Origin of the sequence: Lentihominibacter faecis (assembly GCF_014306095.1) — a bacterium.
GTDB classification, from domain to species: domain Bacteria; phylum Bacillota; class Clostridia; order Peptostreptococcales; family Anaerovoracaceae; genus Lentihominibacter; species Lentihominibacter faecis.
This window is the reverse complement of sequence record NZ_JACRWC010000039.1, coordinates 1-57,671: the sequence shown is the minus strand read 5'-3', so window position 1 is coordinate 57,671 and position 57,671 is coordinate 1. Positions and strand designations below refer to the sequence as shown.

At 49.5% G+C, this 57,671-nt stretch carries 51 protein-coding genes, 1 pseudogene and 1 riboswitch (1 of these 53 running past the window's edge); of the genes and pseudogenes, 37 read left to right on the top strand and 15 right to left on the bottom strand.

What is annotated here, in order from left to right:
- Positions 1–2,500, bottom strand: the 5' portion of a protein-coding gene (locus H8876_RS02740; RefSeq protein ID WP_118688271.1) for an SrtB-anchored collagen-binding adhesin. Its footprint begins 551 nt before the window's first position; 2,500 of the gene's 3,051 nt are visible here — the first part of the coding sequence; its start codon is at positions 2,498–2,500; its stop codon lies beyond the left edge, outside the window.
- Between the two features lie 426 nt (positions 2,501–2,926).
- Between H8876_RS02740 and rpsF the strand changes: the two genes are divergently transcribed.
- From rpsF to H8876_RS02710, 6 genes are all read left to right on the top strand, one after another.
- On the top strand, positions 2,927–3,214 hold the full coding sequence (gene rpsF, locus H8876_RS02735) for a 30S ribosomal protein S6 (protein WP_177264427.1): 288 nt from the start codon (positions 2,927–2,929) through the stop codon (positions 3,212–3,214).
- Positions 3,215–3,228: 14 nt separating this feature from the next.
- Positions 3,229–3,690: a single-stranded DNA-binding protein gene (locus tag H8876_RS02730; RefSeq protein WP_177264426.1), complete on the top strand. Its 462-nt coding sequence runs from the start codon at positions 3,229–3,231 to the stop codon at positions 3,688–3,690.
- A gap of 15 nt (positions 3,691–3,705) precedes the next feature.
- Positions 3,706–3,942 carry a 30S ribosomal protein S18 gene (gene rpsR, locus H8876_RS02725; protein WP_177264425.1) on the top strand — a complete coding sequence of 79 codons (237 nt, stop codon included), beginning with the start codon at positions 3,706–3,708 and terminating at the stop codon, positions 3,940–3,942.
- A 172-nt stretch (positions 3,943–4,114) separates the two neighbouring features.
- Positions 4,115–4,828 (top strand): response regulator transcription factor, encoded by a 714-nt coding sequence (locus H8876_RS02720; protein WP_177265639.1) that lies wholly within the window; start codon positions 4,115–4,117, stop codon positions 4,826–4,828.
- Between the two features lie 145 nt (positions 4,829–4,973).
- Positions 4,974–5,255: a DUF3311 domain-containing protein gene (locus H8876_RS02715; protein WP_177265638.1), complete on the top strand. Its 282-nt coding sequence runs from the start codon at positions 4,974–4,976 to the stop codon at positions 5,253–5,255.
- Positions 5,255–6,742, top strand: a complete 1,488-nt coding sequence (locus H8876_RS02710; protein ID WP_249286421.1) for a sodium:solute symporter family protein — start codon at positions 5,255–5,257, stop codon at positions 6,740–6,742. Before H8876_RS02715 ends, H8876_RS02710 begins: the two co-directional genes overlap by 1 nt.
- A 150-nt stretch (positions 6,743–6,892) precedes the next feature.
- Here H8876_RS02710 and H8876_RS02705 read toward each other — a convergent pair whose 3' ends face one another.
- Positions 6,893–8,617 carry a sodium:solute symporter family protein gene (locus tag H8876_RS02705; protein WP_249286420.1) on the bottom strand — a complete coding sequence of 575 codons (1,725 nt, stop codon included), beginning with the start codon at positions 8,615–8,617 and terminating at the stop codon, positions 6,893–6,895.
- Positions 8,618–8,676: 59 nt separating this feature from the next.
- Here H8876_RS02705 and H8876_RS02700 point away from each other — a divergent pair, with 59 nt between their 5' ends.
- Genes H8876_RS02700 through H8876_RS02665 form a run of 8 tightly spaced genes read left to right on the top strand, consistent with a single transcriptional unit; the run spans position 8,677 to position 20,856 of the window.
- Complete coding sequence (locus H8876_RS02700) at positions 8,677–10,332, top strand: MFS domain-containing histidine kinase (RefSeq protein ID WP_249286419.1); 1,656 nt, start codon at positions 8,677–8,679, stop codon at positions 10,330–10,332.
- 46 nt (positions 10,333–10,378) lie between these two features.
- On the top strand, positions 10,379–12,229 hold the full coding sequence (gene ftsH / locus H8876_RS02695) for an ATP-dependent zinc metalloprotease FtsH (protein ID WP_249286418.1): 1,851 nt from the start codon (positions 10,379–10,381) through the stop codon (positions 12,227–12,229).
- Between the two features lies 1 nt (position 12,230).
- The gene (locus tag H8876_RS02690; protein ID WP_249286417.1) at positions 12,231–12,992 is read left to right on the top strand and encodes a DUF2232 domain-containing protein; all 762 of its coding nucleotides are present in this window, start codon (positions 12,231–12,233) and stop codon (positions 12,990–12,992) included.
- Positions 12,993–13,006: 14 nt separating this feature from the next.
- Complete coding sequence (locus H8876_RS02685; RefSeq protein ID WP_249286416.1) at positions 13,007–14,767, top strand: DHH family phosphoesterase; 1,761 nt, start codon at positions 13,007–13,009, stop codon at positions 14,765–14,767.
- 26 nt (positions 14,768–14,793) lie between these two features.
- A complete protein-coding gene (rplI, locus tag H8876_RS02680) occupies positions 14,794–15,240 on the top strand; it encodes a 50S ribosomal protein L9 (RefSeq protein ID WP_177265520.1) in 447 nt (148 codons plus the stop codon).
- A gap of 44 nt (positions 15,241–15,284) precedes the next feature.
- Positions 15,285–16,634 (top strand): replicative DNA helicase, encoded by a 1,350-nt coding sequence (dnaB, locus tag H8876_RS02675; protein WP_249286415.1) that lies wholly within the window; start codon positions 15,285–15,287, stop codon positions 16,632–16,634.
- Positions 16,634–17,899: a DnaD domain protein gene (locus tag H8876_RS02670; RefSeq protein ID WP_249286414.1), complete on the top strand. Its 1,266-nt coding sequence runs from the start codon at positions 16,634–16,636 to the stop codon at positions 17,897–17,899. The genes dnaB and H8876_RS02670 overlap by 1 nt, the downstream gene beginning before the upstream one ends.
- A complete protein-coding gene (locus H8876_RS02665) occupies positions 17,848–20,856 on the top strand; it encodes a M23 family metallopeptidase (protein ID WP_249286413.1) in 3,009 nt (1,002 codons plus the stop codon). The genes H8876_RS02670 and H8876_RS02665 overlap by 52 nt, the downstream gene beginning before the upstream one ends.
- Positions 20,857–21,430: 574 nt before the next feature.
- Here H8876_RS02665 and H8876_RS02660 read toward each other — a convergent pair.
- From H8876_RS02660 to H8876_RS02650, 3 genes are all read right to left on the bottom strand, one after another.
- Entirely contained in the window at positions 21,431–21,844 is a 414-nt protein-coding gene (locus H8876_RS02660; RefSeq protein WP_249286412.1) for a hypothetical protein, read from the bottom strand.
- 75 nt (positions 21,845–21,919) lie between these two features.
- A complete protein-coding gene (locus tag H8876_RS02655) occupies positions 21,920–22,357 on the bottom strand; it encodes a hypothetical protein (RefSeq protein WP_249286411.1) in 438 nt (145 codons plus the stop codon).
- Positions 22,350–22,835 carry a DUF4860 domain-containing protein gene (locus H8876_RS02650; protein WP_249286410.1) on the bottom strand — a complete coding sequence of 162 codons (486 nt, stop codon included), beginning with the start codon at positions 22,833–22,835 and terminating at the stop codon, positions 22,350–22,352. Before H8876_RS02650 ends, H8876_RS02655 begins: the two co-directional genes overlap by 8 nt.
- A 491-nt stretch (positions 22,836–23,326) precedes the next feature.
- On the opposite strand from H8876_RS02650, the gene yabP reads away from it, so the two are divergent.
- The 6 genes and pseudogenes from yabP to H8876_RS02625 all read left to right on the top strand — a co-directional run bounded on the left by yabP (position 23,327) and on the right by H8876_RS02625 (position 28,069).
- Positions 23,327–23,587 carry a sporulation protein YabP gene (gene yabP / locus H8876_RS02645; RefSeq protein WP_177265369.1) on the top strand — a complete coding sequence of 87 codons (261 nt, stop codon included), beginning with the start codon at positions 23,327–23,329 and terminating at the stop codon, positions 23,585–23,587.
- Positions 23,588–24,068: 481 nt separating this feature from the next.
- Complete coding sequence (locus H8876_RS02640) at positions 24,069–24,590, top strand: FtsB family cell division protein (protein ID WP_249286409.1); 522 nt, start codon at positions 24,069–24,071, stop codon at positions 24,588–24,590.
- Positions 24,587–24,805, top strand: a pseudogene (locus H8876_RS10275) (toprim domain-containing protein); the annotation flags it as partial. The gene H8876_RS02640 and the pseudogene H8876_RS10275, both read left to right, overlap by 4 nt.
- A gap of 110 nt (positions 24,806–24,915) precedes the next feature.
- The gene (locus tag H8876_RS10270) at positions 24,916–25,179 is read left to right on the top strand and encodes a DUF4093 domain-containing protein (protein ID WP_417493136.1); all 264 of its coding nucleotides are present in this window, start codon (positions 24,916–24,918) and stop codon (positions 25,177–25,179) included.
- Positions 25,180–26,058: a 16S rRNA (adenine(1518)-N(6)/adenine(1519)-N(6))-dimethyltransferase RsmA gene (gene rsmA / locus H8876_RS02630; protein ID WP_249286407.1), complete on the top strand. Its 879-nt coding sequence runs from the start codon at positions 25,180–25,182 to the stop codon at positions 26,056–26,058. It abuts the gene before it with no gap.
- Positions 26,059–26,080: 22 nt separating this feature from the next.
- Complete coding sequence (locus H8876_RS02625; protein WP_249286406.1) at positions 26,081–28,069, top strand: LTA synthase family protein; 1,989 nt, start codon at positions 26,081–26,083, stop codon at positions 28,067–28,069.
- A 22-nt stretch (positions 28,070–28,091) separates the two neighbouring features.
- Here the strand turns inward: H8876_RS02625 and H8876_RS02620 are convergent, their stop codons facing one another.
- Positions 28,092–30,710: an ATP-binding protein gene (locus tag H8876_RS02620; RefSeq protein WP_249286405.1), complete on the bottom strand. Its 2,619-nt coding sequence runs from the start codon at positions 30,708–30,710 to the stop codon at positions 28,092–28,094.
- Between the two features lie 170 nt (positions 30,711–30,880).
- Between H8876_RS02620 and H8876_RS02615 the strand changes: the two genes are divergently transcribed.
- From H8876_RS02615 to H8876_RS02585, 7 genes are all read left to right on the top strand, one after another.
- Positions 30,881–31,450 carry a GNAT family N-acetyltransferase gene (locus H8876_RS02615; protein ID WP_249286404.1) on the top strand — a complete coding sequence of 190 codons (570 nt, stop codon included), beginning with the start codon at positions 30,881–30,883 and terminating at the stop codon, positions 31,448–31,450.
- A gap of 26 nt (positions 31,451–31,476) precedes the next feature.
- Positions 31,477–31,977 (top strand): Cys-tRNA(Pro) deacylase, encoded by a 501-nt coding sequence (ybaK, locus tag H8876_RS02610; protein ID WP_249286403.1) that lies wholly within the window; start codon positions 31,477–31,479, stop codon positions 31,975–31,977.
- A 224-nt stretch (positions 31,978–32,201) separates the two neighbouring features.
- Entirely contained in the window at positions 32,202–32,792 is a 591-nt protein-coding gene (locus H8876_RS02605; RefSeq protein ID WP_249286402.1) for a 2-oxoacid:acceptor oxidoreductase family protein, read from the top strand.
- A 2-nt stretch (positions 32,793–32,794) separates the two neighbouring features.
- Positions 32,795–33,100 carry a 4Fe-4S binding protein gene (locus H8876_RS02600; protein WP_249286401.1) on the top strand — a complete coding sequence of 102 codons (306 nt, stop codon included), beginning with the start codon at positions 32,795–32,797 and terminating at the stop codon, positions 33,098–33,100.
- Positions 33,101–34,321, top strand: a complete 1,221-nt coding sequence (locus H8876_RS02595) for a pyruvate ferredoxin oxidoreductase (RefSeq protein WP_249286400.1) — start codon at positions 33,101–33,103, stop codon at positions 34,319–34,321.
- Between the two features lie 21 nt (positions 34,322–34,342).
- Positions 34,343–35,272: a thiamine pyrophosphate-dependent enzyme gene (locus tag H8876_RS02590; RefSeq protein WP_249286399.1), complete on the top strand. Its 930-nt coding sequence runs from the start codon at positions 34,343–34,345 to the stop codon at positions 35,270–35,272.
- A gap of 451 nt (positions 35,273–35,723) precedes the next feature.
- Positions 35,724–36,485, top strand: coding sequence for a hypothetical protein (locus H8876_RS02585; protein ID WP_249286398.1), 762 nt, complete (start codon positions 35,724–35,726; stop codon positions 36,483–36,485).
- A gap of 92 nt (positions 36,486–36,577) precedes the next feature.
- On the opposite strand, the gene H8876_RS02580 is transcribed toward H8876_RS02585, so the two are convergent.
- Positions 36,578–37,456: a DMT family transporter gene (locus H8876_RS02580; RefSeq protein ID WP_249286397.1), complete on the bottom strand. Its 879-nt coding sequence runs from the start codon at positions 37,454–37,456 to the stop codon at positions 36,578–36,580.
- A 114-nt stretch (positions 37,457–37,570) separates the two neighbouring features.
- On the opposite strand from H8876_RS02580, the gene H8876_RS02575 reads away from it, so the two are divergent.
- Entirely contained in the window at positions 37,571–38,482 is a 912-nt protein-coding gene (locus tag H8876_RS02575; RefSeq protein WP_249286396.1) for an AraC family transcriptional regulator, read from the top strand.
- A 25-nt stretch (positions 38,483–38,507) separates the two neighbouring features.
- On the opposite strand, the gene spoIIR is transcribed toward H8876_RS02575, so the two are convergent.
- From spoIIR to H8876_RS02535, 8 genes are all read right to left on the bottom strand, one after another.
- Entirely contained in the window at positions 38,508–39,248 is a 741-nt protein-coding gene (gene spoIIR / locus H8876_RS02570) for a stage II sporulation protein R (protein ID WP_249286395.1), read from the bottom strand.
- 210 nt (positions 39,249–39,458) lie between these two features.
- Positions 39,459–41,495, bottom strand: coding sequence for a DUF3794 and LysM peptidoglycan-binding domain-containing protein (locus H8876_RS02565; protein ID WP_249286394.1), 2,037 nt, complete (start codon positions 41,493–41,495; stop codon positions 39,459–39,461).
- A gap of 652 nt (positions 41,496–42,147) precedes the next feature.
- Positions 42,148–42,804 (bottom strand): GntR family transcriptional regulator, encoded by a 657-nt coding sequence (locus H8876_RS02560; protein WP_177264803.1) that lies wholly within the window; start codon positions 42,802–42,804, stop codon positions 42,148–42,150.
- Positions 42,791–43,900 (bottom strand): 4-(cytidine 5'-diphospho)-2-C-methyl-D-erythritol kinase, encoded by a 1,110-nt coding sequence (locus H8876_RS02555; protein ID WP_249286393.1) that lies wholly within the window; start codon positions 43,898–43,900, stop codon positions 42,791–42,793. The genes H8876_RS02560 and H8876_RS02555 overlap by 14 nt, the downstream gene beginning before the upstream one ends.
- 137 nt (positions 43,901–44,037) lie before the next feature.
- A complete protein-coding gene (locus H8876_RS02550; protein ID WP_177265017.1) occupies positions 44,038–44,952 on the bottom strand; it encodes an Ig-like domain-containing domain in 915 nt (304 codons plus the stop codon).
- Positions 44,949–45,416, bottom strand: coding sequence for a tRNA adenosine(34) deaminase TadA (tadA, locus tag H8876_RS02545; protein WP_249286392.1), 468 nt, complete (start codon positions 45,414–45,416; stop codon positions 44,949–44,951). The genes H8876_RS02550 and tadA overlap by 4 nt, the downstream gene beginning before the upstream one ends.
- A gap of 78 nt (positions 45,417–45,494) precedes the next feature.
- A complete protein-coding gene (locus tag H8876_RS02540; RefSeq protein ID WP_249286391.1) occupies positions 45,495–46,754 on the bottom strand; it encodes an oxidoreductase in 1,260 nt (419 codons plus the stop codon).
- A gap of 291 nt (positions 46,755–47,045) precedes the next feature.
- Entirely contained in the window at positions 47,046–47,957 is a 912-nt protein-coding gene (locus H8876_RS02535; protein ID WP_249286390.1) for a hypothetical protein, read from the bottom strand.
- Between the two features lie 139 nt (positions 47,958–48,096).
- On the opposite strand from H8876_RS02535, the gene H8876_RS02530 reads away from it, so the two are divergent.
- The 9 genes from H8876_RS02530 to H8876_RS02490 form a co-directional block, all read left to right on the top strand.
- The gene (locus H8876_RS02530) at positions 48,097–48,735 is read left to right on the top strand and encodes a CvpA family protein (protein WP_249286389.1); all 639 of its coding nucleotides are present in this window, start codon (positions 48,097–48,099) and stop codon (positions 48,733–48,735) included.
- 35 nt (positions 48,736–48,770) lie between these two features.
- Positions 48,771–49,637 carry an MBL fold metallo-hydrolase gene (locus tag H8876_RS02525; protein WP_249286388.1) on the top strand — a complete coding sequence of 289 codons (867 nt, stop codon included), beginning with the start codon at positions 48,771–48,773 and terminating at the stop codon, positions 49,635–49,637.
- 77 nt (positions 49,638–49,714) lie between these two features.
- A riboswitch (Lysine riboswitch) is annotated at positions 49,715–49,886 on the top strand.
- Positions 49,887–50,043: 157 nt separating this feature from the next.
- Positions 50,044–51,309, top strand: a complete 1,266-nt coding sequence (gene lysA, locus H8876_RS02520; RefSeq protein ID WP_249286387.1) for a diaminopimelate decarboxylase — start codon at positions 50,044–50,046, stop codon at positions 51,307–51,309.
- 6 nt (positions 51,310–51,315) lie between these two features.
- Positions 51,316–52,551 carry an aspartate kinase gene (locus H8876_RS02515; protein ID WP_249286386.1) on the top strand — a complete coding sequence of 412 codons (1,236 nt, stop codon included), beginning with the start codon at positions 51,316–51,318 and terminating at the stop codon, positions 52,549–52,551.
- A 41-nt stretch (positions 52,552–52,592) separates the two neighbouring features.
- Positions 52,593–53,447 (top strand): diaminopimelate epimerase, encoded by an 855-nt coding sequence (gene dapF / locus H8876_RS02510; protein ID WP_249286385.1) that lies wholly within the window; start codon positions 52,593–52,595, stop codon positions 53,445–53,447.
- Between the two features lie 24 nt (positions 53,448–53,471).
- A complete protein-coding gene (dapA, locus tag H8876_RS02505) occupies positions 53,472–54,347 on the top strand; it encodes a 4-hydroxy-tetrahydrodipicolinate synthase (protein WP_249286384.1) in 876 nt (291 codons plus the stop codon).
- Positions 54,348–54,364: 17 nt separating this feature from the next.
- The gene (gene dapB, locus H8876_RS02500) at positions 54,365–55,075 is read left to right on the top strand and encodes a 4-hydroxy-tetrahydrodipicolinate reductase (protein WP_249286383.1); all 711 of its coding nucleotides are present in this window, start codon (positions 54,365–54,367) and stop codon (positions 55,073–55,075) included.
- Positions 55,076–55,175: 100 nt separating this feature from the next.
- Positions 55,176–55,877 (top strand): 2,3,4,5-tetrahydropyridine-2,6-dicarboxylate N-acetyltransferase, encoded by a 702-nt coding sequence (dapD, locus tag H8876_RS02495; RefSeq protein ID WP_346727825.1) that lies wholly within the window; start codon positions 55,176–55,178, stop codon positions 55,875–55,877.
- A gap of 1,066 nt (positions 55,878–56,943) precedes the next feature.
- On the top strand, positions 56,944–57,671 hold a 728-nt coding region (locus H8876_RS02490), incomplete at its 3' end, for a hypothetical protein (RefSeq protein WP_465250726.1).

Below are 57,671 nucleotides of genomic sequence, written 5' to 3'. Positions count from 1 at the left end.
CAGTCGTATGAATTTTGACGATACGCTCTGTGATAAGTACCGTCTGTCCGTCGTCCTCAATGTCTTTATGTTCCGCAACTTTTACGGGTTCGTCTGGATTGCTTAAATCATACAATTCTTCAAAGGTAACAAGGTTTTTGCCACCTAAAGCAGACGCATTAAATGTATAGGAAATTTCCACTTTCATTTCTTCATCATCAGCGACAAAGGTATAATCATTTTCCACACGTTTTCCATTGATAAGAAGTTCTACATTTTCTTCTTTTAACATCTGCCAGCCTTTTAACTGATACTTTGTGCCTTTTGTAAGTCCGTCTAATTTGACAGTATCAACAATCGTAATCTCTTTTCCTGCAAGGATAGTCTTTTCGCCGTCTTTGCTGGTCGCTGTGGTATGGATAGAGATTTCTTTTTCGTATTCATCAGTCAGCGTTCCTAAATCAATCACAAGGTTATTTCTTGATACCACGATTTCAAAAGGTGGGATAAGTTCAAAACCTTTGTTACTATCAGAGCGTAATTCTTCAATGATATAGGTATCATAAGGTAACGCACCTTTGCTGTCATCTGGTTCAGAAGTTCCAAACCACACACCGTCCTCGCTGGTCTTTCCTGCGTTTGTATTGTGCTTATGAGAAGCCCATTCAGCAGAAGTGGAGAATTGCCCGTTATCATCAGTTACCACGACATGATTTTCGCCCGTCATCTTGCTTGTGATCCTAAAGGGAACATTAGCAAGACGCTTGTGTGTACCTGCACCGATTTTTACACCCTCAATATCTCCACGCTTAATCTGATTATAGATAGAATGAGCTTCGTCGGTTAAGTCCACGATTTTTCCATTTTCTGTGATTGTAAAATCAATCGGCTTTGCACCGTCAGTTAAGTAACCGTCGGGAGCTTCACTTTCAACGATACGGAATTTTCCATAAGGTAAAAGGTCAGAAGAAGTAGAAGCGACACCCTCAATATCGGTATGGATTGTTTTTACCACTTCATTTTTCTTGTATAATTTGCCCTCAACCAATACCGCATTATCATTTAAGGAAATGATGTCAAAAGCAGTATCTTTCAAGGTAGCACTTCCTTGTGGCTTTGTATCGCCCGTTTCTAAATCTCGTTTCTGAATTTTCACACCACCACGGATAACCTTGTCTGATACAGAAAACTGGTTACTTCCAGTAAGTACGGCAAGGTCGCCGTCCTCTGTAATCTGTGTTACATATAAGCCTTTTATCTGTTCGGACTTATCGCCAGCCTGCATATATGCACCGTCTAACAAGTAGCCGTTTGGAGCTTTCGTTTCCTCAACGGTTAGCGTTCCAAGTGGAAGAACCGCCTTGCCGTCCTGCATATAGAAGCTATCGCCAGATACCTTGTATGCGTCCGCTAATTTTGCGATGTAGTGAGTTGTCCCGTCGCTGTCTGTTTCAGCGATTGTCTTTGTAACCCATGTACGAGTAGCTTCGGCAGGGAGATTGTCTTTATTATAGAAGCCTGCATAATACTTCCATGTAAATTCCGCACCTGCTAAAGAAGCGTTCCCTTGCGGATTGTCTTTCTGTGTTTCCATATCAATCTTGAAAAGCTCAATCAAAGTGTCCGTTACTTTTGGCGTATCTGATACTTTCAAAATTGCTGTCTTTCCAACTTCAACCTTTAAGGAATATATGGTTTTATCTACTTTATATCCTGCTGGTGCGGATAACTCCTTGATATAAACTGTGCCAGCCTTTACCTCTACAACATCTGTATTTCCGTTTTCATCAGTCGTAAGGGTGGCAAGCTGTTTCGTACAGTCCTTATCAGAAAAGACACCATAGGTTGCACCTGCAATAGAGTAATTCCCGTTACCGTCGGTAATGCTGGTATTACTGGAAGTCTTTTGCAGTTTCGCATTTCCGACATTCAGCTTCGCCCAGAATTGTCCTAATTCCTGCCCCTCGCCAGAGTAGATATAACCGCCACATTCATAGCGTCCTTTATTTTCTTTGATAAAGGCTTTTGCACCAGAGAAAACTTCGTCCTGTGTTGCCTTTGGAATTTCATCATAAGAAGCTCGCACGTTATCACATTGCCAGCCAAAATGTACGCTCAATCTCTGCCAGACTACACATTGTTCCAACAGATAGACTTGTTTGTAGTTCAGTTCCTTGTGAGCTTCGCCATACTGTTTGACATACTCTAAGGATAACGCCACATCTGAAATCTGGTCAGCACTCATGCGTGAGCTTGCGTCAGCTCTGGTCTTGTAACCGTTCTTAAAGTTTGTGTTAATGTCGATACAATAGGCAGTTTCGCCCTCGACTTTCATATAGCCCTCATTGAATGTCGAACCGATAGAACCGTCATTCATTACTTTTTCAATGATACCGACACGCTCTGCACTTTCCGTCCAGTATTGCTTACTTTCTGCATGGACGGGTGTAGTCGGTAAAGCAGTAACGACAGTTGCAAGAGCTAAGAAGCCCGTACACAATCGTTTTAACATCTTTTTCATAAATCTAATGCTCCTTTCATTTTGGGTAATAAAATAGCCGTCCAATAAGAACGGCTGGAAATAGAAAAGGAACGTCATGTTAGGCGTTCCATAGTCTATGAGTTATTCAATTTTTTCTTATTTTAATACTGATGTGCTGTACCATATCTTTGCATATCTAGGAAAACTTGCGTATCAAGGCTCATTCGTTAGTAGTAAATAAGTAGTAAATTGATGTATTTGTTTTCTTGAAAATGCTGATAGATACTGTGTTTTAGCGGATAATCAGATTTTTATTGTGTTTTTTACCTAAAAAAAATACAAAATCACTCATTCCCCTTGCATTCTCGCGGATTTCCGGTATAATATATAGGCGTGTGATTTTGCACGCAATCCTTGCGATGGACCGTTCCATCGCCATTTAGTCCACAGGGAGGTGAAAGAAAGATGGCAAATTATGAAGTAATGTTCATCCTCGATCCTGCATTAGAAGATGATAAGAAAGATGCTACTGTAGAAACAGTAAAGACTATCATCGCCAGCGAAGGTGAAGTTGGTAATGTAGACGTTTGGGGAATGAAGAAGCTCGCATATCCGATCCAGAAGAAGGCGGAAGGATATTACGTAGTTGTAGAGTTTAAAGCTCCGCACACACTGCCGAAGGAACTTGACAGAAGACTCAAGATCTCCGACAACGTAATGAGACACATCATCATCAACAAAGATGAAAAATAGAAAAGGGGTGCAGTATGAATAGTGTTGTACTGATCGGAAGATTAACCAGAGACCCTGAAGTAAGGTATATTTCCGAAAGTCAGATGGCGATCGCGACTTTTACCGTTGCAATCGACAGACCGACAAGATCCGGACAGGAAAAGAAGACAGATTTTCCGCGCGTTACGGTATTTGGCCGTCAGGCTGAGAACTGTGAGAAGTTCCTGGCGAAAGGCAGACTTGTAGGCGTACAGGGAAGGATCCAGACCGGAAGCTATACCAACAGAGACGGCGCTACTGTGTACACGACAGATGTAGTGGCCGACAGAGTAGAATTTTTAGAGTGGGGCGACAGAGCCCCGAGATCCGGCGGAAACGCAGGCGGACAGCAGGGACAGCAGTATGCGCAGCCGCAGCAGTCCCAGAGTTATGACGATCGTGACAATGGCGTTCCGGAAGGATTTCAGGCCATCACCGATGATGACATCCCATTCTAAGAGAGGAGTGAAATCATGGAAAACAATAAAAGACGTGGCGGCATGAGAAGAAAAAAAGTTTGCCAGTTCTGTGCCGACAAAACGGAAGCAATAGATTACAAAGATGTTGAAAAACTCAAGAAGTATGTAACAGAAAGAGGCAAGATCCTGCCAAAGAGAATCACAGGAACCTGCGCTGTACATCAGAGAGAAGTAACGAAGGCAATCAAGAGAGCAAGAATCGTAGCTCTGCTGCCTTACACTGCTGACTAGTTTCAGACAGTAATCAATGCAAAATGTAAAATGCAAAAGAAAACCTCGCGGACTTGTGTATCGCGAGGTTTTTTCATATATACTGACGCGTTTCCTTTGCGGTTTACCAAATCTGCCGGACGTGGTAGAATAAAGAAAATTGCAATCTTTGCAGTCTGGAGAGTATAAGCGTATGAGCAATGAAAAAATCCTGATCGTAGATGATGAAAAAGAAATGTGCCTGCTGGTCAAATCGTTTTTAGACAATGAGCAGTTTCAGACGTATACGGCATACGATGCGACTTCGGCGCTGGAGCTGCTGGAATCGGTGGAGCCTGACCTGATCCTTCTGGATATCATGCTTCCCGATATCAGCGGTGTAGACCTTTGCCTGCAGATCCGAAATAAAGTGGCGGCACCCATTTTATTTATGAGCTGTAAATCCGAGGAAATCGATAAGATCATCGCTCTGTCGGTAGGCGGAGATGACTATATCACAAAACCTTTTAATTCCGGGGAGCTGATTGCCCGTATCAAGGCTCATTTGAGAAGAGAGCGAAGGGCTCGCCAGGCAGAAGCAGAGCGAAATCCCGTCTATGAATGTCGTGGACTCGAGGTGGATGAAACTGCCAGAACTGTGCAGCTGGACGGTCAGCCTGTGAATGTGACGACCAAGGAATTCGATATCCTGCTTACACTGATCCGCAGCCCAAAGAGGGTGTTCAGTATGGATCAGCTATTTGAACTGGTCTGGAAGGAAGAAAGCCTTGCGGGAGACAGCCGGACCATCATGGTCTATATCAGCAATATTCGCAAGAAAATAGAGAAAGAAGATCAGAAATTCATTTACAACATCCGGGGCGCCGGATATAAATTTCATGACGAGGTAACAGTTCGCAGCCGGTAAGCATTTGCTTCCGGCTTTTTTCTTAAGCCCTTTTTAGCATCTCTTAAGAATTCTTAAGCCCCCTTATAGGGAGCGTTAAGAAAATAACGATATGATAGGGACAGAACTTATCAATCACATTTATCTGAAAGGAGATGCGAACAAGATGAAAAATCGTATTCTTACTATCATCATCGGTTTTATCGTTCCCTTCTGTGCAGTGACGGTATGTTTCCCGCTGTACAACCGGATCGAACCATTTGTATTAGGATTTTCCTTTAACTACTTCTGGATTTTCACCTGGATGTTCCTGACTTCTCTGTGTCTGCTGATCGCATTCAAGCTGGATCCTCTTAACAGAAAAGACGCCAGAGAGCTGGAAGCAAAGAAAATGGACGAAGTGAAAGCTCTTATTGCGGCTGACGAAAACGAGGAGGTGAAGAAATAATGGCATTTGCAATCTTTGCACTGATTCTGATCGCTTCCCTGGTGATCGCGATCCTTTCCAAGCGGGGCGCAGTAAGCTCTGACATGGGAGATGTTATGACTGCAGGAGGTTCCTTCGGGGCATTCCTGGTATTCTTTATTTCGGTAGGCGAAATTTACAGTATCGGTACCATGATCGGTACGCCGGGCTCCATTTATGCTAACGGTGCTACTTACGGACTGTGGTTCATCTGCTACATTCTGCTGGCATACTGCGTAGGATATTTCATGAACCCTGCCATCTGGCGTATGGGACAGCTGTCCGGCGCAACCTCCATCGGCGACGTTATCGGCTGGAGATATAACAGTAAAGCACTGCAGGTAATCGTAGCGATCGTAGCGATCATCTTCCTGACACCGTGGATCCAGAACCAGTTCTCCGGGATGGCGATCCTCTTCGAATACCTCAACATCGGAGTAAGCTTCATCGCAGCAGTTGTTATCGCAACGGTCCTGGCATTCATTTACATCGCAGTTGCCGGCATCCGCGCTCCGGCATGGGTAAGCGTTATGAAGGACATCCTGCTGGTATGTTCCATCATCGTAGTAGGTGTTGCAGCTATCGTAAAGATGCCTGGCGGCGTTGGCGGTATTTTCCACAAGGTGGCTGATACCCATCCGGAACAGCTGATCATCTCTACGAAACCGGGCGAAACCAATGTAGAATTCACCATGTCCACGATCCTGTTCCAGATGCTGGGATTCTACATGCTGCCGATTTCCTTCCAGGCGCTGCTGACAAGCAAGAGCGACCATACGCTGCGTAAAAATTCTATCCTTATGCCGCTGTACATGATCATGTTCCCGTTCCTGGTGATCGCAGCCTACTATGCAGTAGCACAGATCCCGAATCTGGAAAACAGTGACTGGTCTCTGCTGGCTATCGCTGTAGATACTCTGCCAAACTGGATGATCGGTGTTATCGCAGGCGGCGGTGCACTGACAGCGATCCTGGTAATGGCTATGTCAGCTCTGTGTGTTGGCGGACTGTTCTCCAAGAACATCATGGGTGTGATCAAACCGGATCTGGAAGAAAAGAAGATGACTTCCCTGGTTCGTGTTGTAACAGCAGTATTCCTGATCGCAGGTGCCATCGTAGCACTGTACTTCCCGGCACTGATGGCTAACGTAACGACCATCGCTTACGGCGGTCTGTCCCAGACATTCATCGCGGTCATACTGGGATTCTTCTGGAAAAAGGCCAACAAATACGGCGTCGGTTCAGGAATCGTTTGTGGTGTTCTCTCCTATGCGTTCATGCAGCTGGGAATGGGCGGTGCAGCAGGTATGCCGTTCGGCTTCAACCCTGGATTCTATTCGATGGCCATCAACCTGATCGTTACGGTAGTAATCAGTATCGCAACGACAACAGACGAAACCACGCTGAAGAGATTCGAGTACTATCAGATGACAAAAGTAGTCAAGAAGGCTAAGCTCATCGAGAAATAAATAACAGTATGCTCTTTTTTACTCAAAGAGATAGAAGTAAGCAAAAGTGAATCAGAGGAAGCGTAACGCCGGAGGCGGATCCTGCAAAGGATCCTGCAAAGGGCGCTGCGCTTTCTCTGCGTTATGGAGAAATTTTCTGTAGTGGAGTGGCTATTTCTCTGCGTCCTCACTCTTCTCTCCCCATCGCATTCTCCATCCGATAAAGGTCAGGACACACAGGGCGATCCACAATGCGAAGACGAACAGGTAGAGGATCGGGATGTGGGCGATGTTCAAGTGACTGTGATCCAGAAGGATGATCAGCGGACCGCCCATCAGAACGAAACTTGCGATAATGGCGATCCAGAGGGTTTTCAGGTTTTTCTGTTTCGACGGTTTTATCTCCGCTTTCGGTTCCGGCATTCTCTCTTCTGCTATGCTCCCCTTTGCTTTTCGACTGCGATACATACTCATCCCGAAGTACAGGCATGCATTGCATATAAGTCCGATGAGACCGGGACTGACCGGAAGTACGAAAGGCTGCCATAAAGAGAAAAGAAAGGTCACTGCCAGACCGAAAAGAAGACCGGACAGCGCGCTCCGGGCGTCCCTCTTTTCCCAGAACAGGCCGCCCACCGCAGGAACTGCCAGCTGAATGATCCCGCTGAATGCCAAAAAAGCAGTTTGAAAAATCGTGGAAAGATTGCCAAACAGAAGCAGCAGATATGCCAGCATCGCGATCAGCAGAATAAAGCCCTTTGCAGCAAGGATCAGATGCTTTTCCGGAGCTTTTCTGTGAAAATAAGTCTTATAAATATCCAGCGTCAAAATCTCTGAAATCGAGTGCAGCTGTGAGTTGGCCGTAGAAAGACATGCCGCAGCGGCACAACAGATGATGAACGCCATCAGCACGGGAGGCAGATATTTGATCAGCATGGCAGGGAGGATATAATCCGATGCTCCCGGATAGTCCGGCTCAAGCACAGCAGCAGCATTTCCGGCCAGCATGGTTCCCAGGTACGCCAGCGTGGCGATGCTCAGCAGGAACGGCATGGCATCAAAGGTCCGGCTTTTTTTTACCGCATAAGTGCGGATCCAGATCTGAGGCATCATCAGTTCTCCGAGAGGCATGATGACCAGCAGCGAAAACCAGAATCCTGCGCCAAGAGTCCCGTTCACGACCGCAGGCAGATGCAGATTCTCAGGATGAGTCTTTGCAAGCTCCGAAAACGTTTCGCCCACGCCGCCCGTCATGTGGATGAACAGAATGCCTATGAGAAGCATACCGGAGAAGATCATAATGGAATACAAGGCGTCAGTCCATGCGATGGCGCGCAGACCGCCGGACCATATGTAGAGGATCATGATCATAAAAAACAGCAGTGCACTGATGCGCCAGGGGATGAGCCCGTTAGTCGCCATCTCAATGATGATGCCGCCGCCCAGAAACTGAACGGAAATATAAGGGATCGAAAGGCCGACCATCAGCAGGATGGCCGCTATATCCAGAGGGCGGGAGTGATATTTATCGTGAAAAAAATCAACAGGAGTACGGTAGTTCCGCAGACGGCTTTGCAGCCACAAGGGCTTGCCGAACACACAGAAAAGGATGCCGAAGAGCACGTTCCAGCCCAGTGCGATCCAGTAAAGCGGTCCCTGGGTGTAAAAGGAAGATGTGGATCCCAGAAATGCGAAGGAACTCCACCATGTGGCATAGATCGTACAAAAGGACAGCGCCGTTCCCAGCGATCGGTTGCATAAAAAGAAATCGGAGATCGTTGAGACGGATCTGTTGGCCGCCGTCGATCCGATCAGCAAAGGAACTCCTGCAAAAATCAGAATGATAATAAGGCTGATATTGTTCTGTATCATATCGAAAAGTGCTGATATTGACATAAATTTCTCCCGTATGCTATAGTCAACATATATTATATCATAACACAACAGGTGATCCTATGAACAAGTATTTTTGGACATGGCTTCTAAGCTGTGCCTGCTACGCAGCGGGCATTATCATACTGGTGGTCGTAAACACGACGAACGTTCGGTCAGTCGCATACCTCAGCAGTGAGGTATGCCAGGTGGCGGCATTGGTAGGAACGGTGTATGCCTGCAATACCATCAAAAATATTCCGCACCATTATTTCGCATTAAAATACGGGATCATCTGCATTGGATTCTTCACTGTCTATATGTACTATTACGGCGTGACGCAGGGGGTTTACGTATTGCTGCTGGTGTTCAAGCTGGTGGCCGTCATTATGATCCTGTACATTATTTTAGTGAAATGGGATTTTCAGTTTATTATCAAAGTGCTGGGGCTGCTGGTGTTCGGCGCCAGTGGCCTGTTTTTATCTCTTTACGATTTCCTTATTTACGGCAATGAAAACACCCCGCAGGTGATCTTGTGGCTTTGCGCAGGGATGTTCCTTCTGATGGTGCAAAATGTAAGCTTTGCGGTTCTTTATCGTCTGCAGATGCGTAACGAGGAGTCACTAAAAGAAGACTACCTTTCGGAGTTTGCGGAAACGTCTCAGGACATCATCTTTTATTATGTGCTTGTCCCGTATCCGCGGTTTTCTCTGGTAAGCCCTGCGGCGGAAACGCTGCTGGGATATACACCGCAGGACTTTTACAACAACAGCAAGCTTCACGTAGAGATCGCACTGGAGGATGATCGTCAGCTGATGGAAGAGCTGCTTGGAGACGCTGATGACTGCTTTAAGGACTGCATCGTTACGGTGGAATCGAAAAATGGCGAGATCTTGAACCTCCAGTGTCTTGTGACCAGAAAAAAAGCAGGTGGCAGAGTCGTTGCCGTGGAAGGCGTGTTCAGGGATGTGACAGAGCGGATCGAGGCGGAACGCAAGATCGCAGAAAACAACAAGAACCGGCAGCTGATGCTGTCCTATATTTCCCATGACTTAAAAACGCCGATCACCTATATCCAAGGGTATTCCGAAGCTATCCAGAAAGGCGTCATCCGGACCGAGGAAGACCGGAACAAAGCTGTTGATACCATTGCAAACAAGGCCAGATCCCTGACTCGACTGGTGGATGATATCTCCATGCTCAGCAAGCTGGAAGCTAACCGGTTCCACTATGAATTCGAGAAGATCAGCTGCAAAGATCTGGTCGAACAGATCTACGCGTCCCACATAGATGATTTTCATGAAAGCGGCAGCGAATTCGCTATGGAAAACCGGGAGTTCCGCTTTGCCGTAGAAGGCGGAATCAAAGAGGATGACTTTGTGCTTGCTGACGTGAAGCGGATCGAGCAGGTTTTTGAGAATATTTTCAACAATGCAGTCAAGGCGACGGAAGAAGGCGGGATGATCGCTGTAAACTGCGGCATCGACAGGGATGCCGGAAACTTTTATGTTTCTGTGACAGACGATGGTGTCGGCATTTCATCGGAAGATCTCAAGCACATCTTTGAAAACTTCTACCGCAGTCCGCAGACGAAAAAACGCCGGGGCGGCAGCGGTCTGGGACTCAGTCTTTCGGAACAGATCATCCGTGGTCACGGCGGCAAAATAACGGTAACATCAGAAGAAGAGCGAGGAAGCTGCTTTGTTTTTTCCCTGCCGCTGTTTACGGAAGCCGTCTAACTATGGTATAATACTATGTTGAATTATATTCAGAGGAGAAAACTGTATGAATGAGGTAAAACGACCGAAAAAGCCGTTGTTTTTCTACTATACGATCGTTATGCTGCTGATTTTACTCGGTAACCTGGTTCTGATGCCATGGATGCAGCAGCGTCAGGTCGAGGAAGTGGATTACAGCAAGTTCATTTCCATGACTGAAAACAAACAGATCGGCAAGGTGGAGATCAAGGCGCAGGAAAACGAAATCATATTTACAGATAAAAAAGACAAGGACATCATATATAAGACCGGCATGGTAAATGATGATGAACTGACGAAACGACTGTACGAATCCGGTGCGAAATTCTCCGGCGAGATACAGCGGCAGACTTCCCCGTGGGTGTCCCTGCTGATGTACTGGGTGCTGCCGATCGTCCTCTTTATATTCCTGGGACGGTACATGTCGAAGAAGATGATGGACAAGGCCGGTGGCAACTCCATGATGTTCGGTATGGGTAAGAGCAACGCCAAGATCTACGTCAAATCCTCCGAAGGGATCAGGTTTGACGACGTGGCAGGAGAAGATGAGGCCAAGGAAAATCTCGCAGAGATCGTGGAATATCTTCACGATCCGAGCAAGTACAGAGAGATCGGAGCTTCCATGCCGAAGGGCGTACTGCTGGTAGGCCCTCCGGGAACCGGTAAGACCATGCTTGCAAAGGCGGTGGCAGGGGAATCCAACGTGCCGTTTTTCTCCATGTCCGGTTCGGAGTTTGTAGAAATGTTTGTCGGCATGGGTGCGTCTAAAGTGCGCGATCTTTTCAAGCAGGCCAAGGAAAAGGCTCCGTGCATCGTCTTTATCGACGAGATCGACGCCATCGGACAGAAGCGTGACGGCAGAGTCATGGGCAACGATGAACGGGAGCAGACGCTGAACCAGCTGCTGACCGAAATGGATGGCTTTGAAGAAAACAACGGGGTCATTTTGCTGGCCGCGACCAACCGTCCGGAATCCCTGGATCCTGCACTGCTGCGTCCGGGTCGCTTTGACCGGAGAGTTCCGGTAGAACTGCCTGATCTCAAAGGCAGAGAGGATATCCTGAAAGTCCATGCGAAGAAAGTGCGTATGGATAAACACGTGGACTATCAGAAGATCGCGCGCATGGCATCTGGTGCGTCCGGTGCGGAGCTGGCTAACATCGTCAATGAAGCGGCACTGAGAGCCGTGCGGGACAACCGGCATCATGTGACACAGGAAGACCTGGAAGAAAGTATCGAAGTGGTCATCGCAGGATATCAGAAGAAGAATGCGATCCTTACGGATAAAGAAAAACATATCGTGGCTTATCACGAAATCGGACATGCTCTCGTGGCAGCTAAGCAGAGCCATTCTGCACCGGTAGAAAAGATCACCATCGTGCCACGCACATCAGGCGCCCTTGGGTATACCATGCAGATCGATGAGGGCAATCATTATCTGATGAGCAAGGAAGAGATCGAAAATAAGATCGCGACCCTGACCGGCGGACGGGCGGCAGAAGAAACCCGGTTCGGCTCCATCACGACGGGAGCGTCCAACGACATCGAGCAGGCGACCAAACTGGCAAGAGCCATGATCACGCAGTACGGCATGAGCAGCGACTTCGACATGGTTGCGATGGAAACGGTCAACAACCAGTATCTGGGCGGAGACACATCTTTAAGCTGCTCGCCGCAGACGCAGCAGGAAATCGATCGAGCAGTAGTAGAGATCGTGCGAAAGCAGCATAAAAAAGCCTGTGAGATCCTGGAAGAAAACCGGGAGAAGCTGGACGAGCTTGCAAAGTATCTTTATGAAAAAGAGACGATCACAGGCGAAGAATTCATGCACATTCTAAAGGGAAATAAGGAAAAGGAAACGGAAGGCAAAGGAAAATAGAATGTATCTTTTGATGATATTGTTTATAACAGTAGTTGCACCATTTCTGGTGATGCCTCGCTACATTACAAAGGGCGGGAGAAACCCGTATGACGTGGTGCTGATCAGTGTGATCACCATTTGTGCAGCAGCAGCCGTGATATTCATGGGAGCATCCATGGTGGGAGACGGTGTGCTGTCGCAGCTCCACGGGTCGATAGAAGAGATCTCTAAGGCAGCAGCTCAGGATCCAACGGTCATCAAAGCGCTGAAACTGGAGTCGCACGACATGGCAGAACGGGTCAAGCTTCTGACGGCAGTCTACGATGAAGCGCTGAAATTGATCCCGGCCTGCATCATGATCCTGTCATGCCTGACTTCGTACATCGCATATTTGATTTTGAGCAAATCCCTGTCACGGCGCGGAGAAGTGAACAAAATGCCGCGGTTCAGGGAATTCGATATGCCGAACACAGCCGTATTCGTGCTGGTGGCCATTTACATGATCGTATGGCTGGCGACGATGACCGGATCGGTAGAAAACAGCGCGTTTTATACTAATATGGATCTGCTGTTCGACTTTGTCATGTACCTGCAGGGCGCTTCGGTGATTTTCATGCTGTTTTATGTAAAGCACATACCGAAGGGTTTTGCGCTGGCTCTGACCATTGTTCTGTGGAATATTTACATGGGCAGGAGCATCATCGTTATGCTGGGAATATTCGACCTTATTTTCAGCTTTAAATACAGACTGCTGTATCACGAAAGCAAGAAGCGACGGTAAGAGGAGTTAGTACAATGTATGTAGGAAGAGTGGAAAAACTGTTGGCACATTATTCGCAGATCCCCTTGTGTTTTGTAAATCTCAACGGGAAGATCACACGGGCGAGCAGTAAGATCGCAGAGGTGTTCAAGTACGATGGGATCATCGGCAGGGACATTTTCGAGTTGACACGGATCAGGCCGGCGGAATTGATCGAGGCAGCACAAAACGAAACAAATCTGTACCTGGACAGCAATGACAAATCGTTTAAGATCCTGAGTGAATTCATCGGAGAAGGAGAAACAGCCAGCATCATGATGAGCTTCATCGATGTGACTTCGTATGAAGTGCTCAAGGATATGTACAACGACGAGAAGGCATGTATCGCAGTCATCAACGTAGATAATTTTGATGAACTGACAGCCAGCGCAGGAGACGAGCGGGAACTGGCGATCTCCACAGAGATCGATCGCCTGATCCGCGGCTGGGGAGAAAAACTTGGCGCAGCAGTAGTGCGGTATCGTGAGCATCTCTATGAGATCTGCCTGACCCACGGGAATCTGCAGAGACTGGTGGATGATAAGTTTTGCATCCTGGATGAAGCCAAGGAAATCGAAACGGAAGCGGACTTCCCTGTGACCCTCAGTATCGGAGTGGGCATCGGCGGCAAGACGCTGGCAGACTGTGAAACCTACGCGGAAGACGCCCTGGATCTGGCACTGGGACGCGGAGGCGATCAGGCTATCATCAAGAACATCAAGAACTTCGAATATTATGGGGGCAAATCCCAGAGCGTGGAGAAGAGCAATAAGGGAAAATCCCGGATCATCGCTCACGCGCTGAAACTGCTCATCAGCCAGTCTTCCCGGATCTTCGTCATGGGACACAGAAACCCGGATATGGACAGCTTCGGAGCTTCTCTGGGGATTTATCGGATCGCCGAAAGCATGGGCAAGGAAGCCTATGTAGTCCTGGGACCTTATAATGATGCGCTGACAGCGATTGCTGATGAAGCCAAGGAAACGGGATATTATGAATTCGTTTCTCCGGAAAAGGCTCTCAATCTGGTAGACGAGAATTCCCTGGTGGTCGTGGTGGATGCTCACCGTCCGATCCTGGTGGAATCGAACGCGCTGATCATGAAAGTAGGCCGGACTGTGGTCATCGACCATCACAGGCGTGCAGAAGACTGCTTCTCGGATCTGCTTCTTTCCTATATGGAATCGTATGCATCGTCGGCCTCCGAGCTGGTGACAGAGATCATACAGTACGCCTGTGAAAAACGGACACTGACGAATATGGAAGCGAACGCGCTGCTGGCAGGCATCATGGTGGATACCAACCGATTTGCTGTAAAGGCGGGTGTGCGGACTTTCGAGGCGGCGTCCTGGCTGCGGCGTGCAGGAGCCGACCTGGAGCATGTACGGCGGTATTTCCAAGCGAATACTGAAAGCTTCAAAGTGCGGGCTATGTGCATTGCCAACGCCCAGTTCTTTGACGGAGGGATCGCTATGTCCATCTGTCCGGGACAGAACCCTAATTCCCAGATACTCAATTCCCAGGTGGCGGATGAGCTTTTGACCATCCGGGGCATCCGTGCAAGTTTCGTCGCCGGACAGAACGAGTATGGCAAAACCGTTGTCAGCGCCAGGTCTTTAGGGGATGTCAACGTGCAGGTCGTGATGGAAAAATTCGGCGGCGGCGGGCATCTCAATACTGCGGGAGCGCAGGTGGAGATGTCTCCGGAAGAGATCCTCATCCGCATCCGCGAAGCGTTAAATGAAAAAAATTCTTAGGAACTTCACATTAGGAGGATAAAATTATGATAGTTATTTTAATGAAAGATGTAAAGGGGTCCGGTAAAGCGGGAGATGTAGTAAAAGTAAGCGACGGTTATGCCAGAAATATGCTGCTGCCGAAAGGACTTGCCAAGGAAGCGACCGAAGGAAACATCCGCAGTCTGGAAAAGCAGAAAGCGATCGCAGCAGAAAAGCTGGAAGAACAGAAAGCTGCAGCTAAGGAAATGGCTGCGAAACTGGAAAAAATAACCTTAAAGATCGAATCCAAGGGAGGGGATTCCGGCAAGCTGTTCGGATCCATCACTTCCAAGGATATTGCGGAAGCACTGGAAAAACAGGAAGGCATGAAGATCGACAAGAAAAAGATTGAAATGAAGACCCCGATCAAGCAGGCGGGAGAAACAGAAGTGACGCTGAAGCTGTTCACTGAGATCTCCGCACAGCTGAAAGTATCGGTTACCATAGCATAGAGCAAAATCACCGGAGGTGATTTTGCAGACAGAAGGGAACATATATGGAAGGAAGAGTACCTCCACACAGTGCGGAGGCAGAGAAATCTGTACTGGGGGCTGCCATGCTTTCCAAGGATGCACTTTTTGACGTGATGGAGGTTGTGAAACCGGCTGATTTTTATGATGAAAATCACAAGGAGATCTTCCAGGCCATGATCGACCTGAATCGCAAGAATGCACCTGTGGATGCGCTGACAGTCGCAGAAGAATTAAAAAAGAGAAACAGCCTTGAAATGGTGGGTGGCAGAGCATATATCGCATCTTTGTCCTCCATGACGCCGACCACATCCAATGCCATGGAGTACGGCAGGATCGTGGCAGAAAAGGCTTCTGTGCGCCGGCTTATCGAAACGGCGGATGATATCGTGACCAAGGGTTATGACGGAACGATGGATGCCAACCAGATGCTGGACTACGCAGAAAGCGGGATATTCGAGATATCACAAGCCCGGCAGAAGGGACAGTATTCTCATATCCGGGATGTGCTGGTAGAAAACCTGGCCATCATCGACAGAGCAGAACAGATGGACGGTGGTCTTACCGGGATCACCACAGGATTTTCCAAGCTGGACGAAATGACGTCCGGTATGCAGAAATCCGACCTGATCATCCTGGCAGCAAGACCTGCCATGGGAAAGACGGCGTTCGCCCTGTCTCTGGCGCGTAATGCCGCGGTCAAGGGGAAAGCGTCTGTGATGATCTTCAGTCTGGAAATGGCTAAGGAGCAGCTCACCCAGAGACTTCTTTCGATGGAATCCAAGGTCGATCTGCAGACCTTGAAAACAGGACGTCTGGAACGCCGGGACTGGGATGATCTCAACGTGGCGCTGGATATTCTGTCAAACAGCAATATACATATCGATGATACAGCAGGGATCAGTATCATGGAGATGAAGAGCAAATGCCGCCGTCTCAAAGCGGAGGCAGGTCTCGATCTTGTGATCATCGACTATCTGCAGCTGATGAATCCGGAGGGCAAGGCGGATTCCAGAACACAGGAGATCTCTGTGATCTCCCGTAACTTAAAACTCCTTGCCAGAGAGCTGGACTGCCCGGTCCTGGTGCTGTCCCAGCTTTCCCGAGCACCGGAACAGAGAACGGATCACCGGCCGATGCTTTCCGACCTGAGAGAATCAGGTTCCATCGAGCAGGATGCCGATATCGTTATTTTTCTGTACCGGGATGAATATTATAATAAAGAAGATACCGAAAAACCAGGGGAGTGCGAGGTCATTGTGGCCAAGCATCGAAGTGGACCTACGGGCAGTGTAGATGTGGCATGGATCGAGCGCTACACCCAGTTTAAAGATAAAGCGTCAGGAAATATTCCGGATGCCGGAGGGATGTTTTAATGACTTTCAGACGGGAGAAGATAAAGGATTATTTTCTGCTGGATACAAGCGTGGAAAATCTGTTTATCAATGAATACATGGCGGCTGCACCAGGGGACTTCGTTAAAGTCTACCTGTTCGCACAGATGTATGCGGATCTGGGGCAGGAGATCACCAATGAGGAGATCGCCAAGTATTTGTCGATGGAGCATGAGGATGTACTGCGAGCCTGGACCTACTGGGAGAAGATGGGTGTGATCCGCAAGATCCGTCGTGAATCAGCGGATAAATTCGATTACGACGTAGAGTTTGTGCTGTTAAAAGAGCAGTTCTACGGTGACAAAGAATCGAAACGTCCTGTCGGTCTGGATCAGAGCATGCAGGCAGCCATGGGAGACAAGGAGATCCAGGAAATGTTCCAGGCGATCGAAAAGGCCAGCGGCAGTGTGCTCAGCGGCACGGAAATGCTGGAGATCGTATCCTGGATCAACGATTTCAATGCGACGCCGGAGGTGATCGCCTACGGCTATGCCTATTGTGTCAAACGCAAGAAAACAAATATCAAATATATCGCAGCAGTGATCAATGGCTGGACTCAGAGAGGTTTTCAGGACGTGGCTGCTGTCGAAAAATACTTGAGCGAAGCGGACAAAAAAAACCATATGTACAAGCGGATCTTTCAGGCTCTTGGCTTTTCGCGCAATGCGACGGAGCAGGAGCGGAAGATCATGGATACGTGGTTTGAAGAAATGGAGTTTTCGCTGGATAAGGCTCTGGAGGCCTGTTCCAAGACGACAGGCATCGCTAATCCTAATATCAACTATGTCAATAAAGTGTTGGTCAACTGGTATGAAGAACGGACCGGCAAGGACAAGAGCGGTAAGCGCAAGGAGCTGACCCTCACAGAAATCTCGCAGTATTACGAAACACTGCGCCATAAAGAAGAAAAAGAAGCCGAGGCACATCGCAGAGAAGTATATGCGAAAGTGCCGCGGATCAAGCAGATCGATGACGAGCTGGCTGCAGGAAGCCGTGAGCTTTCTCGCATTATCATCTCCGATACGGTCGATAAAAGGGAAGCCTCGGAACGGATCAAAGAGACCGCGAGCACCCTCAATACAGAAAAAGCGTTCCTGCTTACAGACAATGGATTCGAGCTGGATTATATGGATATCCACTACGAATGTCCGCTGTGTAAAGATACGGGAATGCTTGAAACAGGAGAAAAATGTCAATGCTTTGGAGAAGTAAGTCGAACAAAAATAGAACAGCTCATGCAGGAGTAGAGCCGGCAGGTGACAGCGGTCAGCAGCCGGATACTGCAAAGCCTGCTCCGCAGGCGGAGCAGGGGGTTCCTCAGCCGGGAGCACCGCAGCAGCCGGGCGTTCCTGAAGGGAATAGCACTGCCGGATCTGTAACGGGAGCACCGCAGCAGACCGGAGCGCCAACAATAGCGCCGGGAGCGGGAGCACCGCAGCACCATACGGTGGATGATGCGCTGAAACAGGCAAACCGCCCGACTCGAAAGGAAATGCTGGCGCAGATGGCAGAAAGCGAAGAAGGCCGAGCAATGCTGAAAAAACTTCAGGGACTGCGCAGCAGCATGGATTCCCTGAAAAAACAGCAGGCCGGAGATCCGATCGGAGCCGCGCAGCGTGTGGAGCAGCAGATCCATGAGCAGCAGCCTTTGCAGAATGTGCAGTCTGTACAGAAGGGGAAGTCGTCAGAGATGCCGGGTGCTCCGGGAGCACGGGGCGGCGTGACGCCTGCTGCGGACAAAGAGGAGATCCGTGCGGCAGAACAGGCCGTTATCAAAGGATTTCAGGAAGATATGCAGAAAAAACAACGCCGGGAAGAAGAGGCGAGAAAACGTCAGCTGCAGATCGAGGCGGAGCACCAGAAAGCCCTGGAAGCAGAAAAGCGTGCTGCGAAAATCAGTGAAGAGGCAGAGCGGAAACGTCTGGAAGCACTGGAGGCGGAAAAAAAGGCCAAGGAAGTCGCTCGTAAGAAAGCTTTGGAGGCCATGGAAGCGGAGCGTAAGGCACGAGAAGAGGCGGAAAAACACAAGGTTGGTAGCGTTCCGGTCAAGAGCACTGTCGGAGAAGCAACAGACATGGCGTCGCCGGAAGAAAAAGCCGCTTTTTTTGGAGAAACAGCGAAAATCTCCGGGGAGACGAAGGAAGAACAGCTGGAATCGCTGAAGGAGAATTTACAGCACCAGCAGAAACGGCAGGAAAAAGTATTCGATGCCATTTCTTCGATCGCCGGAAAACATACAGAAAAATTATCGGAAAGCCAGAAAGCCAAGGTGGAAGAACTGGTACAGATGCAGGAACAGGTTTCTCAGGAGCAGAAACTGAGACTGCAGATGCAACAGCTGAAAACGGCGCAGGAAAAAGCGAAAGCTGAAGCTGTCATTCGTACAAGGGCAGAAAGGGCGCGGCTGAAGGCTGAGGAAAAACAGCGGCACAAGGAGGAAGTGCGGAAACACCGTCTGGAAAAGGTGGCCAGAAAACGTGCAGAGAAAGCACGGAAGCTGGAAGCAAAGGAGCGCCACAAACAGGAGAAGAGACGTCTTGCGGATGCGAAAACTCGTCTGGAAGAACAGAGCAAGGCCGACGCTGAGATGGGCGGCGGGATCGTAAATGTTCAGGGCGTACAGATCAAGACGAAGGTGAACAAGCATCCTACCTATTTGCTGCGAGACCTTTTAGGGATCAAGAGCAAGGCGGAAAAACAGGCTTCGACGGAAGAGGAACAGACGAAGCTGGCTGAAGAACGTCAGGAGCGTCAGGAAAAGGCCAGAGCGGCTGCTTATCTGCGGTCGATCCAGAGGAAGGCTGCGTATGAGAAGAGCAGGCTGGGGCAGAAACTGGAACGTCTCAAGCGTTATTCGGAAGATCACAAGAAGGGCATGCTGATGGTGTTTGCCATTGCGATGATGGCTGTAATGGGAGCTGCCGGAGTGTTGAATTACTGCACGGCGTATGAGTATTCCTACAACGGTCAGAAGCTGGGTCTTGTGAAAGAAAAGGATGATGTGCTGCAGATCACTGATCTGGTGCAGGGTGCTTTGACGGAAGAAAAGAATATGAAGATCGTCATCGATGCCAAGGATGATATCACATTCCATCGGAAGCTGGCTTTGGATGAATCGCAGATCGATAATTCCGAGCAGGTGCTGAAACGACTGACATACATGGGCGACCTGAAGGTAAAGGCAACTGGGATTTACGTGGATGGCAAAAAGATCGGCGCAGTTCAGGATCGTAAAACGGCAGAGAAAGCGCTTAAAGACGTCGCTGACAAGTATACGAAACAGGGAGATAATATCAAGGTCGAATCGGTTCGTTTCCTGGAAAAGGTTGATATCAAGACGGCAAACACCGACCTGGAAGATCTTCATTCAGAGGAAGAGATGGTAGATCTTCTCTGCACCAGCGGCGAGAAGGAAACCGTGCATAAAGTCGTAGCAGGAGATACGCTCCACAGCATCGCTAAGAAGTATGATGTGTGGGAGGATCAGCTGATGGAGGATAACAAGGGCATCAACTCAAAGAAGCTGGAAGTGGGCAGCAATATCATCGTAAAACAGCAGGCGCCGGTGCTGACCTACGAGGTGGTCGAAAAGATCACGTATGATAAGGTCATAGAGCATAAAGTGGAAGAGCAGAAATCAGCTGATATTTATGAAGGCATGACGGAAACGCAGCAGGCAGGAGCAGATGGGCTTTCGGAAATCACCGCTCGCGTTACGTTGCAGAACGGCAAGAAGGTGGAGGAAGAAGATCTGGTAACTACCGTGAAGGAAGAACCGGTCACAGAGGTCGTACTGGTAGGTACGAAGGAAAGACCGCCGACGGTGGGATCCGGCAAGTACATCTGGCCGCTTAAGGACGGCTTTACGCAGTCGTCCGGATTCGGATCGCGCTGGGGCAGACAGCATAAGGGTATTGACCTGGCTGTAAGCGTTGGAACGACAGTCTATGCCGCAGATGGCGGTACCGTTGTTGAAGCACAGTACAGCGGCTCCTACGGCAACGTGGTCATGATCGACCATCAGAACGGGCAGGAAACCAGGTACGCGCACAATAGTAAACTGCTGGTTAAGAAGGGCGATAAAGTCTACCAGGGACAGCCGATCGCCAAGTCGGGAAATACCGGCAGAAGTACCGGTCCACACGTGCATTTCGAGATCCGGTTCAACGGAGAACCAAGAAATCCGCTGAATTATCTGCCGTAGAGAAATCGCGGGGCAAGCATATTATAGTCGAAGAAACTGCATGAAAGGGCAATCGTGCCGGGTGAATAAAATCCGGTGCGGTTGCCCTTTTTCTTGCCAGCCGGTCCGCGGATGCTGGCGGGCCGGAGGTTGTTTTTAGTGATGCGTGACCCGGGAAATCATGAATTCCCAGATCACGAAAAAAAAGATCTTGATTTGGATTTCTTACTGCTTATGAGCTGTGCATTCATTCATGAATTCCCATTCTTCAAAATAAAACAGCAAACCGGGAACTGCTTTACAAGATATTTACAGCACAGAGAAAAACAGTTCCCAGAAAAACAGTTTTTATGTCATTTTAGGAATCATAACGAGTGCTGCGCATGAATCTTGAAACATTTACAGTATTAAACTTCCTATATGGCTTTAAAAAAATCAAATCTGGGAATTCATGATGCGAGCAAACATCTGAATCGAGAGATTAATTCCCAATTAGAGCAGATAATTTTCGATCTGGGAATTCAAGGATGAAATCAGCATACACAATAACTCATCTCATAGATTTGCTCGGCTATCGCCGGGATCAGATATCCCCCTATTCCTTTTCCAGCTGCCACCTTTGGATCACGACTTGTTTTTTTGAGGCTTTTGCCTCCACATTTAAATCATTCCCGCCTCCTGCCGGCACTGAGAAGTAAATCACGTTATCGATTTTTGTAACTTCGATGTCGCCCTGATCGGATTCGTAAACAGAGCGCCCGTTGAGGTTGGCTGAGGTTTCTCGCCGCTCCTGATAAAAGGATTCGATGATCTCCGACGCGGTCGATTCCGCTGCGAAGTATTCCTGGCTGCGGAATTTCGCTGCTTGAGCCTGTACCAGTTTTTGCTCTGCGGAGTAATAAGTCACCGCCGAAAAGCATGTCAGCAGAAAAATCAGCAGTGATATAAAAAGTGCTGTCGCGCAAATGCTCATGCTATTCAGTTGTCCGCGATTTTTATTTTGTCGCATGTTTTAGTAGCTCCCTGTTTTTCGGTGGTTGTTTTCTTCTGATTGATTCTGTGCAGGCCATTTTTTCTGACGCTCCTACTGCGCGATGCTTTTAAACTCCATCTTGTAAAACGCCTTTTTTCCCGCTTTCGTAAACCAGCTGATCTGCCAGCTGTCGCAACTGCCGTTTTTGCCGGGAGTCAGCAGGATCGGCACACGATATTTGTAATCGCTTTTTGATGATGGTTCAAACTTTTCCGTATAATATAGTGTTATAGAGTTTTCGGACACCTCCGCTCCGCGGTGCTCCGGCAAAAGCTCCGCCCCTGCTTTCGTGTCGCCGTCTGAGGCTTTCAGGACTTCTCCCAGTGAGTCAGTCTCCCTGACGACACGTTCCAGTCTTTCAGCCTGTGCAGCAACATTATCTGCTTTTACAAACATGCAGATGCTGACGGATAGTGCTGCCACGAGAAAAACAAAAATCGCCAGCAGGATAATCAGAACCCGGGTTTTTACAGAAATCTTCTTATTCATTTCCGCCTCCGATCCCCGGGATCCAAACCCGGCATACAGCCGAAGCCGATTCGCTCCGCATCGAAATTTCTAAAAGATCCGACCCGATAACTCGCGGATCCATCGACCGCAGCGGTGTGATCTTTTTTCCGTCCTTTGCAGAAACCGTCTCGCCGGATTTCACTGACGCCGAACGCAGATACCCATCTTCTACAAAGATCCAAAGTTCCCGATCCTCTCCGTTTTTTCGCTCCGAAAGAACCAGTGCCGAGATCTGTCCGCTCAGTGTCGCGATCCGAAGATCGCCCGCATCACTGCAGCTTCGTGCCTGCTTCTGCAGATATTCTGACGCGTAGCTCAGATCCTGCTGTGACTGGTCGCTGGCGGCAGTTCTGTAGATGAAAACTCCCAGTACCGCCAGGCATGCCGACGCTGCTGCAAAGATCCCGGCCACCACTACGACCAGAAGCATATGTGATTTTTTTCTGGAAATTTTCATGAAGCCACCATCCATTTCTGTTCTTAAATCACAGTATACCAAGTTCCGCCGGGCTTTGCAACGCTCGCCGCAGCTCTCCACGTTTTCACTCGAAACGCATAAAATAACCTGTTTTCTTCTGCAAAGAGTCCGCAGGGGATTTTTCGCAGTTAAACGTAATCTGGGTATCGAAAAAATAATGCGATAGCGAGTAAAAGGCGGGGATTAGGATATTTTCGCCATCACCTAATCCACTCGCCACCGGTAAAATAACTTTTAGCAGCATCCAGATCCCAATTTGCGGTATTTTACCGAAACCAAATACCCGAACTAATCCGCAAATCTGGTTCTGAATCCCACCCTCTCAGCATATTGTGAATCAGGAGAATGCATTCAGGCAATCGGCGGCTGTCGATTCAGGCGATCAGCGGTACCGATTCAGCGATCAGCAGCCATACCTCAGGCAGATGAATCCTGCCGCCGAAGACCTTAAAATCAGAAGGAGGAGCGCTATGGAAAATCACAGTGTTCAGATTGATAATCGCGAAAAAATGACGATCACGGACATTCGGGAGATCGACAGCTTTGACGAGGAGGAGATCCGGGCGTCGCTGCGACAGGGAGCGATGGTGATCCGTGGCGAGGATCTGCATATCCATATGCTGGACCTGACGGAAGGGACAGCGCAGATCACCGGCGTGATCCACTCCCTCATGTATGTGAAAGTCAAGGAAAAAGGCGATCGTGGATTTCTGGCAAAACTGATGAAATAACGATGCAGGTGACAGTGTTGATCATGGAGCAGGTGCGAACATTTACTGTGATGATGGCTGCTGGAGTTTTTGTGGAAAGCCTTTGGCAGATCCGCAGCTTGTTTCTGCAAAGGTTTCGCCGTGCCGGAGGGGATAGCCGGCAACTCCGACAGAGCCCCCGTGCCGGAGGGGATAGCCGGCAATTCCGACAGAGCCGCCGTGACGGAGGGGATAGCTGGCAATTCCAACAGAGCCGCCGTGTCGGAGGGGATAGCTGGCAATTCCGACAGAGCCGCCGTGCCGGAAGAGATAGCTGGCAACTCCGACAGAGCCACCGTGCCGGAGAGGGCGGATGGCAACCTGCGCACCCCTTGGCTCGCGCGATGGTCGAGATCCTCTTTTGGTCAGTAACCACCCTTATTATATCCATGTTTCTTTATTACTGCGCCTGGGGAAAGCCGTCCGTCCATGCAGGACTGGGATTTTTCACGGGTCTTTTGTTGTGGAAAAAAATGTGCTGTGCTATAATCAAAACATGGGAAAAAACAGACGAAGCAAAGAATTTAAAAATAACAGCCAGGTCATCGACATGGAGGAAGCCCGCGCCCGGCGGCAGCAAAAAAGGCGTGCAGAGAAAGAAAAAAAGGAAGAAAAGGAGCTGCGCGCCAAACAGCAGAACACCAGAGGCAAGCGAGCCATCCGCAGAAGCAAGACCCGGAGAAAAATAATAACGGGGATCACGATCGCGATCATCGTCCTTTTAGTGTTCCTGCTCGTTTTCAATATCATTTCGCTGAAAAAAGAGCAATATGATACAAAAAAAGAACAGCAGGCTCTGAAACAGCAGAAAGCAGAACTACAGAAAGAACTGGAAAACGCTGAAACGCCGGAAAACATCGAGGCGCAGGCACGGCAGCAACTACGCCTGATCAAGCCGGGAGAGGTACTTTATATGTTCCCGAGCGAGATCACAGACCGCGACGATTCCAGTACCGGCGGTCAGAAAGGGGACAGCAGCCAATGATGCAGGATAAAAACAAGGCAGTTTCCAGGATCGCAGCAGTTGCTCCTCTGCCTAAAATACGGGAGATCCTGGTCGTGGAGGGCCGGGATGACACGGCGGCAATCAAAAAAAGTGTTGACGCCATCACAATAGAAACACATGGATATGGTATAACAAATAAGACTTGGAAGCTGATCGAAGAAGCATACAACGGTCCCGGCATCATTGTCTTTACTGATCCGGACCACGCTGGTGAGCAGATCCGCCGCAGGATAATGGAGAAGTTTCCGGAGGCGAGACAGGCGTTTTTAGATCGCAAAGCCGCTACGAAGAAGGGCGATATGGCATCGAAAACGCAGATCCGGAAAGCATCAGAGAAGCTCTTCGAAAAGCACACGGTTCTTTTGATGCAAAACCGGCTGCGCCGGTTTTTTTGCAGAAAGATCTGCTGGATGCAGGGCTCATCGGACAAGCCGACTCGGCAGCGAGAAGAGAAAAACTGGGAAAGATCCTGGGGATCGGCTATGGCAACGGGAAGGTCATGCTGCAGCGGCTCAACAGCTTTGGAATAGAAAGAGACGCCTTCGAACAGGCGGTTCAGGAGTTATAGATGAAATTATATGCCCCCTCGACTATCGAGGCAATCAAGGAAAAACACAGGTTTCAGCTCTCGAAGAGCCTGGGACAGAATTTTATTACGGATAAACACGTGATCGAACGGATCGTAAAAGGCGCAGACCCGAGCGAAAAAGATCTGGTCATCGAGATCGGACCGGGGATCGGTGTACTGACGGCGGAGGCTGCTCAGCAGGCAGCGAAAGTCATAGCTATCGAGATCGACAGTAAACTCATCCCGATCCTGGGGGAGACTCTGGCAGAGTACGATAACGTTGAGGTCATCAATCAGGATATTTTGAAGACCGATCTCAATGGGATCATCGACGAGCAGGGGCAGCTGGGGAATTTCACCGGTGATGTGAAGATCATCGGCAATCTGCCATACTACATCACGACGCCGATCATCATGCACATTCTGGAAAACTCCATCCATGCAGAGAGCATAACGGTCATGATGCAGAAAGAAGTGGCTGACCGGATCAAGGCATCTCCGGGGAATAAAACTTATGGGGCGATTTCAGCTGCCGTTCAGTATTACTGTGAGGTGGAGCAGGTGATTTCCGTGCCGAAGGAAGTGTTCGTGCCGAGACCGAAGGTGGATTCTGCTGTGCTGAAACTTACCATACGAAAAGAAACGCCTGTCGACCTTATCGATGAAAAGGCTTTCTTTGCCTGCATCAAAGCTGGATTTGGTCAGAGACGAAAGACTCTTCTCAATTCGCTGACAGGTACTTACGGTCTTTCAAAAGACGAGATCCGCACTATTTTAGAAAAAGCAGGTATCGATCCGGTACGAAGGGCAGAAACTTTGGATATGAATGAATTTGCAGACATCGCCAATGGAGTCGCATCTGCAAAACAAACGATATAAAACACGTAGGAGATAGAGATATATGGAGAAACTCAGAAACTTTTACAGAAAATATCTGAAAAATTATCTGGTTTTGCTGTTTGTCATTGCGGTGGGTATTGATCTTGTGATCGAAACGCTGGCACGGCATTCGCTGATCCAGAGTGTGGCATTTTTATTTGGGCATCCGCTGGTGTCCATTTCTAATGTGCTGTTGATTTTTGCAATCATTTCCCTGTCCATGTTGTTCCGCCGGCGAATTTTCGCTCTGGTTCTGCTGGGAATGATCCCGATGGCAGTTGGTATCGCCAATGGTGTGATCCTTTCCAACCGGATGACGCCGTTTACCGTTAAGGATTTCAGCAATTTGAAGGATGGTGCGGCTATCATCACCACATATTTTTCAACGGTGACGCTGATACTGGCCATAGTCGGGATAGCGCTCCTTGTTTTTGGCGGCGTGATTTTGTTCCGCAAGGCGCCGAAGCTTGATCGCAAGATCCAGTATAAACAGGTCATCGCCGTGATCCTTATCATCGGACTTCTGACAGTTGGCGTTATAAAAATCAATACCAAGACTGGTGTACTGGATACATTCTTTGCCAATCTGGCGACAGGATACAGCGATAACGGCGTAGTATACAGCTTCATGGTGACGTGGATCGATACGGGTATCGACAAGCCGAGGGATTATTCAAAAGAAGAAATAGAGGGGATTTTCAGCAAGGGTGAACTGGGAGAAGATAACATCTATACACCGGGAAAAGATGATGATACCGATGTGAAAAGCAAGCCGAACATCATTTATTTGCAGCTTGAATCCTTTATCGATCCGACGCGTGTCAAAGATGTGAAATTCTCGAAAGATCCGGTGCCGAATTTCCGGAAACTTATGAAGGAATATTCCTCTGGATACCTGACAGTTCCGGCGGTGGGTGCAGGAACGGCCAACGTGGAATTTGAGGTCATGACCGGAATCAGTGCCAAGTTCTTCGGACCGGGGGAATACCCGTACAAGAGCGTTCTGACAGAAAAGACCTGTGAAGCGGCACCGTATGATTTCAAGCAGCTGGGCTATGGGACCCATGCGATCCATAACCACAGAGGCGCGTTCTATAATAGAAACAAAGTATTTGCCAACATGGGATTCGATACGTTCACTTGCCTGGAATACATGAACAATGTTATGAAAACGCCGAAAAACTGGGCTAAGGACAGCCTGCTCACGGAGCAGATCCTGGATGCACTCAACAGTACAGAAGGATCCGATTACATCTACACCATTTCCGTACAGGGACACGGCAAGTATCCGACGGAGCAGGTCATCGAAAATCCGGCGATCACAGTGACGCAGTACCAGACCGAGGAACAGCGGTGGGCGTACGAATACTATGCCAACCAGATCTATGAGATGGATCTGTTTGTGAAGGAACTGACGGATACTCTCAGCAATTACGATGAGGATGTCATTCTGGTGATGTACGGCGATCACCTGCCTGCACTGGATATGACAGAGGATTCCATGGCGGACGGAAGCAGTATTTTCCAGACACAGTATATCGTCTGGAGCAATTTCGACATGAAGAAAAAGAACATGGACATCAATGCCTATGAACTCAATTCGGAGATCATGAGCCGTCTGGGCATGTCGGTAGGCATGATGAACAAATATCAGCAGAATTACAAGGACGATATAAACTACAAGCAGAATCTTAAAGCGCTGTCCTACGATATGCTGTATGGCAAACGCTATATTTACGGAGAAACAAATCCGTTCAAGAAGACAGATCTTAAGATGGGGGTCAAGGACATCAAGGTGACCGATGTTGTTAAGATCGGTGAGAATTATTATATCAAGGGAGAAAACTTTACGGAATTCAGCAAAGTTTCTCTTGATGGAAAGATATTGAAGACTGTATATCTGGGACCGACGATCCTGGCACTTAAGGAGGAAGTGGACCCAGAGGATGCTTCTCGTATGAAAGTAAGTCAGGTTGAGAAGAATAAGGAGATCCTCAGCACGACAGAATAGCCTGCTGGAATAGCCTGCCAGCCTATAGCTGCATGCTTTGCAGCAGAGCACAGAGGGTGTCCAGATCCACCGGCTTGGACAGATGAGCATTCATACCGGATGCCAGAGTTGTTTTAACATCATCCGCAAACGCATTGGCCGTGGTGGCGATGATCATGATAGAGGCATGATCCGGATGCTTGCTTTGACGGATCCGTCTGGTTGCCTCATAGCCGTCCATATCCGGCATCCTGATATCCATAAGGATCGCATCAAAATGACCGCAGGCAGAGGATGTAAACAAATCCACTGCCTCCTGGCCGGTAGACGCGATCTCACAGGTGGCACCCTTGAGATCCAGCAGATCTTTCATGATATCTGCATTAAAAGGATTGTCATCTGCCACGAGAATATGAAGTCCGGCAAGTGGAGTATACCTTACAGCAGAAGGCTTAACAGGCACATCCGCAGGCAGAGGCTCGTCATCTTCCGGATACCCTGATACTGCGACGATCGGAAGAGCATCCGGCGGGATTTCCAGATCGGCGTTTCCTTCAGATCCTGAAGCAGAGCTCTCTGTAAGGGCCCCTTTTGTATCGCGCAGATTTAGTTCTACGGAAAAAGTGCTGCCCATATCCGGTGTGGTTTTGATCGAAATATGCCCTCCCATGAGATCGATCAGATTTTTAGTGATCGCCATTCCAAGTCCTGTCCCCTGAATATTTTCCTGTATCCTGTCGGTTTCCCGTGTGAACGGTTCGAAGATAGTGCGAAGGAATTCCTCTTCGATTCCGATCCCGTCATCCTCTACGGAGAATATCACATGGATCCTGCTGTGAGGGAAAGGCTGATTCATGCTGACGCTCAGACAGATATTTCCCCCTTCCGGCGTGTACTTTACAGCATTGGACAGCAGATTAAGCAGCACCTGACTTATGCGGACAGAATCACCCCACAACTTCTTACAGAAAACATTATGCTGCAGGATCGTAAAAGTCTGCCCCTTGGCATTTGCCAGCGGCAGGGTCATGATATTGAGTTTATCGAGAAGCTCCTGCAGATCGAACATCTGGATATTGAGAACTGTTTTGCCGCTTTCGATTTTAGACATATCCAGCACATTATTGATGATACCCAGAAGATGATGGCTTGCAGTCGTGATTTTACTGGCGTAGTCACGTACCAGTACAGGGTCATTCGCATCTTCCCGCAGCAGCGAGGAAAATCCGGTGATGGCATTCAGTGGAGTGCGGAGATCATGGGACATATTGGACAGAAAACAGCTTTTGGCTTCGTTGGCACTTTTCGCGATATTCAGCGCCAGTTCCAGCTGCATGTTGTTTTGATATTCGCCGCTACGGTCAGAAATAACCAGCAGCAGCTTTTGATAACCACGCAGAGTGACAGGATACAACGTTTCGTGATACCAGCGGTGTTCTTCCGTTTCCTTATGGATCCATTCGGATTCCACCTGCAGAATACCGGCACCCACTGCCTCTGACAGATCTGCAGTGAGAAAGCTGTTTCGGGTTATGATGGAACACTCTTTTAGTCTGCTCAGATCATTGTCGATGAGAGCCGGGTCGATCCCAAGCAGATTCTGGATGTTGGGACTCACATACTCCGGTGATTTCTTTTCCGGAGAATAGAGGATGAGGATGTCATGAGTGTTTTTCACGAGAATGGTGGACAGCTCCTCCTGATACTGCAGCTCTTCATTTTTGGCTTCCAGTGTAGAGCGGTAGCGACGAATCAGGTATTGAACGCCGATCACGGCTGCGATAAGAAAGAGGATACTCAAGACCGCTATCGTCACGATCTGAACCTGTGGAATGTTGGTATTGACTGCCTTCTTTGGGACAGTACCAACTATCATCCAGTCCTGAAATCCTGTTGGCTGATAGATAAGATAATAGGGGATGCCGTTGGCGCGATACTTGATGACCCCGTCTTTTTTTGCTTTAAGATCCTTCGCAAAAGAATCCGTCTCTCCTGCGGAAAGACTGGTATGATGATCCAGATAAGATAAAAAATTTGCGGATGGAACTTTTTCACTTGCAGTGGAAAGCATGATATGTCCGGTTCCATCAAGCATATAGCATCGTGACTTTCCTGAGAATGCAGTAATGTTGAGAGCCTTTGCAAGAGCGGCGTTGTCATAGCTGACAGCTACTGCCGTATACGGGAAGCCATAATAAAAATTCTTTTGAGCAGGGATCGCAAAAATGGTCAGATGGTTCTCACCTCCCTGCACCGTATCCATTACAACATTCTGTTTCTCCTGCAGCAGAGGCCTGATCTGAGATCCGCAGTCCAGATGCCCGTATTTACGATCTAGTGTCACATAATCGCTTCGCTCGTTGAGAAAATATACCTCGCTGTAGCCCCAGCGATCCTTATCCGACTGAAAATACCTGTTCAGATCGTCTTCATCCAGATCGTCCAGACCATAGCTCAAATATTCATTCCAGTCCATCAGCATGTTCCAGTTGGTATTCGTCAGAGAAGCAAACTCCTTCTGGACTTCCCCGTAGATTTCACGCAGATGGGTCGAACTATCCTCGTATATTTTATTGGAAATGAAACTGGCGTAGCCAATGCCGGAAATCAGTGCGATCAGCATGCAGATCAGGATAAAATGCCAGTAGTTTTTGCGAAGCATGGTAGTAAGGCCTCCTTTACGGTTGTATTATAATGAAGACAAAACGGAGCAAACAAGACAGGATATGGGGAATGTGCACCTATACAACACCGTAAAAGACGTGTTTTGACGGCTCAGGTGTTGCTTTTCATGAAGACGATATGTATGATAGGAGTCAGAAGGAGCAGATTATGATCAGAAAACAAATGGTACAACCCCTGGAAACCGAACGGCTGCAGCTTCGAGGATGGAAACGTTCCGATGCTCCGCAGCTCTATGCATATGCATCCAACCCTAACGTAGGACCAAAAGCAGGCTGGAAACCACATGAATCCATTGCTGAATCACGAAAAATCATCGAAACCGTTTTTCGCGAAAGTCGCGTGTGGGCTATTATCGAGAAGACTGGCGGCAGGATCATCGGCAGTATCGGATTGTCCGAAGACAGACTGCGCCCCGGCGTGCGAAGTCTGGAACTGGGATATTCTCTTGCTGAAGAATTCTGGGGCCACGGTCTCATGACAGAAGCTGCAAAGCGCGTCATCGCATACGGATTCGAATACGTGGGCCTCGATGTCATGATGATCCGCACCGGGGAAGAAAACATCGCCAGCCAGCGCATCATCGAAAAATGCGGATTTCAGTACGAGGGCACTCTCAGACGCATCTACAAGATCTATGACGGCACGATCAAACCCGTTCGCTGCTACACAATGCTGAGGGAAGAATACGATAGCCTCCGGCATGCCGGGGTGCTTTGAATCTGCAAAGGGAAAGGAAGAGAAACATGGCAAAGAAAAAAGACAAACATCAGCATAAAACAAACGCAGTCCGGATCGTGGAAGCGGCAGGGATCCCGTATGAAATGCATGAATATGAAGCACCGGAAGGATTCCTGGACGGCGTTTCCGTAGCAAAAGCACTGGGACAGGAGCCGGGATCCGTATTCAAAACGCTGGTCACCGTAGGACAGAGCCGGGAGTACTATGTGTGCGAGATCCCTGTGGATAAAGAACTGGATCTGAAAAAAGCAGCGAAGCATTTCGGCGAAAAAAAGCTGGAAATGCTTCCGTCCAGGCTTTTGACAGCCACCACCGGCTACATCAAAGGAGGCTGTTCCCCGGTAGGGATGAAGAAAGAATTTCCGACAGCTATAGATGCTTCTGCGGAGCAGCTGGAAAAAATCGCCGTCAGCGGCGGGAAAGTCGGACTGCAGATGGTGCTGCCGGTGAAAGCTTTGCAGGAAATCACGGGAGCTTGTTTTGTGGATCTCACCGTGGACAAATAACCGGCCGGAGAGCCGGGCACATAAATTGTCAGAAAACTCTTTGGTAATAAAAAACAAATTACAAAAGAATTTTTTGTGATTTAAACATAAAAATTTTCAAAAATCTATTGACATAAAGGACGCTCTCATGTAGTCTAATACAGGGCATAGAGGAACTGTGCCCGATTTGATTGAAAAAAATAACAGGTTTACATAACACTGATAACGAGAGGAAGTCGATAGATATGGCGAAACGGTTAAATGAAGCAGTAGAAATCAGATGGCACGGACGGGGCGGACAGGGTGCGAAAACCGCATGTCTGCTGCTGGCAGATGTAGCCTTTAGTTCCGGCAAGCATGTGCAGGGATTCCCTGAATACGGTCCGGAGCGTATGGGTGCACCGATCACGGCGTATAACCGCATTACGGACGAGCACTGCAAGGTCCACTCCAATATTTACAAGCCGGATTACGTGGTGGTCGTTGATGAAACGTTGCTGAAATCCGTGGATGTGACCAAGGGTCTTAAGGAAAAAGGTGCGTTGATCATCAACAGCAAGAAGTCCCCGGAAGAGATCCGGCCGCTTTTAAAAGGATATAAAGGGAAAGTCTGCACTATTGATGCAGAGAAGATTTCCATGGATGCGCTGGGAAAGAATTTCCCGAACACTCCGATGCTGGGAGCAGTGGTGAAAGTCAGCCACGTCATTGATCAGGAACGGTTCATCCAGGATATGAAAGAATCTTTTCAGCATAAATTCCGCGGGAAAGAAAATCTCATAGAGGGAAATATGAGTGCACTGAAGAAGTCCATGGAAGAGGTAAAGGTAGGATAAACATGAAAACAAAAGCAAAAGATATCAATGAGAAGATCACCTGGCAGGAGCTGACTACAGGCGTAGAAATCTACGAACCGGCCACTTCTCTGCTGGTAGAGACTGGTGACTGGCGTGTAGATGTGCCGGTGTTCAAGGAGGATAAATGCAAGCAGTGCCTGCTTTGCGTGCCGTTCTGCCCGGACAGTTCCATTCCGGTAAAGGACGGTAAACGCCTTGATTTTGATTTTAAACACTGCAAAGGATGCGGCATATGCGTAGAGGTCTGCCCGTTCGATGCGATCGATTTTGTAAAGGAGGAAAAGTAGATGGCCAAGCGTGACAGAATGTCCGGCAACGAAGCCGTGGCAACAGCAATGAGACAAATCAATCCTGACGTCATGGGTGCTTTTCCTATTACGCCGTCGACGGAGATCCCGCAGTACTATTCCCGGTTCATCGCAGATGGACTGGTGGATACCGAGTTTGTACCGGTAGAGTCGGAGCACAGTGCCATGTCGGTGTGCATCGGAGCATCGGCAGCGGGAGCACGTGCGGTGACGGCAACATCTTCCGCAGGGCTGGCATTCATGTGGGAGCTGCTTTATGTGGCGGCTTCGGCGAGATTGCCTATCACCATGGCGGTGGTAAACCGGGCACTCACCGGACCGATCAATATCAATAATGACCACTCTGACTCCATGGGAGCAAGAGACGCAGGCTGGATCCAGATCTATGCAGAAACCAATCAGGAAGTTTACGATAATTACATACAGGCAATGCCGATTTCGGAGACTATTCGTCTGCCGATCATGATCTGTCAGGACGGATTCATCACCAGTCATGGTGTGTCGAATATCGAGTTGCTGGAAGATGAAGAGGTCAAGGAATTCGTCGGTGAATACAAGCCTGAAAACTATCTGCTCAAGTCAGAAAACCCGCTGGCAGTAGGTCCTTACGGAATTTCTCCATACTACATGGAAGCCAAGCGTCAGCAGGCACAGGCCATGAAGGACGCTATGCCGATCATCATGGATGTTGCAAAGCGTTATGAAAAGCTGACAGGCAGAAAGTATGGATTCTTTGAAGAATACATGATGGATGATGCGGAAGTTGCACTTGTTGTCATCGGTTCCAGTGCCGGCACCGGGAAAGAAGCTGTAGACCGGCTGCGTGCAGAAGGTAAGAAGGTAGGCCTGATCAAGCTGAGAGTGTTCCGGCCATTCCCGCGCGTACCTCTGGCAGAAGCTATGTGCAAGGTAAAGGCTGTAGCGATCATGGACAAGGCAGAGAGCTTCTCTAACAGTGGCGGCCCGCTGTTCAATGAAGCGAGAAACTCGCTGTACGATTTACCGAACAAGCCGTATGCCATCAACTATATTTATGGTCTCGGCGGCAGAGATATCACGGTGGAAGACTACTACGAGATCTATAATGATCTGTTTATCATATACGATACCGATGATCCGGGCGATGTATACCGGTATGTCGGGGTAAGAGATTCCCGTTATGCAGAAGGCGGATTCGATCACAGAAAAGAGTCGGAATAGCCGGAGAAAGGAGAAGGAATCATGGCTTACAATTTGAAAAAGGAACTGGAAAAACCGGAACGTCTGGCCGGGGGGCACAGACTCTGTGCCGGATGCGGCGCCGGGATCGCTGTACGCGGCGTTCTGCGTGCGCTGGAGCCGGAAGACAAGGCGGTCATCACCAATGCCACCGGCTGTCTGGAAGTATCCACGTTTATTTATCCACATACAGCATATTACGACAGCTACATCCACACGGCTTTCGCCAATGCGGCGGCGACTTGCTCCGGTGTAGAAGCTGCCTATAATGTTTTAAAGAAAAAAGGAAAGGTCAAGGAAGACTTTAAATTCATAACCTTCGGCGGGGATGGAGGGACTTACGACATTGGCCTGCAGTCTCTGTCCGGTGCCATGGAGCGTGGTCACGATATGGTGTACGTTTGCTACGATAATGAAGCGTACATGAATACCGGCATCCAGAGATCGTCATCTACACCGCGATTTGCCGATGCGACTACTTCCCCGGCAGGAAAAGTGATCCCGGGCAAGCAGCAGAACAAGAAGAATCTGACGGAGATCATCGCGGCCCACAATGTTCCGTATGCGGCCCAGACGACTTTTATCGGGAACTTCAAGGATCTTCACGAAAAGGCTCACAAGGCCATCTATACTCATGGTCCTTGTTTTCTCAACGTGCTGGCGCCATGTCCGCGCGGCTGGCGTTACGAAACACCGGAGATCGCAGAGATCTGCCGCCTTGCAGTGGAAACCTGCGTATGGCCTCTCTATGAAATCGTAGAAGGTGTCTGGAAGCTGAGCTACGAACCAAAGAAAAAGCTTCCGGTAGAAGAATTCCTGAAAAAACAGGGTCGTTTCGCTCACATGTTCAAGAAGGGCAACGACTGGATGATCGATGAAGCACAGGAATACGTAGATAAACAGTGGGACAAGCTGCTGGCGAAATGTGAATAGAATATGAAAGGCTGCGGTACTAAGCAATTAGCACCGCAGCCTTTTTTATTGGCGGCGCAAGTCATCTGCGGTGCGACGCCGGTATGAGCAACCCTGCCGGCACGATTTTATGATATTTTTGCCGGGAGCGGACAAAAAACCATAGCCTCACCCGCTCCGCCAGCATGGGAGCTGTCGTTGCTGTCGGGAAACTGATCCCCAGCACCAGGAGTGACCCGATCAACGTGGACTTTGCAGAAAGGTGTTAAGGAATCGTTACAAAACCGATTGACAGAGGGGCGATGAAAAGGGATAAATGGGCCGTTATCATCAATTGTGTGGAAATGTATGGAAGTCGTGTGTGCGGACTATGATTTTACTGTGATAAGACTTGACAAAAAGTAGAATTACAATATATGGTAAAACAAGGAGGCGAGAGGGAAGAAGATCACAAAGAAGGAAAGAGACAGGGATGCGAGATTTAAAAGATTTATTGACGCGAGTGAAGCAGGAGCATCTGGATCGACTGGGGTCTATCCGGCGGGAACTGAAAATGCTGCCGCCGGGACGGCTGGAGGCTTTGCAGCAGCACGGGCGGATTTACTATTATCAAAACGCACAGGCGAGGCGGCGGGGGATCACTCGGAAACCGGAACTGGTGCGACAACTGGCCAGAAAGCGGTACTTGTTGGAGGAACGGAAGATTTTGCAGCATAATTTGAAGGAGATTGAGCGGGCTTTGGAGAAGTGTGAATCCTGCGGGATGAATGGGATTTTGCAAAAGCTTCCAGAGCGGATCAGTCAGCTTCCAAGACAGTATTTTTATAAAAAGCGCAGATCGAGAAAGTATGATAAGAATCCGGCGTATCCAGAAAATCTTGTTTATGCGACCAATGGAGGGGAGATGGTACGGTCGAAGTCGGAGCAGAGTATCGGGAATATGCTGGAGGAGTATGGCATTGATTATAGTTATGATCGGCGGGTGGACGGGCATTTATACTATGCGGATTTTACGATTTACTGCCGGGATGGGAGCAAGATCATCTGGGAGCATTTCGGGCTGATGGATTCGGATGAGGATTATCACAAGAAAGCGCTGTGGCGAATGGAGGACTATCGCAGACAAGGATGGCGACAGTGGCGGGACTTGATTTATACCTTTGAGGAGGATGTGCGGGATCCCAGAGACTTGCGGGAAATTGTTGAGGAATTTTTATTGCCGCGGGTGATGTAGGAAGAGTTCAGTGCAGTGTGCCGGCGTGCCGGTCATCACGTGTAGCTTGCCGGCACGATTTTATGATTTTTGCAGCCGAAAGCAAGCAAAAATCATAGCGCTGGCGCATCCGGGTTCTCCTCCTTGCTTTCGCTGATGCACCACCAGGTTACAACAGCGATGATGATGGCCGCACCGATGAGTGCGAAGGTTCCCGGCATTTCGCCGACGAAAATGGCTACCCAGACCGGATTAAATAAAGGTTCCAGCATGCCGATAAGAGAGCAGGCCAGAGGTGGACAGTTGCGAGAAGCCACCGTGTAGAGTACATACGGGATCCCCAGCTGGAACACACCCAGGATGACAACATACAGGATTTCCATTCCCGTGGTGGAAGTAGTCGTCATGAGCCCGATAGGAACGCCGACGATAGAAGCCATGCAGTGAGCGAACAGGATGCCACTCATTCGAATGGAATCATCTTTGCCGCCCTGTCCCACCATAACGAACATGAGCGCCAGGAAAACACCGGCACAGATGCCGAAAATATTCCCTAAAATATTGCCTGGGGACAGCTGATCCAGAAAAAACAGCACGATACCGCACATAGTGATCCCGACTACGACAACTTCTTTTTTATGTAATTTCTGCTTGAATAAAAATGCCGACATCAGAAGAATAAAAATCGGTGCAGTATACTGGAGTACTATAGCGTTGGCCGCAGTCGTCAGCTTGTTGGCGAAGACGAAGAATATGCAGGATGTGGAAAGCCCTATCCCTGCACCAAAAGAATACTTGTTGAAATTCACCGGCGTCCGGGTGACGAACATATATCCGCCCAGGATCAATGCAGCGATAACGCTGCGGACTCCGCAGATCAGCAGTGGATTCCAGGAAATCAGTTTGATAAAGATACCGCCGAGACTCCACATAATGGCACACAGAGCCATCAAAAGCATGGAATTTCTTTTTGCACTGGTTGCAGTTGTCATGTCTTTTGTCCTCCTTCGTACAGTTATAATTATATTGACGCAAAAGCAAAATTGTATCATAATTTATGCGTAATATGTCGCAATATTGATCTTTTTGAAAAGAAGGAGAAGCAGATGCAGATTTTCGATATACCCATCAACAGCAAGCGGATGGAAACTACCCGGATCGGGACATTCGATTTCCCACTGGCCGTTCACAAAAACGACCTGAAAAAGAATGTGCTGGGTTTCGTCAACTGGCACTGGCACTACGAATTTCAGCTGACTTATGTGGTCCGTGGAACCATTTCCGTGTTCTTCAACCAGCAGACCATCGACCTGCACGAAGGGCAGGGCATCTACATCAATCCGGAGGTGCTCCACATGATCCGCGACCGGTACGATTCTGATGCCATGTTCATATCCCTGGACGTCAGCCCGAAACTCTTAACGTCATTTCCCAACAGCGTTTTCGAGCGGAGCTATGTGAAGCCGGTATTTTGCAGTTCTGCCGCCGATGCGGTGATCCTGGATCCAGGGGTTTTCTGGCAGAAGAAAATCCTGGACGAGGCGATGAGCATCGAACAGGATTACAAAAGTCGCAGCTTTGGCTGGGAACTGGCTGTCAGCAGCAGCCTTTACGCCATCTGGAAAGAGTTGGTCTGCCATTTGCATGAGAGTCTTGCGGAGCATGATGCTCCCGCTGCAGATGGAGCACGGATGCGCCGCAACCAGCGCATCAAAGAGATCCTCTCTTACATCCGGGAGCACTTCACTGAAAAGATCACTCTGGACGAAATCGCAAAGCACCTCCATCTCAGCACCAATGAATGCTGTCGATTTTTCAAGAAAAACATGAACTGCACTTTGTTTGAATATATCACGGAATACCGCCTCAGCAAAAGCATGGAACTACTGGAACACACCGATCTGCCGGTCTCACAGATCGCCTACGAATCCGGCTTCGGCAGCAGCAGCTACTTCATCGAAAAATTCCGCAAAAACGTCGGCATGACTCCGGCTGCATTCCGAAAAGCCAGGCGGTAGAGCAGGTCTGGAAACCGGAGCCATTTTAGTTCCCTTTTAAAAGCTCCAGCGTTTTCCACCGCAGTTTCAGCTTTTGCTCCTTAGTCAGCGCGTCGCTCTGGACGGAGGAACCAGCAGAGGTGCTGCCCTGCACACTAGACTGTCCGGAGCCGCCAGCTCCGGCGGTTCCGGGATCTCCGGAAACCTCGGAAGACCTTGAACCGTCCGCAGCAGCCTTTGCAGGATCAGAATCCGCATCATCACCTGAAATAGGAGCCGTCCCCTCGTCCAAAAGGCAGAGTGGTGGGAACAGTACACACCACCAGTTTTCTCCCTGACCGCTGCCGATGGTGATGTTGAGCGCCTCGTAATTCCCGGCCGGGAAGGTGATGTCCCCGTAAGTTTTCTGTGGAATGTAGCGTACCCCCAGCTCCACCGCCGCCGGATAATCATACCCTTGGGCGGCAATGACCCCCTCGGCGATCCTTTGCAGCCGCTTCTTGTTTTCTTTTAAATATTCCCGCGTTTCGTCCACGGTTTTCAGATCCTTTTGGTCGGCCATGTACTCAATGACTGCATCCCGCACCTTCAGCTTCAGCGCCTGGTCGCCCACCTTGTTGCTGTTGGCGATGACGTGGAGCCGCAGGATCCCCTCGTGGTCGTTCCGGCAGCCGTCCCCCGCATATGTATAAACGAGGAGCAGCCCCATAAACAGCACGAGGATCAAAGCGATCACGCATTTTCGTTCGTCCGACATCAGACGGATATGTTCCTGTAATTTTTTCACGTTTCCTTCCTCCTGATCGTTTTTCAAGTGTTTGCAAAGAGTCTTTCCGAGGAGTGGAAACTTTATACATGATTTCTAAAAAAATTTCTGCAAAGAGTTCTCCGGACGTTTTTTGACCGGCATGATGAGGCCATCGATGCCGGAAGCACGCGTGGTGCTCCCGGCAGTTACGGACTGTCCTGCTGTGACTGGCGAATGCCCTGCACCCGATCAGCGCACGATCAGAAGCTTGGCACCTTCCGTCAGAGGAGCATCGCCATCAATTTGGTTGAGCTGCACCAGAGCATCGGCGTCGCATTGATAATGCTTGGCGACATCCCAAAGGCTGTCGCCTGCGCTGGTAATGTAGATGGCCATGGCAGGCTGCTGGGGATCTTCGCCCCTGGCAGTGAAATGCTCAAGGCTGGTAAATTCACGAGTTTCACTGATCCATACCTCGATGATAGCGTTCACATTGATCTCAATCTGCCTGCTGTTGATTGTGTCGATCCAGAAGTCCTTGATTGCGGAGCACGTGAACAGATCGGCTTCCTGCAAAGCTTCTGGTGAAGCGGATGTGTTGAGTGCTCCCCGCAGCGGAACCTCTGATTTAATGACAAAAGCTCGCCCGTTTTCATCCAGTGACAGGATCCTGACAGGAACCGATCCTTCGATGACGATCCTCCCGTGCTCCGGATGGACTGAAATATTACCCGGGAGAATGCTCCCGCAGATCAGCTTCTCGGGATGCTGATCCTGCTGCGTCAGGTTCACCACTTCTCGTGCTGAAATTTCCCCGGAAAGCACATCTGTGAGACAGGAAAGAGCCTCGACCTTCCGGTCGAAATGGATGGATTTTTCTTTGTGGTAGGCGTCGGAGGCTACCGGGATCTGCTTGGTTCCGTACCCGTGGATCCGGATCCGCACTTGTCCCTCCAGCTGGAAGGTATCCTGATTTTCGATAGTTAACTTGAGTCCGTCGCCACTGAAATCCACTTTGATAAGATCGCTGTTCAGTTGACTTTGCAGTGGGATGAACTGGGTGAATTCCGTCTTTTCCCTTCGGCAGCAAAGCTGATTCTCTCTTTCATCGTCCTCTCCCAGATACAGGATCTGGACCTGCAAAAGCCCGTTGATGATCAGTTTGCCCGATGAGACCTGCCTGTGGGTTTCCGTGATAGTGAAGCTCTCTTTTAAGATCCGTACCGGTTGCGGCTGACCATCCTCAACGGCAATTTCCTGTTCTATGTCTGCAAATTCTTCTGTTTCGAATACCAGATCTGCAGCCTCCTTTTTTTCCTGCTTCAGGATCAGATTCTTGTCGCTGGAATCCCGCAGCACGTGCAGTTCTGTTTTCTGGATTTCCGTAACCGCAATGCAAAGCTTCCCGCGTACCTGGAATTTTCGCTCGTTGAGTCGGGACGGTTCGACTTCTTTCAGGCAGACGGTCGCATAATAAATGCGGTCAGGATCGGCCTGCGAAGTGGACGTGTTCTGCGAGCTGGAAGTCCCCCAACAGGCGGACGTTTCAAAGGTGATGGTGGAGCGGACTACGTCTACAGGAGTTCCCTCGCCGCCGTCCGGACGGTAGACGGTGAACAGCAAAATCTCACCAGAATATGTATCGCTGCTGCTGTAATGGGTCTTGCCCGGCTGAGATGGCGTGACGCGACCCTCGGAAAAGAGAATCTGGATCATGTCTGGCATGGTGTCAGGAACCAGCAGTGTTTCATCGAACGGGAGGGTGTAGTTCCAGGTGCGCCGCCGGTTCCGCAGGCGGATGTTGTCGTAATGGAGTTCGGCGTCTAGCAGGGATTCGGCTGACAGAGATGCAGAACTGCTGGCAGCGCCTGCGCTGCCGGCATTGCCGGTATTTGACTGAGATACAGACCTGCTGGCAGCGCCTGAGCTGCCGGCATTTGACAGAGATGCAGAACCGCTGACAGTGCCTGCGCTGCCTGCATCGCCGGTATTATTGACGTCGCCAAACTGGGTGTCAGTGCGAGCTGATGCGGATGCCGGCTGCGACGCAGCCGGCTTTGCAGAACCCGGATCGCCGGAATTTCGGTTCGCAGTCGGACTGCTGCCGGAATCTTGTGATTGACTTATTACAGGAGTCGCAAGACGTGCCGCTTCTTCTAGAGAAATTTCCTCATATCCTCCGTAAGGGTCGGTGATCGGATTCGGCTTCTCTTCTATACTTTCGCCGCTGGTGGGTGCGAGGGCCTGCTTCCCGGTTGGCAGCGTATCATAAGGCGATGTTGTCATATTTGTAACCTCCTTTATTGGTGCGGGAACTATATTTCCTTTTCAAGCATATGAAGGGGGCAGAGCGATTATGCAGACGGGCGGTGGATTGTGAGATCTGTTTCCGTGGCCTGCAGATCGTGTTGAACTCGGACGTTTGGTTCCAGCGGAATTTGCAAAATCTTCGTTTCGAGAAATTTTCCCGACAAATCGAGAATCTGCAAAGACTCCACCGGGGCTGATTTTTGCAAAATCTTCGTTTCGCAAAATTTTCATAGTAAAACGAAGAATTCGGCGAAATCTCATGAAAGAGCTTTTGTTCTGTTTCTGAAAATCAAAAGCATTTTAAGCGATTTTCAGAAAAAATTCGAGCGATCGGAGAGCAGGGAACCATAGGTTCTGGCGAGATTCTCGATTTCATCCCCAAATTTTGTGATATAAAGATTTAGGTTTTGACACCACCGCCGTCCAACCGGAATTTTCTTGTTTTTGATTGAAATTCTAAGGAAACGAAGATTTTGCAAAATCAAACCGCACTTTGAAAGAAAATCTCGGAATTACCCGCACAAACAAAAAAAGCCCGCCAGAAAATTCCTGTTTCGGAGTCTTCTGGGGACTTTGGGTAAACCCTGAGAAACTTTGATTAGCCGACTTTGCTAGTTTAACGGATCGCCTACACACCTTCGCGAATGATCAGATCCTTTAGCCGGTCGATATGTATATCGGCTGCCTGGCGAGCTGCATCTGCATCACCATTTTCGATGGCTTCCAGGATCGTCTGGTGCTCTTCCGGCATGTTTTCTGCACGACGGAAATTATCATAATAAATATAACGGAAGCGCAGTACCAGTTCCTGCAGCTGTTCGATCATCTGCACCAGGATCTTGTTGTTGCAGGACTCCACGATAATGCGATGAAAACGTGTGTCGTAAGTGATCATATCCTGCATATTTCCATCTGCGACCGCCTGATTGTATTTTTTTGAAACATCTTCCAGCTCACGCATCTGCTCCGGCTTCATACGAGACGCTGCAAAGAATGCTGCCAACCCTTCCATATTCTGGCGTACTTCCAGTATCTCCACCATATCATCGGTAGAGATCTGAGAAGCATATGCTCCACGGCGTGGCTCGATGGTGACAAGCCCTTCTTTTTCCAGCTTCCGGATCGCTTCCCGGATCGGTGTACGACTTACGCCCATTTCCTCTGCCAGCTCAACTTCCATCATACGGGTGCCCGGGATGATGGTTCCTGTAAGTATTTGCATTTTTAGCTCTTCATAGACCATTTCGCGCAGCGGTCTATGATTCTGGATGTCAAAATTCAACATGTTTTCCCTCTCTTGTTACATCGCGATGCCTGTCCTGCCCTGTCGTTTTTGCGACAAAACTCTCTGGATTGCGAGACTTCATCACTTCGCAGATCTGCTGTGCTTTGCTTAACTCTTCACACAGGCAGAATACGGTCGGCCCGCTTCCGCTCATCATGACACAGTTCGAAATCCCGGCGGACTGGCATAAATCGGACATTATGTTCTTTGTATACACAATGATAGGATAACGCTTTAACGCAAAATTTTCAAGTACATTGACCATTTTTTCCTCTAGCACTTTGTAATTATTTTCGAAAATCGCAGATATTACTGCGTTATTGTCCGGATGGCGTGGTATTCCTTCGTTATCGATACCACGATAGACTTCTGCGGTAGAAACGCCGATAGCCGGCTTGGACAGCACGATAAACGAGTCCAGTCCGGTCAGAGGTTTCAGATCGGTTCCTGTTCCGGTCGCCAGCGCACAGTGACATGCATCCGGGTCGTCTGCAAAGCTTCCCTGCAAAGCTTTCTCTGCGGCTGCCTGTCCCATGATGCAAAACGGTACGTCGGAGCCTAGCCGTGCGCCGATCCTGCAAAGTTCTTTCACAGAAAGGTTCAGTTCCCAAAGCTGGTTGATAGCGTGAAGGACGGCGGCACAGTTACTGCTGCCGCCGGCAAGTCCCGCCGCCATCGGGATCTGCTTTTGGATGTCGATGGTGAGGACGCCGCCCGCCGCATCTGTGCCCGCGGCGTCTTTTGAGCTTCCGTCCGCCGCTTCTGTGCCCGCGGCGGCTTTTGCATTTCCGCCCGCCGGACCGCCGAATTCGGCTATCATTTCCTCGGCGGCTTTCCAGGCCAGGTTGCTGGAATCTGCCGGAAGATCAGGACGGCTGACGGTCAGCTGGATCTGGATTCCTGTGGGATCTGGTTCTGCTGTTTGGCCTGGTTTCCCTCGCCTTACGGATCCTGCTTCCCAGCTCACCGTGACCTCATCGCAAAGTGAGATCTGCTGCATGATCATTTCCACATCATGATATCCGTTAGGTCTTTTTCCTGTCACATCCAGAGTCAGGTTGATCTTCGCATATGCGTGTAACTGAATTTTTTTCATTTGGTTTCTCCTTACCGCTGCATTTGGTATGGCTGCAGTTTCTGCAATGTCTCTCCAGCATTCTTGCAGCCCCGGAGGGGACTTTGCAGCTGCTACGAAAAAGGGGCAAGCCTCTGGCTTACCCCCGTTTCATCCATTTATTTTTTCTTTTTGTTCTTGGAGTTCTTCTGCTTGCCGGTCTGGTTCTTCGGGTTGGTATTGCCCTTTTTGTTGTTGCCGCCGGAAGGATTAGCAGTCTTCTTGACCTCCACCTTGTAGGTGCTGCCTGCTGCAGAGATCGGTCTTGCCTTGGAAACTCTCTTATTGGATTCCTTGCGAAGCTTTTCTGCGACTTCTTCCTGGATCTTCTTTTCCTCGGCTCTGCGCTTTTCTTCGGCTTCCGCCTGTTTTGCCTTGCGCTTCTTATCCTTTTCTACGATTTCTTCTACGGACTTGCCGGTTCTCTTTGCTTCCTTATACGGATTTACAGTTTCGGATTTGCCCTTCTCTTCCTTTTCTTTTTCCATGGCCTTCTTAGCGCTGCGACTGCTGAAGAAGATCATGCCGACGATCATTACGACCATCATGATCATGTAGATCCTTGTAGATCCCTTCTGGTCAAGAGTCTTGAAGTGGAGCTTGTGGCTCACGCCCATTTTCGTGCCGTCTGTAGATGTCAGATTTTTACCGATCGTCAGATCGTATTCTGTGTCGCCTTCGATCTGGATGTCCTTTTTCACCGTGTCGGATACGACCATGACCAGGCCTTCTTCCTTGTGGCTGTAATATACTTTGATCGGAATTTTCTTTCCCTTTTTATCCGTCAGCTTGAACTGCTTGGCGTTGGCTTCGCGGGAAGCCTTATCCTTCGGGAGCATTTCCGTGTCAAAGTAGATCTTCACACTCAGGTTTTCCACGGAAACATTTTTCGCATTGTTTTCCGGAGTGGTTTTTTCTATTTTGAAGTTTGCACCTTTCTGCGTATTTGCTGTTTCTTTCGCTGCGAAACAGGAAGGTGCTAAGATAGATACTGCCATAATCATAAGGCAAATCAGTGCACTGACTCTTTTCATTGATGTTTTTCCTCCGCCTTGTTTTTTCTTAATTGTTTAAAAAAGTCCCTTATGATGCCGCTGCATTCCGCCTGCATCACTCCGGTCTCTATTTCTACAAAATGATTCAGCTTCTTTTCCTGAGGGATGTTAAAAACCGATCCGCATGCGCCCGCCTTGGGATCCATGGATCCGATGTAGAGCTTTTCGATCCGGGACCATACGATAGCGCCGGCACACATGCTGCAGGGTTCAATGGTGACGTACATGCTGCAGCCTGGAAGCTTCCAGCCTCCAAGTCGTTTCGCAGCCTGACGGATCGCCACGATCTCTGCGTGTGCTGTGGGGTCACAGCCGGTCTCCGTTTCGTTATGACCTCTGCCGATGATCTCGCCGTCCTTGACGATCACGGCGCCGATGGGGATCTCCCCCATGGCAGCGGCTTTTTTCGCCTCTTTCAGAGCTTCTTCCATATACTTTTTCATATACTTTACAATAGTATCACATTTTCGTGAGGCAGGCAAGATGTTGTTGCAGCCCCGCCAAAGTTTCGCGTCATCTGTTTAGTCGCCGGTCACGATCTGGGACGGTGCGCCGAACTCGCTTCGGCACTCCTTCCAAAGATCGGCAAAATACTTGTTGTACACGGCGCAGCCGATGGATTTTCCGCGCATTTCCAGTTCACTGCAAAGATTGCACGTCAGGCACCATTGCACGTCCGAGGCTTGTTCGCTCTGGACTTTGCAAGGCAGATACGGGTCGGCCAGCGCCTGGCGTCCCAGCCCCACCATATCCATGACGCCATTCTGCAAAGCATCCTCTGCCACGTGAAGCAAAGACGTTCGCTCCGGCTGTACGCCCCGCAGTTGGTTGTGCGTGCCATCGCCCAGCACTGACATACCGGCTCCGATGATGACCGTCTGCGGCTGCACGACCTCCTTCATGGTTTTGGCCATGGTCAGGTGCTGATACACATTGGTGGAGCAGGATGGAGAAGGGGCCATGTTCTCCCAGTAAACGGAAGCGTTTCCGATGGTTTCCCCAAAGTAGCTGCATCCGCGGGCTTCCAGGCCCTGCAGCAGTGCGATAGATTCCGATAAATCGTAGCAGAAGCTGTCCGCTCCGGCGTGTCCCTGTCCGCCCGGCATTTCCTCGTACATGCTCACCCGTGCACCGATGAGGAATTTTGGATCGGGAACAGCGCGTCTGATCCGCTCACAGGTTTCAAATGCAAAACGGCTTCGGTTCTCCCAGGAACCGCCGTATTTCCAGTCGCGGTCGTTATATGGGCGCAGCAGCTGGCTGCCAAGATAACCATGGCAGAACTTCAGGTCGATGCCGTCCACGCCGATGCGATAGAGAAATTTGGCAGTTTCCACCTGTCGGTGGATGTAGTCGTCGATATACCATGCATCAATGAGCTCTCCGCCAAAAGGCGTCAAAGGTTTGACCGTGACTCTTCTGGAAAATTCTTTCCCGGCAGTTTCTCCGGCATGATGATACTGAAAAATCAGGAGAGTATTAGGGTGCTTTGCCTTAAAGGAAGCTACGAAGCGTTCCCATTCCTCACGGCTTTCTTTTTTATACACATCAAGCAGCAGCTGCCGGTCGCGGGATCTGGTCTCGTGCTGCAGTGTCACAGCCTCCAGAAAAACCAGTCCTGCGCCGCCCTCTGCGTAGCGGTCGTACCGCATCTGCATATCCTGAGAAAGGTGACCGCCTTCCGCGGCGTCTGCACATTCCATAGGCAGTACGGCAAATCTGTTTTTCGTTGTCAGCCCGCCAATTTGCAGCGGACTCCATAAAATATTGTTCTGTATCATGCTTATCATTATAGCACAGGTGAGGTGTAATATTCCATTCCACTTTTTGCTGCAAAGTTCCTAGCAAAAATCATAGTCTCGCTGGAAAAACGTCTCCGACACTCAGAGGGAAATCAAAAACAAGACAATATCGCAAAGACCTTAGCGCGGAGAAGTGGCCTGACGTCCGGTTTTGTAATGTTACCATGACAAAACCGGTAGAGCATGTGCCCGTCGGTGATTAGTATCTGTTTATGCCATGTTTTCGTGGATCTGAAACTATGATTTTTTGAGGGGATTTGCTGCAAAAAATCATAAAATCGTGCCGGGGCAGCCCGAAGTAACGGCTCGATACGGATACTCCTCGATCTTCCCGGTCCGGCGGCTGATGGACGCGATCCAGTAGCCGTAGGTCTGGTCCCGGCGCTGCTGTAAAGGCAGAGAAGTATCCTGCTGGATCTTTTCCATCCCCAGGATCGGCTGCCAGAAGGTGAAACCGGATCTGCCGCTGTCCGGCTGCTCGGCAGGCAGAAACCGGCCGGGTACAGCTACGAAATAATGGGTGTCGTTCCAGCCCCATAGAAAATGACCATAGATTTTTACCGGGGTTTCCGAACCGGGCGATAAAATCGGGAAATCTGACCAGTCTAAAACCTTCTTCCAGTGGGCGGAAGTCGAATCATGATAAAATGGTCTGATGTCTGTGAGCTGCTTCTGCATTCTGGCGATAGTGATACAGCGATCCAGCACAAAATCCTGATAAAACGGACTATAATCCTTCGGAGCGGCAGTCGGGAGCGGATCTGCGGGACAGGCGATCCGGAATTTCCCCTGCAGTACCGGGTGAAGGGATTCCCTGGGGTTCGTGACAGAGGCTGCCGCGACGATCATTGTGTCGAACTCCCAAAGACAGCTGCCGTGACCATTCAGATCCGCCGGCCTGATGCGAAAGATCCCCTCGCCTCGACCGCCTGAAGACAGGACGATACTTCCAAGCAGATGGTAGACCTGCTGTTCTTTTTTGATCCCGGCCAGAAGCAGCTTGTAGCAGTACTCACCGGCAGGAAAAATTTTTACGTTTTCCACGATGACGGTGACCAGTCCTTTATCGGCGTTATTTTCCAGTTTGACAAACCCGCGTATAGGCCTGAGGGGATCCAGGGCGTATTTACGACTGATTTCCTGCAGCAGGATGGGGCTCTTCCTTGTTTTTGAAAAATCCATGGCTTCCTCCTTGTGAAATTCGGTGATTTTTAGTAATATATGTAGAACAGAAGGCGGCTATGACCGTTTCCCGGATCCCCGAAGGGCGCTTTGCAGGAAGATGCGGGAGCACATATGGCTGTCTGAAAAGGGAGGCTTTATGGTTTTAGACATTATTCTGGTGGCGATCCTGGTGTTTTTCGCAGCCAAGGGACTGGCGAAAGGATTCGTATACACCTGTTTACATACGCTGGGCTGGATCGCGGCGATCGTGCTGGCCTGGTTTGCTGCAAAGCCCCTGGCGGACATATTGGAAGACGGTTCGCTGGGGATGAGCATAAGAGACAGTTTGACTGAAAAGTTCGCCATGTCCACTGCAGCACTGGACAATGCTGTTGCGGGCATGCCGGCCATCATCAGCGGAGGGATATCCGCAGGCGCAGGGGAAGCATCCGATCTGTTCGTTCAGCTGCTGACGACGACTATCGTTACACTCATCAGTTTCCTGGCCATTACTGTGGGATGCAGCATTCTGATGCGGATCCTGGTGCATCCTGCCTGTAAAAGACAGCACCGGGGGCTTCTCCACACTTCTGACCGTGTGCTGGGGCTTTTGACCGGATTGGTCGAAGGAGTGCTGCTGGTATTCCTGTTTCTGGCACTGCTCATGGTGGTGGTCAACTGCGGCGGAGAAGGGCTTGCAGGCTCCATTGTGGACAGCCTGGACAGCTCGTTCATAGCGGGAGCATTGTACGACAGCAATCTGCTGCTGATCGTGACCGGTGGTTTTTTCTCGTAGGGATCCATTAAAAGCGCACAGCGCAGGAGGAAAAAATGCTTACAATCACAGTACTGGCAGAAAACAGCGATGGAAAAGGTCTGTGTGGGGAGCACGGTCTTTCTTTGCATATAGAATATGAGGGACGAAGGTATCTGCTGGATGCGGGAGCTACAGGGCTTTTCGCGGAGAATGCTGCGAAACTGGGTCTTTCGCTGGCCGAGGTGGAGGCGGTCTTTTTATCCCACGCTCACTACGACCATGCAGGCGGGCTTTCCCGCTTTTTCGCAGAGAATGCTCATGCAAAGGTCTATCTGCAGGAAGCGGCAGCAGAAAACTGTTACTCGGAGAAGGCGGGAGCACGGGAATACATCGGGATCCCAAGAGGGATTTTGCGGGAGCACGCAGATAGATTCTGTTTCGTATCGGGAGCATCGAGCTGTTCCGCGGTCAGCCTGGCTGATGCAAAGCCGGTGCCCGGCATATGGATCCTTCCGCACACTACGCCAAATCTGGAAGAGCAGGGCCGTAAAGCCCATATGTACCGGCTGGAAGACGGACGTTTTAAAATAGACGACTTTGCCCACGAGCAGAGTGTGACCTTTGAGACAAAAAAGGGTCTGATCCTTTGCAACAGCTGCAGTCACGGAGGCATCGTCAACATCGTCAAAGAAGCGCAGCGCGCTTTGCACAAGAACGTTTATGCAGTCGTCGGCGGTTTTCACCTAAAAAGCCCTGACGGTGTGGATTCCATGGCGGTATCGCCGGAAGAAGTAGAGGACATCGGCAGACAGCTTGTCAAACTGGGTGTGAAACTGATTTATACGGGGCATTGTACGGGCAGGCCGGCTCTTGGTATTTTGCAGCAGTGCTTTCCGAAAGAAGTGCATAGTCTTCACACGGGGATGCAGTTGAACTTCTGATGGGCGTGGAATTTTTTTAAATTCCCCTCTTGTCAAACCGGGATCAGTACTGTATACTTAAGGGCAATACAAATCAATAAAATGATAGAGGTGCGGAGCAGAAGAAGAGCTAAGTAGCCGGCGGGCTGTGACTTACTTGGAGGCATCCTCCGCCGAACCGAAGCCGCAGGCGTGTTGTTTCGGTGGGCATGCAGTCAATAGCTGCATGACTGTCTGCCGGGTCTGCCTGGCAGGGGCGCTATTCTTACTTATATGACATCTTTTATTTTGAGTATCAGTCAGTAGGGAGTGCCCTGCTGACTTTCTTTTTTTCAGCAGGAGCCGTTATACTGGCGCCCATTCTTACGAGATCTGCACACGATCTGCCTCCATCATTTTGCAAATACATGACAAGGGGAAACACATTATGGAAACATTACAGATCGGAGGTGTCAGCGCAAGGCAGCTGGCGGATAATTTCGGAACTCCACTTTACGTTTACGACGAAGACAAGATCATAGCACAGGCGAAAGATGCCATGGAGAATTTCTCATCCGATATGTTCAAGACGGAGGTCGCTTATGCATCGAAGGCATTCTCATCCATCGCACTGTTCAAACTGCTTGCAGCGCAGGGGCTGGGGTTTGACGCGGTCAGCGGCGGTGAGCTTTACGGTATGAGCCGGGCAGGCGTGGACATGAGCAAGGTCTACTTCCACGGCAACAACAAGAGCAATAAAGAGATCGAAGAAGCACTGGAACTGGGAGTCGGCTATTTCGTGATCGACAATGTGATGGAATGTCGCAGGCTCATCGAGATCGCCATGGAAAAACACATCCAGACGAAAGCGCTGCTGCGTGTCAATCCGGGGATCTCAGCTCATACGCATGAATACATCATGACGGCAAAGCCGGATTCCAAGTTCGGGATCTTCATCGACGATACGGAGCACATCGGACAGGTGATCGAACTTCTGGCGGAAAGCAGTCATGTGAGACTGGCAGGATTCCACAGCCACATCGGTTCACAGATCATGGATGCGCGATCTTTTGAGAAAGCCATCGATACCATGACTTACTTCCTGGCATATGTTCAGAGAGAGTACGGCATGGAGCAGACGGAGCTATCCATCGGCGGCGGATTCGGCATCAAATATCTGGAGGAAGATCAGCCGATTTCTCTGGGACAAATGTGCAAAACTATGGTAAAATATACGGAGAGGTGTATCCAGGAAAAGGACATCTCCATTTCGAAGCTCATTACGGAGCCGGGACGTGCGATGGTAGGTGAGGCAGGCTATACACTTTACACCATCGGAGACAGGAAACGGAGCGGCACCAAGGACTACCTGTTCGTAGACGGAGGCATGAGCGATAACATCCGCCCGGCACTGTACGATGCAGGCTACCGGGCTGTGCTGGCAGAGAAATATAAGGAGCCGGCATGGCATACTTACTGCATCGCCGGCAAGAACTGTGAATCGGGAGACGTGCTTATCGACACCATAAAACTCCCAGAAGCCAAATCAGGCGATCTGCTCGCCGTGTATTCCACGGGGGCTTACGGATATTCCATGGCAAGCAACTACAACCGTCTGGGAAGACCTGCGGTGGTATTTGCAGGACATGGCAAAGCACGGGTCGTGATCAGAAGAGAGAGCTATGCGGATCAGTATGATCTGGAAATAGAATAGGAGGCGATGACAATTAATATCGTACAAAAATACAACGGCAGAAGTCTTTACTCCATGAAAAAGCTCAGGGAGGTCGCAGCACACATCGCATCGCTGCGGGGACAATATGAAAACATGGTGATCGTTGTCGGCAACATGGGACAGTCGACAGGAGATCTCATCGCAATGGCCAAAGAAGCCGGTCAGGACATCCCGAAACGTGAGCTGGAAGTCCTTCTGGCGGCAGGCGAACAGCAGTCGGCATCGCTTCTGGCTATCGCTCTCAGCGACATGGGAGTGGAAGCAGAGTCCATGATGGGCTGCAAGAGAGAGATCGTGGCGCATCCGTACTTTGCAGACGAGTACGCCAACGTGAAAGAGATCAATACGGAGAGAGTACAGGAGATCATCAGCGCAGGCAAGGTGGCTGTCGTAGCCGGATTCCAGGGGATCGATGAAACAAAAGACATCATCGACCTGGGCAGAGGCGGCTCCGACATCACAGCAGTTGGTATCGCGGCTCACTTCGGCTGGGACTGTGAATTCTACACGACGGCGGAATGCATGTATACGGCAGATCCGCAGATGTATCCGGAAGCCAGACCGATCAAGGCCATCACTTACGAAGAAATGATGGAAATGACCAACCTCGGTGCAGACAAGGTAGAGACCAGAGCTGTCGAGCTGGCAAAAAAATATAATGTGAAGTTATTTTTAGGGAAGTCTTTGGAAAAAGATAAGAGTAAAGGAACATATATCGTGAATAAGGAAATGATTGTAAATGAAAACCTCGTAGTAGAGGATATGCCTGTTACAGGAATGGGCATCCAGGATGAAATATCGATCTTTACACTGCGGAACGTACCGTCTGACGGGAAGGCTGTTGCAGAATGTTTCCGCATTCTCGGAGAACTGGGGATCAATGTGGACATGATCTCGCAGCAGATGGCTGCAGACGGATCCTGCACAGTATCCTTCAGCTGTGACGACAAGCAGGGAAATACGCTGGAGGTAGAACTGGCCAAGCAGGACGAATTCAAGGACATCGTCATCGACAGAGTATCTGACCTGGCAATGATCTCGCTGGTTGGCGTCGGCATGGCGACTCACTCCGGCGTATCCGGCAAGGTGTTCCAGATCCTGGCCGAAAACGGCATCCGTTACTACCACATCACAACGTCGGAAATCTCCATTTCCGTAACGGTAGCGATGGATCAGAAACTGAAGGCAGCTATCGCGCTGTGCAGAGCTTTCCACCTGTAAACAAAGCATAGGCACGGCGGGAAAGGTAAAAGGAAAGGTAAATGTATAATATTTCAAAATATCACGGCTGTGGCAACAACTTCGTCATCATGCAGGAAGCGGAGCTGGCAGAGCAGCTGGGAGTGCCCTGCGGTGAGGAGAGTGCGGGTGCTTATGCAAAGTTCGCGGCCAGGGTCTGCGACGAGAGCGTAGGCGTCGGCGCAGACGGCTTTATCATCGTTCGGACGGAGCCTGTTTTGGAAATGGTTTTTTTCAACAGAGACGGCAGCAGAGCACCGATGTGCGGCAACGGCATCCGCTGTTTCGCCCATTACTGCAGGGATCACAAGATCCGCACGGGCGATGCATATCCGGTGAAGACCCTGGCAGGCGATATGGTGGTGGAAGTGAAAAGCACCGATCCGTTCCGGGTGCAGATCGACATGGGATGCCCGATATTTGACCCGGCAGCCGTATGTGTTGAATCCGATGCGCCGGATCTGTTAGAACTGGAACTTTCTTTGAAGGACGGGAATACACTGACAGTAAGCAGCCTCTTTATGGGAACGATCCACACGGTGCTCTTTGTAGACGATGTGGAAGCCGACTGGATCGAGACCCTTGGCGAAGAGATCTGCAACGCCCCGACCTTTGCAGAAAAAACCAACGTCAACTTCGTGAAAGTGTTAGACGATCATACGTTGCAGATGATCACCTACGAACGCGGAGTGGGCATGACACAGGCGTGTGGCACGGGGGCATGCGCGTCGGTAGTGACGGCAGCCCGCAAGGGACTTTGCAGCAAAACCGCAGAGGTGATCCTGCCGCTGGGAAGCCTGAAAATCGAAATCAAAGACGACGGTCACGTTATGATGGAAGGTCCGTCGGTTCATGTATTAGAAGGTAAGTTATATTAGTAGAGTTCAGAAGGGAGAATGAAAATGATTCGAGGATCGATGGTAGCGCTTATTACACCGTTTAATGAGGACGGAAGCGTTAATTATAAAAGACTGCGGGAGCTGATCGACTGGCACGTGGATCAGCAGACAGACGCAATTCTGGTGCTGGGAACGACGGCTGAAACGCCGACACTGACCGTTTCCGAAGAAGATGAAATCGCACGGATCTCTATCGAACAGGCAAAGGGAAGAGTTCCGATCATCGTCGGCAGCGGATCCAACAACACCATGGTGGCGATCGAACAGAGTTTAAAATATGAGAAGATGGGAGCGGACGGACTTCTGGTCATCACACCGTACTACAACAAGGCCAGCAAAGCCGGCATGGTAAACCACTTCATGCAGGTGGCAGATGCGGTCCATACACCGGTTTATGTTTATAACGTACCGGGCAGAACGGGCGTATCCCTTACTTACGAAGCACTGGCGGAGATCAGCCAGCACAAGAACATCGTGGGGATCAAAGAAGCCAGCGGCAACATGTCCCTGATCTGCCAGTTCTCCAAGCTGATCAACGAAAATTTCAACGTTTACTCCGGTAACGACGATATCAACGTAGCTCTCATGTCCATGGGCGGTGCGGGATCCATCTCTGTAATGGCCAACATCCTGCCGAAGGAAGTCCACGACATCGCTATGGCATGTCAGAACGGCGACTTCGAAACAGCCAGAAAGATGCAGCTGAAATATCTGGACTTCATCAATGCGCTGTTTATCGAAACAAACCCGATCCCGATCAAGGAAGCTATGAACATGGCAGGGCTCAACGTGGGCGGATACAGACTGCCGCTCTGCCCGATGGCGGACGACACAAAGGCTGTGCTGAAAGCTGAAATGGAGAAGCTGGGGATCATCTAATACGAAAGGGGACAACAATGAACGTAGCAGTATTAGGCGGCGGCGCAATGGGACACGTGCTGGCGCAGATGATAGAAGAAAAGGATGGCTTTGCCCTGGCGGGTATGGTGGATCCGCTCAAGGGGGAAAGCCTGGCAGATCTTGACGATGTGGATGTAGTCATCGACTTCAGCAACCCGGCCAACCTGCCGATGGTGATGGCTTATTGCGAGGAGAATAAGTGTCCGGCGGTCATCGCAACGACAGGATTTTCAGATGAAGAAACAGCGAAGATACAAGCGCTGGGTCGGGAAGTTCCGGTGGTGTTTTCCGCCAACTACTCCCTCGGCATCAACGTGATGAAGCGGGTGGTGGCAGAGATCACGCCGATCCTGGAAGATACCTTCGACATCGAGATCATCGAAAAGCATCATAACAAGAAGCTGGATGCACCGAGTGGAACGGCTAAGATGCTGCTGTCGGCAGCAAATCCGGACGGTGCCTATGATCATGTGTACGGAAGAGAAGGAAACCGCAAGAGGGGCAAGGAAATCGGTATCCATGCTGTTCGCGCAGGCTCCATCGCAGGGGAGCACACCGTGCTGTATGCCGGTGACGACGAACTGCTGGAGATCAAGCACACCGCCGGATCCAAGAAGATCTTCGCGGCAGGCGCGCTGAAAGCGGCAGCTTTCGCAGCGGAAGCTAAAAGCGGGTATTACACGATGGAAGACGTGTTATTCGGATAAAGAAAAAACATCAAAGCATCAGTCCGGGCGGGCTGGTGCTTTCTGTGGTTTAAGCAGACCCGCCGCGCTGCGGCCGGCGGCAGAAAACAAACGAAAGGATATATGCAACATGGAAGCAAGAGAAATTATAGAATTCATTGGAAACGCTGAAAAAAAGACGCCGGTAAAGGTTTACGTCAAGGAAAAGGAACCTGTTGATTTTGCAGGATGCCAGGTATTTGGAAACGGGGACAAGATCGTCTTCGGCGACTGGGCTGTGGTGCAGCCGATCCTCGCAGAAAATGCGGACAAGATCGAAGACTTCGTGTTAGAAAACGACTGTAGAAATTCTGCTATCCCGCTTCTGGATATGAAGAATATCAAAGCTCGTATCGAACCGGGCGCATTCATTCGCGACAAGGTTGAGATCGGTGATAATGCCGTGATCATGATGGGTGCGATCATCAACATCGGCGCAGTCATCGGCGAAGGATCCATGATCGACATGGGCGCTGTCCTGGGCGGCAGAGCAACCGTCGGCAAGAACTGTCACATCGGTGCAGGTACAGTCCTGGCAGGGGTTATCGAACCGCCGAGCGCGCAGCCTGTTATCGTGGAAGATGACGTTGTCATCGGTGCTAATGCTGTCGTGCTGGAAGGCTGCCGCATCGGCAAGGGCGCAGTCGTAGCAGCAGGCGCAGTCGTAGTAGACGATGTACCGGCAGGTGTAGTCGTGGCAGGTGTTCCTGCAAAGATCATCAAGGACGCTTCCGACACGGCAGCCGAAAAGCTGGAAATCGTAGATCTGCTGCGCAAGCTGTAGGAGGTCAGGATATAGTAGCAACATCTGTGCAAAGAAATCTTTGATTTCTTTGCGCACTTTTTTTGGTGGTGCTGTCGCATTAACGTGTGAGCTGCTCACTTGAACAGCTCACTGTCAAGTAGACCGATAAAAAACAAAATTTTTCTATCTCCAGCCGTAGTTGTATGGCTGGAGATATTTTTATGTCGGAAGATCATCTTGATTTTTTGATCCAGTGATATATCTGGTGGGAGTCAGGATGAAAAAGTTGTATGGTTGGATGAAAAAAATGGAAATATTTAGGCGGTTTTTCATCCTAAAATCGCAATATCTCAAAATAAGGATGAACGCCTTTGTAAGGAGCATGAATTAGAGGGTGTTTCATCGTTAATCTTGGATTACGGAGCAGTTAGGATGAATGCTGGCGGGCTCCATCTCAGCAGAGAGATATCGAGGATCTAGAAGCTGCGCTTGAAAAGATCAGGGAATACGAGCTGAAGATCCACAAATGCGGTATGCGAAACAGTTATTCCAATAGTATTCAAGAAGTCATAAAGTTCCGTGAGTAATCGAAGAAGGCAATGCTTTGAGAAAAAAGGAGAGCAATATTCTGAAAACTACTTGAGATTTCGAGAAAAATCTGCAATAATACTATATATCTATGGGGTAGGGGGCTTTATATCCTTTTTTCTTTAGAAATTATGGGAGGAGGACTTGACTATGGCCAATGGAAATGCGACAATTATCGGCTCGGCTCGGCTCGGCTCGGCTCGGCTCGGCTCGGCTCGGCTCGGCTCGGCTCGGCTCGGCTCGGCTCGGCTCGGCTCGGCTCGGCAGGAGCGTAGCGCCGTTTTTTCAGTATGTCAAGTCTTATTTCATAGAATTTATAACGAACCGATTGCCGGAGACAGGGTGCATTATGCCTTGGCTTCGGCTTTTTGCGTTTGCCGGAAGGGTGGTGGTTTGATATTGAAGTCCTAACCACGACCGGCAAATCAATCTTTTCCGGTTAAACCTTCTATCTTCTCCGGCGTGTCCGCTGTCGGAGAAAGTAAATAGCGGATAGAATTATTTTGGAGGAACGAAAATGAAGAAGAAACTTATAAGCCTTCTGCTTGCGTTGTGCCTTGTGATGGCGCTTGTCCCCATGACAGCATTTGCGGCAGAAACCACAGACTCTTGGGATGGGACAGCCGATACAAGCTGGTATGATGAGAATGAAACGGAATTTCATCTGCAAACAGCCGAGCAGTTGGCAGGCATGGCAAAGCTCGTCAATGATAAAACAGCAAATTTTAAGGACAAAACTGTTTATCTTGATAATGACTTGGATTTGTCGGGCCATGAATGGATCTCTATCGGTGACGGAGCCAATACGGCTTGGGGATCATTTCAGGGGATTTTTGACGGACAAAGCCATGTAGTTTATAACCTGTATTCTCATGAGGGCCTAAAATCTGAAAACAAAGACAATAACAATAACTTGTATAGAAATGGTTTGTTCGGTGCTATCTACAATGCAACTGTGCAAAATCTCGGCATTGAAAATGCTGATATCGTGATACCGATGAATGATACCTCCACCTACGGAAAAGGCATTTTGGTGGACTGGATGACCAATTCCACCATTAGAAACTGTTATACTACCGGTTCCATTACCGGCGGTTCTTATATAGAAAAATACATAGGCGGTCTTGCAGGATTTTTAAATGGGAACAACAGTATCAGCCAGTGTTATTCTACCGCTGCAATTACGGGTAACTATGACGGCGAGTACTATGCAGAACAAGAAGGCGGCTGTCTCTTATACACATC

Bases quoted from the DNA above. Each gene is read 5' to 3' on its own strand.
- H8876_RS02650 (WP_249286410.1), bottom strand. From the start codon at position 22,835: ATGAAAATTTCCAGAAAAAAATCACATATGCTTCTGGTCGTAGTGGTG.
- H8876_RS02670 (WP_249286414.1), top strand. From the start codon at position 16,634: ATGACTTTCAGACGGGAGAAGATAAAGGATTATTTTCTGCTGGATACA.
- H8876_RS02515 (WP_249286386.1), top strand. From the start codon at position 51,316: ATGACAATTAATATCGTACAAAAATACAACGGCAGAAGTCTTTACTCC.
- H8876_RS02580 (WP_249286397.1), bottom strand. From the start codon at position 37,456: ATGACAACTGCAACCAGTGCAAAAAGAAATTCCATGCTTTTGATGGCT.
- rsmA (WP_249286407.1), top strand. From the start codon at position 25,180: ATGAAATTATATGCCCCCTCGACTATCGAGGCAATCAAGGAAAAACAC.
- H8876_RS02600 (WP_249286401.1), top strand. From the start codon at position 32,795: ATGAAAACAAAAGCAAAAGATATCAATGAGAAGATCACCTGGCAGGAG.
- H8876_RS02565 (WP_249286394.1), bottom strand. From the start codon at position 41,495: ATGACAACATCGCCTTATGATACGCTGCCAACCGGGAAGCAGGCCCTC.
- H8876_RS02615 (WP_249286404.1), top strand. From the start codon at position 30,881: ATGATCAGAAAACAAATGGTACAACCCCTGGAAACCGAACGGCTGCAG.
- H8876_RS02715 (WP_177265638.1), top strand. From the start codon at position 4,974: ATGAAAAATCGTATTCTTACTATCATCATCGGTTTTATCGTTCCCTTC.
- H8876_RS02550 (WP_177265017.1), bottom strand. From the start codon at position 44,952: ATGAAAAGAGTCAGTGCACTGATTTGCCTTATGATTATGGCAGTATCT.
- H8876_RS02575 (WP_249286396.1), top strand. From the start codon at position 37,571: ATGCAGATTTTCGATATACCCATCAACAGCAAGCGGATGGAAACTACC.
- dapA (WP_249286384.1), top strand. From the start codon at position 53,472: ATGATTCGAGGATCGATGGTAGCGCTTATTACACCGTTTAATGAGGAC.
- tadA (WP_249286392.1), bottom strand. From the start codon at position 45,416: ATGAAAAAGTATATGGAAGAAGCTCTGAAAGAGGCGAAAAAAGCCGCT.
- H8876_RS02585 (WP_249286398.1), top strand. From the start codon at position 35,724: ATGCGAGATTTAAAAGATTTATTGACGCGAGTGAAGCAGGAGCATCTG.
- H8876_RS02530 (WP_249286389.1), top strand. From the start codon at position 48,097: ATGGTTTTAGACATTATTCTGGTGGCGATCCTGGTGTTTTTCGCAGCC.
- H8876_RS02590 (WP_249286399.1), top strand. From the start codon at position 34,343: ATGGCTTACAATTTGAAAAAGGAACTGGAAAAACCGGAACGTCTGGCC.
- H8876_RS02595 (WP_249286400.1), top strand. From the start codon at position 33,101: ATGGCCAAGCGTGACAGAATGTCCGGCAACGAAGCCGTGGCAACAGCA.
- H8876_RS02660 (WP_249286412.1), bottom strand. From the start codon at position 21,844: ATGCGACAAAATAAAAATCGCGGACAACTGAATAGCATGAGCATTTGC.
- H8876_RS02535 (WP_249286390.1), bottom strand. From the start codon at position 47,957: ATGGATTTTTCAAAAACAAGGAAGAGCCCCATCCTGCTGCAGGAAATC.
- lysA (WP_249286387.1), top strand. From the start codon at position 50,044: ATGGAAACATTACAGATCGGAGGTGTCAGCGCAAGGCAGCTGGCGGAT.
- H8876_RS02620 (WP_249286405.1), bottom strand. From the start codon at position 30,710: ATGCTTCGCAAAAACTACTGGCATTTTATCCTGATCTGCATGCTGATC.
- H8876_RS02690 (WP_249286417.1), top strand. From the start codon at position 12,231: ATGTATCTTTTGATGATATTGTTTATAACAGTAGTTGCACCATTTCTG.
- yabP (WP_177265369.1), top strand. From the start codon at position 23,327: ATGGAAAATCACAGTGTTCAGATTGATAATCGCGAAAAAATGACGATC.
- H8876_RS02540 (WP_249286391.1), bottom strand. From the start codon at position 46,754: ATGATACAGAACAATATTTTATGGAGTCCGCTGCAAATTGGCGGGCTG.
- H8876_RS02605 (WP_249286402.1), top strand. From the start codon at position 32,202: ATGGCGAAACGGTTAAATGAAGCAGTAGAAATCAGATGGCACGGACGG.
- H8876_RS02705 (WP_249286420.1), bottom strand. From the start codon at position 8,617: ATGTCAATATCAGCACTTTTCGATATGATACAGAACAATATCAGCCTT.
- rpsF (WP_177264427.1), top strand. From the start codon at position 2,927: ATGGCAAATTATGAAGTAATGTTCATCCTCGATCCTGCATTAGAAGAT.
- H8876_RS02710 (WP_249286421.1), top strand. From the start codon at position 5,255: ATGGCATTTGCAATCTTTGCACTGATTCTGATCGCTTCCCTGGTGATC.
- H8876_RS02560 (WP_177264803.1), bottom strand. From the start codon at position 42,804: ATGTTGAATTTTGACATCCAGAATCATAGACCGCTGCGCGAAATGGTC.
- H8876_RS02685 (WP_249286416.1), top strand. From the start codon at position 13,007: ATGTATGTAGGAAGAGTGGAAAAACTGTTGGCACATTATTCGCAGATC.
- dapB (WP_249286383.1), top strand. From the start codon at position 54,365: ATGAACGTAGCAGTATTAGGCGGCGGCGCAATGGGACACGTGCTGGCG.
- dnaB (WP_249286415.1), top strand. From the start codon at position 15,285: ATGGAAGGAAGAGTACCTCCACACAGTGCGGAGGCAGAGAAATCTGTA.
- H8876_RS02700 (WP_249286419.1), top strand. From the start codon at position 8,677: ATGAACAAGTATTTTTGGACATGGCTTCTAAGCTGTGCCTGCTACGCA.
- rpsR (WP_177264425.1), top strand. From the start codon at position 3,706: ATGGAAAACAATAAAAGACGTGGCGGCATGAGAAGAAAAAAAGTTTGC.
- H8876_RS02720 (WP_177265639.1), top strand. From the start codon at position 4,115: ATGAGCAATGAAAAAATCCTGATCGTAGATGATGAAAAAGAAATGTGC.
- H8876_RS02655 (WP_249286411.1), bottom strand. From the start codon at position 22,357: ATGAATAAGAAGATTTCTGTAAAAACCCGGGTTCTGATTATCCTGCTG.
- H8876_RS02665 (WP_249286413.1), top strand. From the start codon at position 17,848: ATGCTTTGGAGAAGTAAGTCGAACAAAAATAGAACAGCTCATGCAGGA.
- ybaK (WP_249286403.1), top strand. From the start codon at position 31,477: ATGGCAAAGAAAAAAGACAAACATCAGCATAAAACAAACGCAGTCCGG.
- H8876_RS02625 (WP_249286406.1), top strand. From the start codon at position 26,081: ATGGAGAAACTCAGAAACTTTTACAGAAAATATCTGAAAAATTATCTG.
- ftsH (WP_249286418.1), top strand. From the start codon at position 10,379: ATGAATGAGGTAAAACGACCGAAAAAGCCGTTGTTTTTCTACTATACG.
- H8876_RS02730 (WP_177264426.1), top strand. From the start codon at position 3,229: ATGAATAGTGTTGTACTGATCGGAAGATTAACCAGAGACCCTGAAGTA.
- rplI (WP_177265520.1), top strand. From the start codon at position 14,794: ATGATAGTTATTTTAATGAAAGATGTAAAGGGGTCCGGTAAAGCGGGA.
- H8876_RS02525 (WP_249286388.1), top strand. From the start codon at position 48,771: ATGCTTACAATCACAGTACTGGCAGAAAACAGCGATGGAAAAGGTCTG.
- H8876_RS02555 (WP_249286393.1), bottom strand. From the start codon at position 43,900: ATGAAAAAAATTCAGTTACACGCATATGCGAAGATCAACCTGACTCTG.
- dapF (WP_249286385.1), top strand. From the start codon at position 52,593: ATGTATAATATTTCAAAATATCACGGCTGTGGCAACAACTTCGTCATC.